Raw genomic sequence first — 57,671 nt, forward strand, 5'->3', positions numbered from 1 at the left:
GTGCAAGGAGCTGAGATGTCCGCCGTCCAAAGCAAGTATCCGGTTTTGCTATTCTCGCCGGGTATCCGCTCAGCCCGTTTTCAGAGCATGACGATGATTGAGGAACTGGTTAGCCATGGTTACATTGTCGTGGGGATAGATCACCCTTATACGTCAGCACAAGTGATATTCCCCGATGGACGTGCAGTCTCCTATCAGGCTGACCCTGAATTTGCAACGTCAGCGGAATTATATCAATATAATGTAAATGGTATAGGTATCCGTGCAGATGATGCAAGCTTTGTTCTCGATACGCTTACCCAGTGGAATTCACATGACCCGAATCAACTGTTCCAAGGCAAGCTTGATCTAGATCATGTAGGAATCACGGGTCACTCCTACGGCGGTGCAACCACGGCGGAAGCGCTGGCTCAGGATGACCGTTTCAAAGCAGGACTTAGTTTGGAAGGCGGTTTCTGGGGTGAAGTATCCACAACAGCCTTGAAACAGCCGTTTATGTATATCATGTCGGGTGGGACAGCCAAAAGTCTGGACCCGGACGCCACTGCCAAGGATAAAGTATTTTATCCCGAGTTTGAGCCTGATTTGGATCGGGTGATGTCAAATAGTCTTAATGATACCTATTATCTGACAGTGGAGAATTTGTTCCATCAAAGCTTTACGGATATTTCGTTAATTTCACCAAAAATGTTTGCCAGAGGCATGACGCCAGAACATAATGTGGATATAACCAGATCCTATGCGCTGGCATTCTTTGACCGTTATCTGAAAGGGGAAGAGCAGCCATTGCTGCAAGGTTCTTCAGCGCAATTTCCCGAGGTCACCTATGATGCCACGTATACCAAGATACGCAACAAACAAACGCAATAAGTCCGCAGAAAGGTGGAGGCGTAGGCATGGAAACCATGACAAGAGGAATGTTGACCAAGCGTACCGGTGTAAGTATGGCAACCCTCCGTTATTACGAAGATAGTGGAATTCTGCCTGCTCCCCGTCGTTCCTCCAACGGATATCGGGTGTATACCGAGGATTATCTGGTCAAAATTAAGTTCATTAAGGATGCCCAGTTGCTGGGTTACTCCTTAAAGGAGATACAAGAGACCCTGCAACTGCTCAGCCAGGAAGACATGGAAAAGGATACGTTAAAAACCCTTGTACGCGAACGCATCGCTGACATTCAGAAACATATTGACCATCTGGAACAGATGCAGATTCATCTGGCACGACTGTTGCATACACCGGAGGACGATATCGACAATTATATTCAATCGTTCAGGGTGCAAAAGAAAGAGCCGTAATCGCGGCTCTTTTCCTGTTTAGGAGAAAACACTCGTGGACTATCGAGCAGGGAATCGGAGATTTAAAACGAATACATAGTGTAGTTTGCCAATACATAATGGTGGTTATCGTGATTTCAATAATGAAATTCACACCAACAAAAGGAGTAACATTTTCTATGAGGGATTTACAAGGTTTTGTATCCGATTACATCAAAGGAAAAAAACATCTGCATCTTGAGATTGGCGTTATTACAAAGGGAGATATCGAATATCATTCATTGGGCAATCCCAAAAAGAAGAGCGTGGCTGCTCCTGAACATAGGTTGTTCGAAATCGGCTCTGTAACCAAACTTTTTACATCGATCCTTCTATTAGAATTAGAACGTCAACAGCAGCTTTCCACGGATGACACGGTTGGCAAGTACATACACAACGGTAAAAACGATTATTTGAATAAGGTTACCTTAAAAAGTCTTGCGACGCATACCTCTGGATTACCCGGAGTTGCCACAAACCTGTCCTCGAAGAAAAATCGATACAATCCGTATTCAAATTATACGGAGGATGATTTACTTGCTTTTTTATCGGATGCTGACTTTACGGATCAGATGGGTTCATTTGAGTACTCCAATACCGGCGTGGGCTTACTAGGTTATATCCTATGTAAAGTATCAGACAGTACATATGATGATTTGCTGAAAAAATATATCACAGGTCCATTAAACATGACGGAGACAGCAGCTATGCTGAATGCAGAACAGAATGGCAGATTTGTGGACGGACATACGTCAACGGGGAAAAAGATGCCTCACTGGGATACGGGTGTACATGAAGGCGCAGGGGCGATCAAGTCATCTCTTCACGATATGTGTTTATTTGTACAGGCCAACCTGAATGAAGATCATCCGCCAGCCTCTGCAATACAACAAAGTCATATGTCTGTGATGATTGGAGATTCAACCCATCATTACGCCTGGTTTAGTGATAACATCTCGGATCAGAATATACTCTGGCATAACGGTGGTACATTTGGTTTCTCCAGTTATTTGGCTATAAATAAGGAACAGAGTATAGGCATCGTATTATTGTCCAATTATTGTTTTGGATCAGCCTCAATTGTGGATGAGTATCTGGATGCGATATTCAAGTTTATAACTAAAAAAGACCTTTATCCACTCATGCCGCTAGACCCTGTGGGTAATAAAATATTGGAAGCAATGATGCAGAGATAAAAAAACACCTCGAACAGAGAGCACCTGAGGATGTACTTCGGCGCTCTCTGTTGGAGGTTTTTTTTCGTTCTATCTTAATAGTCTTGATCATGACATACCCGCTTCACGCAGAAAATGGTGCACAATCTTCGTCTGATACTTGATACGGGTCGAGCGTTTCAGACTCCAACAGGTCTCCACTGTGACGGAACGGGCTTGTAATAGTCTTGAAGCCGCTGTACGGGCAGATCCCGGCAATTCATGCTGCTTGAGGTTAAAATGACGATCACGAATGGCAATCGACCGATTCATCCGTTCGATAACTCTTCTGCAAGCTGGAATCGTCCGACTGCCGGGATTGGTGATCAACGTCTGTCCAAGCACTCGTGAACTCAGTTGAGACAGGCCGTTGGCTTCATGCAGATCAAGCCACCAGTCGGCCCGATGTTCACGCGCCAGCTGAAAAACTGCCGCAGCGAGGGGATGCTTGGCCTTGCCTGACATACGACGTGGAAACGTACGATTCAGATCTGGCTTGCCTCTGATTTTCTTAGCGTAGGCTTGCTGGTTCACACGTGGCACGATAATTAACAGCCCTCGCTGAATGGCGTGACGACCTGTCGCAATATCATCTGCGAGTTTTTGCGCAGCGGCCATACTCGCCGTTTCATTCCCGTGAACCCCGGATGTAATGAACATCACGGGTCCCGGCATCATGCCACGTACAATGAAGTAGGGAGTAGCGTGTACGGTGGATGCTAGAAGGACATGTTTGGTTACAAGCATGACGCTTCACCTCCGTTATTACAGTACGCCATGTCCCTCTTTCATGTAACGGCGTAAGAACAGGTCTTCATCCTATTTCCTCACAAAATGGGCCGACTAATACACCCGATGAATGATATCTTCAAAATCGGGTTCTTTCATCTCTACATCTTCAATCTCACCCCAGTGCTCCAACTGTTTCAGAATGTTCATTGTGCTCCATTCCTTCCGGTTCACTTCCACGGTGACAATTTGCCCTTCCACTCCTGTAATATGTATCGCGGACGACACAACATCCGGGATGTGAAACGCTCCTCGGAACGTTACCCGAATCAGCGTAGGTAGTCCGATGGTTTCGCGAAGCGACGAGATCGTGCCATCATATGTCAGTTGACCGTGGTTAATCACCATGACCCGGCTGCATAACTGCTCAATGTCGTCCATATCATGTGTGGTCAACAGAATCGTTTTGCCAAACGTTTCATTTAATGTACGTAAAAATTGACGAATATTCCGCTTTGCGTTCACATCCAGTCCGATCGTCGGTTCATCGAGAAAAAGCAGTTCAGGATCATGCAGCATGGAAGCTGCGAGATCGGCACGCATGCGCTGTCCAAGCGAGAGCTTGCGGACAGGCGTGGCCCAGAACGATTCAAGGTCCAGCAGCTCGGCGAACTGGGACAGCCGTTTCTTTTTATCCTCGGCACGGACGCCGTACATCTCGGCCAGAATATCATATGAATCTTTCACGGGCAGATCCCACCAGAGCTGACTGCGCTGTCCAAACACAACGCCCAGTCGACCAACGGTCCTGCGCCTATCCTGATGCGGGTTCATACCGTCAAGCCTTACCTCACCCGAGGTTGGGTGCAAGATACCTGTCAGCATTTTGATCGTGGTAGACTTGCCAGCCCCGTTCGGACCGATGTAACCCACAAATTCCCCTGGGCCGATATCAAAACTGATATCGCGTACCGCTTCCTTGGACACATATTCACGTGAAAATAACGTACGTAGACCTGAGAAACGTCCTTCGCGGATAACAGGAGTTTTGAATTCCTTTTGCAGATGCCTTGCTGTGATCATGTTCATGATTCGTTACGCCTCCTTAGCTACCTGTACTTTGATATTTGGTCATGCCGAATTGCCAGAAACGCAGACTTGCAGCCAGGCTCAGTACGGCAACCGCCGCAACAGCAACAAGAATCCACGCTCCTCCTTCACCCCGTAGCAGGTAGAGTGACGGAATGTAGTTGACGAATCCTACCGGAATCACCGTTAGCAGAATGCCAGACATCCATTTGGGATATAACGTTAGCGGATATTGGGCAGCCGTTCGTGCGGCATCTTCAGTGATCGTCTGTAATTCCTCGATACGTGTGGTCCAGAATCCGAGTGTGGCGGTAGCAAGTCCGATGGAAAAGAGAATGACTGCGCCCGTCAGGATAATGAGCAGGGAGAAGGGAATGGCTATCCAGCCAATCTGTCCGCTGTGCATCATGCCTGCCAAAGACCAGCAGAGAATGAACCCGCCTTGCAGGACTTCCCCAGCCATGATGCGGAAGTTTTGCGGCAGCAGTGCCAGCAATACGGGCATGGGACGAGTTAACAGTTGATCAAGCTCACCATTAACCAGATATTTTTCCAAATGATGAACCTCATTACCGAATGTCCGATACAGTGTTTTGGATAACGTCATGATGGCAAAGAGATAACCGATCTCATGGAGGGACCAACCTTTAATTGCTCCGAATTTGTGCAGCACGAGAGCAACCATCAGAAACTCGGAGATCTGAATTAAAGCGGCCAGTACAGACGCCATGATGAAATTGAACTTGTATTGCATCCGGCTGCGGATGCTTGTTCGAATCAGCATTTTATATAAATTGAACCAGGAAGTCCGTTTCATCCGCCCTGCACCTCCACTTTACGACGTAACACTTGAGTGATTGCAAGACAGATCAACGTCATGAAGACACACCAAAGCAAGGTTCCCCATAACAAGGAGCCATCTTCGAAACCAAGATAGATTCGGGTAGGTACATAGAGCAGAAAAGGGTAGGGTGATATCCAGGCAAGTTGTTCAAGCCAGTTCGGTAGCCACTCCAGCGGAATGAAAAAACCAGCCAGCAGATTCATCATCGCGTGATTGCCCCAGTGAAGCCAGGAGGACTCCGTAGTCCACATCGACGTGGCACCAATGATGTAGTTCATGCAGATGGATAAGTATGCGGCGCCGGCAAGACCAAGTGCGGCATAGAATAGTGTTGAAACGTCTGAGGGCCAATGCAGGGAAAAGACAATGGAGAAGAGCAGGTAGATCGGAATACTTTTGTACACGAACTGGTAGGCAATCTGCCCCCATTCGCGTGCCATCAGGTGGGTGAACAGATGAACAGGCCTCATCAGATCCAGTGCGATCTGCCCTGTCCTGACGGATAGGGGAATACCCAATCCGTTCGTGAGAAAACCCGAGATCCAGAGTGAGGATTGCGTGAACGCAATGTAACTGATCATCCCCTGTGTCCCGTATTCTCCGAGATTATGGTCGGCCCCGATGCCGATCCAGAGGCAGGCATACATGTAACCAAACATGGCGCTTGCCAAGTTATGTACCATGTGTGCCCCGCGGTATTGCAGATTCCGGGAGTAGGCTTTGGAAGCCAGAGTGAAATAAAGCATGTGACACCTCCGATAAGTGGATTGAACGGCGTTTCCGTTCACTTCAGTCAAGGCGAAAAAGAGAGAAGGACAACAGCATACCAATTTATTCCTTCACAGGCAAGACATTTTTTTAGCTAATAATGGTATTAACAGGGGTGTTCATGATTGCGCCACAAGACAACGCTCTATCCGTTCATTTATAATTGAGAGGTAGTATCGCAAACGTTTACAATGTGAAATATTCAAATTTTAAATAAACCGCCGGGCTTGTGCCTGACGATTGAGGATACAGAACGAACAATCCGGCAAGAGAGAAGGATGTCATGAAGAAAATTGCATGGGTCACCGATAGTACCAGTACACTGGATCCCGTTTTTGCGGAGCAAAATCATATCTATATCGTACCGCTGCGCATCGTATTTGGAGAGGAATGTTATCGGGAAACCGATGACATTACATCTGAAATGTTCTATGAGAAACTTGCGGAGGCTTCACGTGCGAGCAGTTCGCAGCCACCCATTGGCGAATTCATTGAACTGTATGAGTCGCTCAAAGACAAGTACGATGAGATTATTACGATTCATTGCTCTACAGAGCTTAGCGGAACGCTGCATACGTCCATGCAGGCTGCAGAGATTGCAGGAGTGACGGTGACCGCAATTGATTCAAAGGCAGGTGCCTATCCTCACCGTGAGATGATTATGCAAGGACTGGAATGGCAGAAGCAGGGATGTTCGGCTGCCGAGATCAAAGTAAACATTGAACAGATGATTGATAACATGTCCTTTTACCTCATACCGGCCAGTCTTCAGCATCTTCATCGCAGTGGACGGGTGTCGGGCACACAGCTGATCATCAGTCAACTGCTCAAGATCCATCTGCTGCTCCGATTTGAAGAGGGCAAAGTGGTTGTGAATGAGAAGATTCGCACGTTCAAGCGGACAAAAGAGCGCATGCTGGATATGCTCAAGCTGGATATGGAGAAAGTAAAGCATGTGTGCATTATGCATGCGAACAATCAGGAAGAAGCCGTCACAATCAAAAAACAGATTGCAGCTCTGCTGCCTAGATTAAAGACCGAAATCATGCCGTTTATCCCTGTGGTGAGTATCCATGCAGGTGCAGGAACCATTGGACTGTGCTGGATTCACAGTGAGAACGGATATAGAGATTAGACGCACAACCACTCATCTATAGACTCTCATAGACCTGGCAGGAAACACACTTGATGTCAAAGTGGTGATCCTGTCAGGTTTTTTCGTATGTCATTGCCAATTCAAACAAACTGTGAGGTAATAAAGAAAACTGTTCTTGTTGGAGGGAAACATGTGTTAAGTCATCGCTTGTTGCTTGTTGAAGATGATCGTTCAATTAGTGAGATGGTCGGGCCGTACTTGGAAAAAGAGGGCTACGACGTCACTTATGCATATGACGGCTTAGAGGCAGAACTTCAGTTCAGCCAGTCCCAACCCGGGTACGATCTGGTTATTCTGGATCTGATGCTGCCCCGCAAAAGTGGGATGGATGTGCTGCAAACCATTCGGGCAGTCAGTCTGATACCTGTGCTCATTCTGTCTGCGAAGGATGGGGAGGTGGACAAAGCGTTAGGCTTGGGCTTCGGTGCAGATGATTACTTGAGCAAACCGTTCTCGTTAATCGAACTGACTGCCCGCATCAAAGCTGCGATTCGCCGCGCCAATTATACCACTCCGCCTGTGGCTGAATTGGCTAAAGATCAGCGTATTCACATTGGAGGACTTGTAGTTGACATGGAGACGTACGAGGTGGAGCGAGAAGGTACACCCGTCAAACTGACATCCAAGGAATTTGGCATCCTGAAGCTGTTGGTTACCCATCCTGGCAAAGTGTTCACCAAGGCTCAGATCTACGCTTCCGTCTGGAACGATCATTATTATGGAGACGAAAATATCATTAACGTACATATGCGTCGTCTGCGTGAGAAACTGGAGGCAGATCCTTCGGCTCCCCAGTATATCAAGACACTCTGGGGCATCGGGTATAAGCTGGAGGCGGAGCAGGGATGACACTGATTTTTACCATCACGACGGGTATTCTGGCCATTGCCTTTATTGTATTGTGGTTGAAATTCCAGAAAAGAAACCAACACCTGACCTATATTCATCAGAAAATATCCGATATTTTGGATCAAGGCACCTTTGAGCGCTTGCTTGTATTCAATAGTGATGATCAAGTTAGCCGGCTTCTGAAAGACATGAACCAGCTGCTCGATCATGCGCACCGCGCTAAGGCCGGTTATGCGAACCAGGAGAAGGAGATGCGTAATATGCTCTCTAACATTTCGCATGATCTGAAAACGCCACTCACCGTTGTGCTAGGTTATAGTGAGACCTTGCTGCACAGTCCATCATTGACTGATCAGGAACGGAAGATTATGACGGAGAAAATACAAGATAAGGCGCAGGAAGTGCTGCGTTTGATCCATTCCTTTTTTGATCTGGCGAAGCTGGAATCTGGAGACACGGAGCTAGTGCTTAGTCGAGTGAATATAAGCGAATTATGCCGGTTGAAGATGCTTTCCTTTTATGAAATGTTGACGAATCTGGGGTTGCACGTGGAGCTGGAGATACCTGATGGTGATATCTTCGTGCAAGCGAATGAAGAAGCATTGGACCGTGTGCTGGATAATCTCATTACCAATGGAATGAAATATGGAGCAGAGGGTAAGGTACTGGGGCTTTCACTTGATCATTCGATAGGTGGACCTGTGACGCTACAGATCTGGGATCAGGGAAAAGGGATTCCTGAGAGCGAGCATAGTCGTGTGTTTGAACGCATGTATACATTGGAGGATTCCCGCAATCGACTCTATCAAGGCAGTGGCCTGGGTCTGACCATTACGAAACGGCTAGTTGAGCGGATGGGTGGAAGTATTCACTTGCATAGTGTGCCACATCAACGGACTGTATTCTCGGTTACCCTAAAGGCTTGGTAGACCCTGCGTTGGCGTGTCCGGTCAGACTTAAGGTTTTTGTAAGATTTGATTAATAAAAAAGAAGACTTTTCTCTTTACAATATAGATATAGGAACCCGGACAGGGGACGTAAAGGAGAACAAGGACGATGAATTATATCGCACGAACAATAGATGTGACCAAAGTATATGAAGGGGTGGAGGTTGTATCCAACGTCAATATGAATATTAAGCAAGGTGAGATCTATGGATTCCTCGGTCCAAATGGTGCTGGTAAAACAACCATCATGAAGATGCTCACCAATCTCGTCAAACCAACCACAGGGGAGATAGAACTGTTTGGGGAGAAGCTTACGCCGACCTCTTATGAAGTGCTGAAGCGAATGGGCAGTATTATTGAATATCCTTTTTTCTACGATAGACTGTCTGCTCGCGAGAATCTGGAGCTTCACTGTGAATACATGGGATTCTACAACAAAAAGATCATCGACAACACGATGGAAATGGTAGGGCTGAAGGATACGGGCAAGAAACCGGTCAAAGACTTTTCCTTGGGCATGAAGCAGAGGCTGGGACTGGCTCGTGCACTTATAACCACACCTGAACTGCTCATTCTGGATGAACCGATCAACGGATTGGACCCTGTAGGGATCCGGGAGATGCGAGATTTGTTCAAGCGCCTTAGTAATGAGTATCGCATTACCCTGTTGGTCTCCAGTCACATTCTTGGCGAGATAGAGCAGATTGCGGACACAGTTGGTGTCATTCGCGGCGGTCGTTTGGTCGAGGAAGTATCAATGGAGAGCATTCGTGGAAGTCAAAATGAGTACATTGAGTTACAGGCGGTGGATATCCGCAAAGCGACCTATGTCATTGAACACCAGCTTGGTTTGAGTAATTATAAACTGGTTGATGACCAAACGTTACGCATCTATGATCCGGGAATCATTCCATCGGAATTAACCACCAAGCTGATTCAGCATGGCATTGAGATCGAATCGATATCCAAACGGGCTCATTCCCTGGAAGAACACTTCATGAAGCTTGTGAAAGGGGATGAAGACGTTGCTTAAACTAATCAGACTTGAGATGCGGAAGCACCGTTTTGCACGTAATTTTGCAGGGGCAGGTATTGCCAGTATAGCCATTCTTCTTTTTCTGATCATGATTGGATTCGTGGATGTGGGAGCAGAAGATTATGCCTATGCCGATTACCAGACCGCCTTTATGATTATCGATACGTTTGCGAGAGCGACCTTTATCATATTTGCAGGGGCTTTATTATCCAAGCTGGTGATCAGTGAGTATAGAAATAAAACGATGAACGTCATGTTCACCTATCCCATCCAGCGTCATAAAATCATTGCTGCCAAATTGATTATCGTGTTTGCTTTTACATTTGTGATGATTATGGTTACCGATCTGTTGATGGGTTCACTGTTGTTGATTGTTAATCATTTCTACTCCTTCATTCCCGGATCATTGACAAATCAGGATATATTGGGACTTCTGGTGAAGTACAGTATGAGTTCTTTATCGGCTGCGTGTATGGCACTCATTCCCCTATTCTTCGGTATGCGTAAGCATTCTGTTACCACTACAATGGTCTCGTCCATTTTGCTGGTTTTGATTGTCTGCTCCGGATTCAACGGGTCGGAAGTTTCCATTCATTCGCTTATTATTATCCCTCTGACCCTTGGAGCAATAGGGATATGGATTGCTTCGATGTCCATGGTTCGTCTGGAGACAAAAGATGTGAACTGAATCATTCGGAAAGCCATGCTCTGTATGGCTTCAGATGCCATTGACATCCGCTCGTACAAGGGATAGGATAATGTCAACTGAGACACGAAGGAGAATGCAACTACCATGACGATTCCAAAAACATTAACAATAGCTGGTTCGGACACGAGCGGCGGTGCAGGTATTCAAGCTGATTTGAAAACTTTTCAGGAGCTGGGTGTGTATGGCATGACCGTACTGACTACGGTTGTGGCAATGGAGCCCGAAACATGGGATCACCAGGTCTTTCCTGTTGAATTAAATGTAGTTGAAGCGCAGCTTCGCACTGTTCTGGACGGCATCGGTTTTGATGCCATGAAGACAGGTATGCTCGGTTCTGTAGATATTATTGAACTGGTAGCAAAACATATTCGCCGTAGCGGTCTGCCACAGATCGTTATCGATCCGGTAATGGTCTGCAAAGGTACAGACGAAGTACTGCAACCGGAAAATACGGAAGCGATGATCGAATTCCTGTTGCCAGGTGCTGATCTGGTTACACCTAATCTGTTCGAAGCATCCCAACTGGCGAAGAGTGGACCAATTCGCTCCAAGGAACAGATGGAAGCAGCGGCAGCAGCAATTCATGCCCATGGCTCGAAACATGTTCTAATCAAGGACAGAGGTGTCATTAGCCCGGGTAAAGCAATGGATCTACTCTATGATGGAACCAACTACGAATGGTTTGAAGCCGATGTTGTCGGCTCCGGATATACGCATGGTGCGGGCTGCACGACGTCTGCGGCGATTACCGCAGGATTGGCTCGTGGTCTTTCAGTGAAAGAGGCTGTTCGTGAAGGTAAAGCCTTCGTGACCAAAGCGATTGCCGGCGGATTCCCGCTGAACCGTTTTGTTGGCCCGACACTGCATGTGGCACACCGTCTGGAGCAACAACGTTAAGTGTTGCCAGGGAGCGCGCAGTAGCGCATCAATTCTGGATAACACACTTCGATTTCATTCAAGTAGCTGTCAATGAGCAGGAGCTTGCTCGTTGATGGCTTCTTTTTTATGCGAATTTTTATAAAAATTAGTAACTTTTGGCTTATATTAATCGTATATATCATGGGAGCATTCCAAAACATGTATGGACACATGAACGACACATGGAATAGGTATGTTATCATCAGAAATCTAAAAAGGAGAGTCGGCCATGATCAGAACAGTGCTTCTGGTGGAAGATGAAAGCCGCATTCGTGAGATTGTGGCCGATTATTTCATAAAAGAACAATGGAACGTCATAGAAGCAGAACATGGAGTACAGGCACTGGAACTGTTAGCTCTGCATGAGGTGGATTTGGTTATTCTGGATGTTTTGATGCCTGAAATGGATGGATGGACGTTATGTGGGCATATTCGATCCCAATCCACCGTACCTATTATCATGCTGACTGCACGGTCCGAGGATGACGATAAAATTCATGGATTTCAGCTGGGCGTAGACGATTACGTTACCAAGCCGTTTAGTCCACGTGTGCTGGTTGCACGTGCAGAGACATTAATGAAGCGTGTTGAAGGTGCATTTGGACGAGAGCAGGGTGTGATTCGCTTCGGACAGGTAACCCTTGATCCATGGGCCAGACGCCTGGAGAAGGACGGAATTGAAGTGGAACTTGCACCAAAGGAATATGATCTGTTGCTTTATTTGGTACGTAATGCAGGCATTGTGTTGTCCCGGGATGCTATTTTGAATCGGATCTGGGGATTTGATTTTGAAGGGGACTCACGTGTTGTGGATACTCACATCAAGAAGCTGCGGAGCAAATTGGGTGATGAAGCCAAGTGTATCCGGACGGTGATTGGCACTGGATATCGTTTCGAGGCAGAAGCATGAGAAGAAATGGCGTAACGATGAAGCTTTTCCTGGTCATGGCAGGATGTCTGGTTCTTTTATATGGGACGACGGTTTTTGCCCAGTTGTTCTGGTTCCCCGACTTCTATCAGCATCAAAAGGTCAGCAGTATGAAGAAAAAGCTGTCCAAGTTCGAACAGCAATATTCCAATGGACATTGGAGTGATTTACAGCTGGCTAAGGAGACCGGGAAGTTCATGCGTCAGAATCAATCACATCTGGTCATTCTGACGAATACCGGAAGACTGGTTAATGACCCGTTCCACATTACGTTGCTTCAAGAGGATGGAAGTCACGTAAAAGTGTCCTTGTCCTTGTTTATCAATAGTGAGAATGCTGGCTGGATTACATCCCATCTGAAATATGGGCAAGAACTGACGGTGAAAGGTCCGGCCAGCGAATCCATGGTCTATCCATTCAAAATCCAGGATGCCACTTCTGCCGCATGGGGAACAGAAAGCTTTCAGGAATCAATTGAACCGGTAAAGGAATGGTCAGGCGTATTAACCGAGGTCGTTCTTCCCAATCTGGCAACGTGGAGTCAGAGGCAGGGACTGCTGGTGCAAGCACTGGATAGCCGGTTCCCTTTATCTACCGAAGACCAACTTGCCTTGGCGAATGGCAAAATGCTCAATGAAGAATGGATGGATAGCTGGAGCGGTGTTCGCAATGTCATCACCATTGCTCCAGTGCATCGTTCCGGACCCGAGCAACAACTGATCTTTTCGCTCACCTCTCTACAGGAGATGAGGGAAGCGAATGAGGCAACACGTTTGTTCTATGCGTATTTCGGCATAGGGGCATTTATATTGATTCTGTTGCTGGCGTTACTCCTGTCCCGAATTATTACGAAGCCGCTCTTGGCGTTGAACCATGTCGCCAAGAAAATGTCTACACTGGATTTCACGGTGAAATCACCCATTCGGCGTAATGATGAAATCGGCAGTTTGTCTAACAGCCTCAATGCCTTATCGGGAACCTTGGGTCGGACACTGGAAGAGCTGAGGCAGGCCAACACGCAGATGCGTACAGATATGGAAATGAAGCAGGAGATTGAACAGCGTCAGCGCAAGTTTTTTGCCGATGCATCACATGAACTTAAGACTCCAATCAGCATTATTAAGGGATATTCTGAAGGGCTGAAGGATGGCGTGAGTGAGAGCAAACGGGAGCGTTACATTGAGATCATTGCCGATGAGGCGATTAAAATGGAAACGATGGTTGAAGAGATGCTGGATCTGGTGCGACTGGAATCCTCAGCGGTTCAATTGAATACGGATGCTGTTGCACTGGCTGACATGATTGAAGATATCGCCGGCCGTCTGGGTCCGCAACTGAAGGACAAAGGATTGGATGTGGTGCTTGTATCCACAACAGAACAGACGGTTGAGGGTGACCGAAGCAAGCTGGAGCAAGTTATTTTTAATATCATGATGAATGCTATACGTCATGCGATACCACATACCGATATAACTATTGAGATCAGCAGGCGTGAAGGTTTTGTCCATATTTCCATTGAAAACAAGGGCGAGCACATTGCTGAAGCTGAGCGGCAGTATATATGGGAGAGGTTCTATCGGGTAGAGCGCTCACGTAATCGTAAAATGGGGGGGACCGGGCTTGGTCTGGCCATTGCGAAGCAGATTCTTGATCTGCATGGGTGCAGTTATGGAGTGGAGAATACACCGGATGGAGTCCGTTTTTATATTATTTTTCCTAAAGCCTAGTACGAAAGGGAGTCAACTCTTATGAAGTCTTTACCATCGATTTTAACCTTGGGGAATCTGAGTTCAGGCATGCTGGCAGTCATTATGGCTATTCATGGTGAATTTGCCCTGGCTGTGATGATGATATGGGTAGCGATGTTCTTTGATCTGTTTGACGGGTATGCGGCTCGTAAATTGCATTGTGAGGGTGAGTTCGGCAAGTCCCTGGACTCGCTTGCGGATGTAGTTTCATTCGGAACAGCGCCCGTGCTGATTCTGTACCTGAATTCCATGATTGAAGTGAGTGTGCTGGGGATGGCCCTGACTGCATTGTTTCCGGTTTGCGGTGCTTTGCGTCTGGCCCGTTATAACTGTCAGAAGACAGCAAGCAGTGGTTTTGTCGGGATGCCGATTACATTTGCCGGAGGTCTGATGTCCTTTTTCGCGCTCTGGAGTCCTTATTTCACACATGGTGTAGCTTATCTTGTCATTATTGTATTATCCGGTCTCATGGTGAGCCAAATCCGATTCCCGTCTCTAAAACAAGTGCTAGCCTCACATGAGAAGGATATTGTGGAACCGAAATAAGGAGCGAGTCAGTATGGAATTTGCAAAAGAATTTATTGGTCAATATGGTTATTTCGCAATATACGGACTACTGGCTCTTGGCGTTATTGGCATGCCGATTCCGGATGAGGTGATGATGACCTTTGTCGGTTATCTCGCCTCCATCTCGGTATTGGATTACTCCGTATCCATCGCCGTCAGTTTCGGTGGCGCATTTACCGGAGGGCTGCTGAGCTACATGATTGGCAAGAAAGCGGGCAGGCCGCTGGTTGAAAAATACGGCAAGTGGGTCGGCGTTAATGCCAAACGATTCAGCAGGGTGGAGTCGTGGTTCCTCAAATATGGCTATTGGTCCATCATCCTGGGTTACTTCATTCCAGGCATTCGTCATCTGATGTGCTGTTTCTCTGGAATTAGCAAGATGGCCATCGGCAGGTACGTTCTCGTGTCGGGCATTGGTGCATTCGTCTGGTGTGTTGTCTTTATCTCAATTGGTTTTTATGTTGGCGTGTTAACTTAAAATGGGACAGCCTGTTGTAACAACAGGCAAGGATGGAAGACCTCTTGAGTGTAAGGTGGTCTTTTTTTGTTTTTCTACGAGTTATAGCGAACTGTGAATGAGTAACGAAAAGGAAATATTTTATGAAAATACAAAAACGCCGCTCTGACCATTCCCAACCTTCTTGTTTAAGGAGAGAATGGATCAAAGCGGCGTGTACTTCACGAACCGTAAAGTTCATTTTAATTAACGCAAGTATAGCTTTATATATGCAATGATTTCAATACCTTTCAATCTTAGCATCCACAGTTACCCACTTAAATGAGATTCTTCAATTCCTCTTTCAACTTGCTTTTCCCCTTTTTTGCGTGCAAAGGTGATTTTAAGGAGTGGTGGAGTAACCAGCGTAGTAACAATAACCATGATCACAACGCTGGTGAAGTACTCCGAATCAAGCAATCCGGAAGCAAGTCCCGTTGAAGCGATAATCAGGGCAACCTCACCTCTTGATATCATTCCTGACCCAATGGCCAGTGAAGATGACATATTAAATCCGGTCAGTCGTGCACCAGCTCCACCACCAATAAGTTTGGTAACAATGGCGATGAGGCTTATAACAACAATAAACCAAATCTGTGAACCCACGCCATCAAAGGTGACATTTAAGCCAATACTTACAAAGAACACTGGAACAAAAATTCCGTAGGCGATCGGTTCCAGTTTGGTTTCGACTTCATGTTTGAAGTTGGTTTGGGAAATGGCGATACCAGCGGCAAATGCTCCAATGATTCCAGCAACACCCATCCACTCTGCAAAGTACGAGAATCCGAAACAAATGATCAGGCCCGCAGTAATAACGGTCTCGGTTACTTTCAGTGGTGCCATCCACTTCATGATGCGTGGAACAAGGAACCAGCTGGCTGCGATAATAATAACAAAGAATAACAACTTCTTACCGATAAGCAAAGAAATCGAAGTGTCTCCTCCACCTGTACCCAGCAAGCTCATCATAACGGCAAGAATGACAACGACCAGGACATCATCGACGACAGCAGCACCAAGGATTGTTGTACCCTCACGAGAGCTGAGTTGATCCATATCTTTCAGTGTCTGAACCGAAATGCTGACAGAAGTGGCACAGAATAAAAGTCCAAAGAACAGTGCGTGTGTCTGTGACATACCAAAGGCTATGGCCGAACCGTATCCCCCGATAAAAGGCAAAATAATACCGCCGACCGCTACGGCAAAGGCCGCCTTCCAGTTTTTCTTTAATTGCTCCAGATCGGTTTCCAGTCCGGCAATGAACATTAACAGCAATACCCCGATCTCAGCCATATAATGCACGAAATCACTTTGCTGAACCCAACCGAGAATTGCAGGCCCGAGGATGACACCCACAATCAGTTTCCCCAGGACCGATGGCTGACCCAATCTTACGGATAGATCACCAGCAAGTTTGGTAAAGATTAAAATAAGTGCAAGAACCAAAATAAATTCCATAGGTGTACTCCCCTCCAGTAGTAGCGTCTATAGGTTAACCAACCCAAGGGCGATCCATTCTCAGCTTTAAAAAGACAAAAAGGCACAGAAAGGCATTAAGAGAGTGCCGTTCTGTGCCTGAAAAAGACAAAGAGGGCCCTTGGTGACAGGCTCCTCCAGTTTCAACGCGTATGTGATTAATTGCATTAATTATACCACAAATGTGGACTCGGGTAAATGGGAACCGGAATGGATTTGATTGAAAAAGGCCGTAAAGGGGCATTTTATAGGGGAGTGCAGCGGTTTTTGTTCAGAGTGTTGTCACTTAACAGCCTGGAATTGGCGAGATATAATGATATAGAACATAGAAGTTAGGATATGAGGAGGATTTTGCATTGGGCAAAAATAACAAAGGGGAGCCGAACATTCCATCCCCGACGAGTAATAAAAATTTCGCAGGCATCATTATCACGATTTCCATTCTCGCTAATGTCATTATTTTATTATTGTTCTTCGCACCGTCGATTGGTTACAAAGGTGATGTAACCTTTGATATTACGGTGTTGCCGCGGTTTAATGCCGTGTTTAACAGCTTTACCTTCATCTTCCTGCTCGCAGCGCTTATTGCTATTATCAAGCGGAATGTGAAGCTGCACAAACGATTTATTCTTGCTGCATTCTCAACGACACTGTTATTCCTCGTGACCTATCTGACGTTTCATTACCTCTCACCAGAGACGTCCAAATACGGCGGCGAGGGCATCATTCGTTCGATCTATTTCTTTATTTTGATTACCCATAGTATACTGGCAGCCCTGATTGTTCCATTGGCATTATTCACACTTGTGTGGGGTTGGACGAATCAATTGAAGAAACACCGCAAAATTGCACGTTGGACGATGCCAATCTGGCTGTACGTCAGTTCTACAGGTGTTGTAGTATATCTCATGATGGCACCATATTATTAATGTTATGAACGTTTCACTGTGCTAATTAGTTTGACTTGCGGGTAATGTTTCCATGGAAGGAGGGTTCACGTTTATGTACAGAGTTGTTTTGATTCGCCATGGACAGAGCATGTGGAATGTAGAGAATCGTTTTACCGGATGGACAGATGTGGATCTGACGACGGATGGTTACGCAGAAGCTCGTAAAGCAGGGAAGATCATGAAGGAACAGGGATTTGATTTTGATTATGCCTATGCATCCGTGCTGAAACGTTCTATCCGAACACTCGATATTGCGCTGGATGAAATGGACCTCATGTGGATTCCCATTACGAAGACTTGGAAGTTGAATGAACGCCATTATGGTGCGCTGCAAGGACTGAATAAACAACAGACTGCTCTGAAGTACGGTGAAGACCAAGTAAAGGAATGGAGACGATCCGTTAACGTATCTCCCCCGGCACTGGACGAAACTGATGACCGATATGTGCAGGATCTGGACAAGTACAAGCGGCTCGGATGCACCATCCCGTTTACGGAGAACCTGATGGATACCTCGAAGCGTGTACTGGAGTACTGGAATGCGGAGATTAAACCGATGGTGTCTGCTGGCAAAAGAGTGCTGATCTCTGCGCATGGTAACACGCTCCGTTCACTCGTCATGCATCTGGACCAATTGTCCGAAGCAGACGTGATGGCGCTCAATATCCCGACAGGCATTCCGCTTGTCTACGAATTGGATGAAGATCTACATCCCATCGGGCACTTTTATCTGACGGCCGATGGTTCGACCTACAAACATGAAGAAATGACCCATGTGGCAACGCCATCTGATTAAACGGGTGTGAACGTTTATGCCTCAACAGAGCAAGTGAAAGATGACCGCTGAATTTTAATTCGGAGGTCATCTTTTTTTCTGCGATCAAGCCTGCACTTCGTTTCGTTTTGCTCCCACAGGGTAATTGTCAAACAAGACACGATGTACATTTATCCTGAAGGAGGAGAAGCACATGTCTAAAAGAAGAGGAATTATCATGACGGCTATCGGCGCAGGTGTGACTTATCTGATGAGGAACAAACAAGCAAGAGATAAGCTGTTTAGCACTGTCTCGGGTATGATGAAAAACTCCAATTCGTCCAATGGAACAAGTAAAACCAGACCACGTGTGGAAGTGAAATAGATTGCGATAGTTCGTTTATCGTTGAATTAAAATGCTGATCATGAGAAACCTGGAGATGAAGTCGTTCCAGGTTTTTTTGTGCAATCAAAAGCAATCCCTTGCTTTTGTGTGAAATGCGATTTTTGCCAGCAAGAATGATACAATGGATACTTGCAGAACGTATGGAGGGAGATGCACATATGAAGAAAAATCGTCTGGGTACATCCGAACTGATGGTGTCTGAGATTGGGCTGGGATGTATGTCACTTGGAACTGAAATGGAGCACGCTGTGGGCCTGGTTCATGAGGCTCTGGATCATGGGGTCAATCTGCTGGATACAGCCGATCTTTACGACGCAGGGCGTAATGAAGAGATTGTAGGACAAGCTATTAAGGGGCGTCGGGACCAAGTCATTGTGGCGACCAAAGTAGGTAATCGTCGTATGCCGGGCAAAGAGGGCTGGTCATGGGACCCGTCCAAAGCCTACATTAAGCAGGCTGTACATGAAAGTCTGAAGCGTCTGCAGACCGATTACATCGATCTGTATCAGCTGCATGGCGGGACCTTGGACGACCCCATCGAAGAGACGATCGAAGCGTTTGAGGAACTAAAGAAGGAAGGACATATCCGATATTACGGAATTTCCTCCATTCGTCCCAATGTGATTCGGGAGTATGTAAAGAGGGCATCCATCGTCAGTGTGATGAACCAGTACAGCATTGCTGACCGCAGAGCGGAAGAAGAAGTGCTGCCTTTGTTGGAACAAAAGGGGATCAGCGTAATTGCCCGTGGGCCCGTAGCTAGCGGAGTGCTTGCCGATTCCGGATCTGCCAAGGCAGACAAAGGTTATCTGGACTATACGCCAGAGCAACTATATACCATTCGGCAAGGGCTAAGTCGTCTTGTTACAGACCAACGCAGTATGGCTCAGACAGCTATCCGCTACGCGTTATCCCATCCTGCCGTAGCAGCAGTTGTCCCTGGTGCCAGTTCAAGAGAACAGTTGCTGCACAATATTGCAGCTTCGAATTCGCCTGCACTCACCGCTGCGGAAATTCAGGAAATACGAGAACTCAGTCCCGCTAATTTGTACAAGCAGCATCGTTAACTCCATTAAGCCTATTTTCAATTGTAACTATACGAGGTACAATGAAGATCAGCCAAAAAAGGAACATATAAGGGAGAGAAGACATATGGAAAGAATTCAAAGTGAACAGCAATATTTGGATACAATTAACTCTGATGGTTTTACCGTCATTAAATTTGATACAACATGGTGTCCAGATTGCAAAAACCTGGATCGTTTCATTGGGGATGTTATCGACCAACATACGGACAAAACCTTCTATGCCCTGGATGCAGAGAAGTTCCAGCCGTTTGCCGAAGAGAATGGTGTACGCGGCATTCCAAGCCTGCTCGTCTTCCAGAACGGTAAGAAAATTGCACATCTGCATAGCAAATGGGCTAAAACACCTGCTCAAATCTCCGAGTATCTGGAGACGCTTGAATCCAAAGTTTAAGCGTACGAAGGCATCAGCAGTTTGTTTAATTAACTTAGCTAAAGAGACCTCTTCTTGTCCTGCGACAGGAAGGGGTTTTTTCTGCTTCATTCCAGCACGCATGATGTGCATTCAAATGTGCATTCGAATAACTGAAGTTGAGAAACAACGCTTGTTTAGAATTTGTTCAGTGCTCCCATGTATACTGTGAGAACAAACTGAATATTTGGAGTGAACAAGATCCGTATGAAGAATGAAATTTTTGAAGAAATGCACCAATTAAGTCACAATGATGACCGAAGATACCGATTGTTGATGATTGGAGTGAAACAATTGCTGCAGGAACAAAAGGAGAATAGATATAATCTGCGTGAGAGATTGAAGAGTCGAAAGAAACAACGGAACATTCAATTAAAAGAGTGGTATTAGCCAGACTGCTTTTTAGAAGTGAACATAAATATGGTTGTCCATGATACATAGTAAACCTAGTCGGCATCACCAATGCTCCAACCCAGCAAAGAAGGAAGTAATGAAGAATCAGACTTCTTCTAATTACGGATATTCCTGTCTCTGAAGCAGCAACAGAATCGTGAAGCAACAGGAACATCGCACAGAATATAAAATATGGCGGCCTCGCTTCCCAAGGGAACGTGAGGCCGCCATTGATTTTGCCTGTCTAATTACTTGAATTGTAATGCTTACATCAGAATAATAAAGAACACGGCTGCCAAGACAAAGCGATACACAGCAAAGACGGTCAGGCTCAATTTTTTCAAAATGGACAGGAACGTCTTGATCGCAAGCATGGCGACGATGAAAGCAGCGATGAATCCAATCGCGAAGATTGGGAAATCACTGCCGTTCAGGTGATCGATACTTTTGTACAGGTCATATCCCGTAGCACCAATCATAATTGGCACAGACACAAGGAATGTGAACTCCGCAGCGGCTACACGGCTTACCCCTGCAAAGAGACCGCCTGAGATCGTTGACCCGGAACGGGAGAAGCCTGGCCACAATGCCAATATCTGGAATATACCCACCGCGAATGCCTGTTTGTAGGAAATATCATCGACATCATGGGTAGTAATCCGCCCACTCTTCCGGCTCCAGCGTTCGGCCACGATCATCAATATACCACCTATAACGAGACTGTACAGCACTGTTTCCGGACCAAACAAATGTGCTTTGATCCAGTCGCGGAATACAAGTCCGATAACTACGGCAGGAACCATCGCCAGGAAGATATGTCCCAGATTGAGGCGGCGGGAGTAAGGTCTGCTCCCTCCGGTGAAGCGGAACATATCAATGAATTTGTTCCAGTACAGTACAACAACAGCAAGTACAGCCCCGAGTTGAACAACCACCTCAAACGTTTTGACTGACTCGTTGTCCTCCGATAAACCCAGCAAGTGGGCAGTCAGAATCATGTGTCCAGTAGAGGACACGGGCAAAAACTCAGTCAAACCTTCGATGATGCCCATAATAATGGATGATATAATGTCCAATTCTCTTCCTCCTTGAAATGCAGGTGACAGCACAGGCTGTCCTGCTTGACCATGCCTGTTCATTTGAACAAGGCTATCACCTATTATGATCACAAATGCACTCAACTTCAACTTATGCTTGTAACCATTTGTTTAAAACTATATTGACAAAAACCTAGTTATCCCATAGGATATAACTTAACTGACTGACTGATCAATCGGGAGGGTTACATGAATGACCAAAATTAACGGTTTGGAACCCGGTGAAGAACGCCGGGACCAAATAATACGCATAGCGATGGAGCGTTTTGCAACCCAAGGCTACCATCAGACGAAAATTTCCGATATCGTCCGTGAGGCTGGTGTGGCGCAAGGGACGTTCTACTGGCACTTCAAGAGTAAAGAAGCCATTGCTTCGGAGATTGTCTTAACGGGCAAGGAGGAGTTGCTTGAGGCGATCGGACAAGGGTACCGCAAGGATGCAGGATCGGTAGAAGATATGGTGAAAGCATCGGAAAGGCTGTTCACTGACTTGTTTTTGTTTGCCACGCAGAATCGCTATTTTATGGAACTGTTGCTCAAAGGCATCGTGACGGAAGAATCCGTACAACGCCTGGTTGAGGAGACACGTAATGCTGTCGAAACTGCGTTTCGTCACAATATGGAACGAGCCATCGAACTCGGCATGTTGCCTAAGGGCATGGATGTACCGCTTCGAGCAGCGTTATTGGTAAGCATGATTGAAGGCATGATATCACGCTGGTTGTTCGGTTCCGATGAGTTGCACAGCAAATTCTCAGCCATGACAGCTTCATCGCTGGCAGCTGAGGCAGCAAGCTTTGAGTTTTACGGACTGCTAGGCACATAAGATTCACATGATTAAACAAATAGCAGGGAATAATGGGTACAACTGCGGTTTAGTCACAATAAAGTAACCAAATGTACAACCAGATTAATACACGACTGAGAGGAAGTTAACGTAATGAACAAAACATATGGATCGAAAACTCGTAAAGGCTGGTCTTTGACAGCGATTCTGCTGATGACCGTGCTGGTACTTAGTGCTTGTGGAAGTAAAGCAACAGATGGTGGAAGCACAAATGGTGCACAGGCAACAAATGAACTGGAGCAGATCAAGTCTGCTGGCGTTATCAAAGTGGGCATGATGGGCACATACGCACCGTACAACTTCCTGAACGATAAGAAAGAAATGGACGGCTACGATGCCGATATCGCACGTGAAGTTGCGAAGCGTCTGGGTGTAGAGGTTGAATTTGTATCCCAAGAGTTCTCGGGTCTGACACCAAGTCTGCAAGCGAAGAAGCTTGATGCCATTATCAGCCAAATGACGATTACCGATGATCGTAAGAAAGTACTGGATTTCAGTGATCCGTATATTACGAACCAAGTTAAAATTATTGTAAAAGAAGACAATAACGATATTACCAAGCTGGAAGATTTCAAAGGGAAAACGATTGGTGTAGGTCTGGGTACAAATGATGAATCATATCTGCGTAATGAAGTGTTGCCAAAAGTGGGAGACTTCACGATCAAAACCTATGACGATGTCATCTCTTCACTCAAAGATCTGAATGCTGGACGGATTGACGCAACAATTAACAATATGTACGCTCTGAAACCGATTGTGGATGCCAATGGTTTTAATATCAAAGCTGTAGGTGAACCGATTAAGAGTGACCAGGCAGGTATTGCTGTTCGCAAAGACAATCCGGAACTCGTAGCTGCACTGAATGATGCTCTCAAAGGCATGAAAGATGATGGCACGTACAATACCATTTTCAAAAAATGGTTTGGTGAAGAGCCTGCGCAATAATGAACCTGCAAGGCGAAGGGAAGATTTGACCGATGGAACTAGTATTTGAGAATATCCCCTTCTTTCTGAAGGGGGCTTACTATACGCTGTATGTAACTGTGATCTCCATGTTTTTTGCGTTCATCATCGGGGTGCTTGTTGCGATTGCTCGTCTGAAGGGACCGATGTGGCTTAGGTTGATCGCAAGGTTTTATGTATCAATCATGCGGGGAACCCCGCTGCTGGTGCAATTATTCGTTATTTACTACGGGTTGGTCGATTATGGAGTGACCTTGGGATCACTCACGGCTGCCTGTTTGGGACTGAGTCTGAATGCAGGTGCGTTTCTGTCGGAGACGTTCCGTGGAGCCATTCAGGCTGTACCCAAAGGACAGACAGAAGCTGCTTATGCAACGGGAATGACCCCGGCTCAAGCAATGAGACGCATTATCTTCCCGCAGGCTGTGCGCATTGCCATCCCGCCGATGGGTAACACCTTCATTGGCATGTTGAAGGAAACATCACTTGTGGCGGCGATTGGTGTTACCGAGTTATTACGGTCAGCACAACTGCTGGTATCACAATATGCATTGAACATGCCATTTTATCTGGCGATTGGTGTGATCTACTGGATCATGAGTATCGGCTTCTCGGCCATTCTGGAACAAGTGGAGCGCCGGTTGGCCCGGGCTTACTGATGGGAGGAGAGAACCGATGATTACAACAACTGGACTTACCAAACGTTTTCAGAAAAATGAAGTACTTACGAACATTGATCTTCATGTCGATGCCAAAGATATTGTTGTATTGCTCGGCCCAAGTGGTTCAGGCAAAAGTACCTTGCTGCGCTGTCTGAATGGGCTGGAAGAGCTGTCCGGAGGACAGATTGAAGTGAACGGCATTGTGGTTAACAGCGCAGATCCGCTGCGAGTCCAGCGTGCCCGGGTACTGGAGATTCGTCGCCAGACCGGCATGGTATTCCAGCAATTCAATCTGTATCCGCACAAGACAGTGCTGGGTAATGTGATGGAAGGTCTTGTTACGGTGAAAAAAATCAAACGTGACGAAGCGGCTGAACGCGGCCGGATTCTGCTGGATCGGGTCGGCTTGTCGGACAAGCAGGATGCGTATCCATCCCGATTATCCGGTGGACAACAGCAGCGGGTCGCCATTGCACGTGCACTTGCAATGGAGCCGGAAGTGATGCTGTTTGATGAGCCGACTTCAGCTCTTGACCCTGAACTGGTCGGAGAAGTGCTTTCCGTCATGAAGGAGCTGGCAGAGGAAGGTATGACGATGCTGGTTGTGACGCATGAATTGAAGTTTGCCCGTAATGTGGCGAACAAAATCGTCTTTATGGCGGATGGATCGATTGTGGAAGAGGCAAGTCCACAGGCGTTTTTTGAACAGCCGAAGCAAGAGCGCACCCGTCGTTTCTTGCAGCAGATAACTGAATTTTGATGAAGATAACAGCGATCGGAAGAACGAACGTACTCGGAGCGGGTATTTAAGGTCATGAACGATATCAGTTCAACTAAACTTTTTGCACAAGAACGGAGAGGACAGAAGAAACCTGAAGAAGCGGAGCGTGCGCCTTTATCCCCTGATTTTCCCCTTGAAGAAGGGAATCAAAAAAATCTGGGGATAACAGCGATCGGAAGGTTATTCTGTCATCGGAGTGGTAATTGCAAACCTTTTTCGCTTGAACTTAACCTATTCTAAGAAAGAAGGATAACATCATGAACGTAACAACCGTATGGAAAGGCAAACGTGCGTTTACTTCCGAAGGACCCTCTGGCTACGCCGTTGGCATGGATGCCACTGCTGCTTATGGTGGTGACAGCAAGGGAGCGACCCCGATGGAATTGTTACTGGCGGGTCTCGGGGGTTGTATGGGAATTGATATTACAATGATTCTGGACGCTTTCCTGGAGAAACTTGAATCGATTGAGATTGAAGCGCAAGGCACACGCAGTGAAGAGATGCCTAAAGGGTTCACATCCATTGATCTGATCTTCAAAGTCGATGGGGATATCCCGGATTATCGAATCTGGAAAGCCATCCAAATGGCCGAAGAGAAATATTGTGCAGTCTCCGCTTCGCTGAGCGCCGATATTCATCCCAAACTGATCCTGAATGGGGTAAGTACACCTCGTCCTTAATAGCATATGAGTAAATCTTTGATACTGAGAAGGCACTTCCAATCGTGGGAGTGCCTTTTTTGGCTTTTCTAACACTTCAACAGGGATTTCGCCCATCTAGGAGTCACTAAACTACTGTCAGTAGGAAATAATTCGGTAAGCCCGGTCGCCATGTTAATGGCGGCCTCTTTTGTTAGAGGTTAGGCTGGCTTGTTGCCTGGCAATATATTACCCATTGGAATGACAATCCGAATTCTGGCGGTTATGTGGTATGATTAATTCTGAGGACAGTACATCCTGATCCTGCTGTTTATATGTAAGCGCTTATACAGATGACGGAAGGTGCAGACATGTTTAAAAGGCTGATACGAACCACCAATAATCTCAAATTAAAGCATAAATTGCTCATTTCCTATGTACTGGTTGTCATGATTCCGGTCCTGATTGTTGGCCTTGCTGTGACCAGTTATTTTCGCCAGCAAGCCCTGGACAATGCAATAGGACAGACAATCATCAATGTGGACAAGATTAAGAGCCAGACGGCAACCATGCTGCGTGTACCAACCGATATATCCAATCTTTTAATGTTTAATGCGGATCTCAAGGAGATCGTGAATAAACGGTACAAGAGTGTTGTGGAGTTAACCTCGGCTTATCTTGCATACAAAGACTTTCAGGAGTACAGGCGTTTGTACCGTGAGATAGCCGGCATTCGTTTTTACTCAACTAATCCAACATTGATCAACAACCTCGAATTTATCCCGGTAGACAAGCAGACGGAAGAGAGCTACTGGTACCAACAGGCACTGAAAACAACCAGCATCGGGTGGTTCTACATTCCGGACAAGGAAGATAATCCTGTACACAAGCTCAGCCTGGTGCGCAAAGTACCTTTTGCCGAGTATCGGACAGAGGGCGTGTTGATGATTGTGATCAATCAGGATGAGCTGAATGGATTGTTGCGTCAGGAACAGTTTGAGACGATGATTACGGACGAGCAGGGTTATGTGGTTGCAGCCAAGAATACCGAGCTGGTGGGTAAAACGCTGGATGAGCTTGATTTTGGTGTTGATCTGCAGAATCAGGCGAAAGGCACCATAGAGGGTGATTTCCGTGGGGAACCATCTAATATTGTTATTGATGAGCTGGGCCCTGGATCGAGTATGAATAGCCTGAAGGTGATTTCGGTTTTTGCCACCAAAAATATCGTCAAAGACGCCAACACCGTCAGCTTGATCGGCATGATTTTTATTATACTGGTGCTGGTCATCGCCCTATTATTCGTATATATCATCTCGTTCCTCACTTCGAACCGATTGCTCCGGCTGAGTAAACACCTCAACAAGCTGGCATTAGGAGACCTGAACGTGACTTCACGGATTGATGGAAACGATGAGATTGGGCAACTGTCACGACAGTTCAACTATATGGTGAAAAGTATCAATGAACTCATGACGCAGGTGGTAGAAGCGACCGAACAGAACAATCAATTGGAAATCGCCCAAAAAGAGATTAAACTGAAAATGATGGCGAGCCAGATCAATCCACATTTCTTGTTTAATGCACTGGAGTCCATTCGGATGAAAGCGCATATTAAGGGAGAAGCAGAGATTGCTAACATCGTCAGGCTGTTGGGCAAGCTGATGCGCAAGAGTCTGGAGATTGGCAGTGGAAAAACAACCTTCCGGGCTGAACTTGAAATGGTACGTTCTTATTTGGAAATTCAGAAATTTCGTTACGGCGACCGCCTTGCATTCCAGATCCATATCGATCCCGAGGTGGAGAAGATGTACATTCCGCCTTTGATTATTCAACCTTTGGTTGAGAATGCGATTGTCCATGGTCTGGAGAACAAAGAAGGTACAGTCCGTGTTCATATAAGTATTCGTTTAGTAGAGAACATTGTGCAGATCCGTGTGGATGACAATGGTGCAGGCATAACGCCAGAACGACTGGCTGAGGTGATGCAGTTTATCTGTGGACCGGAGGAACAGGAGAAGAGTCGGATCGGCATGCGTAATGTACATCAACGCTTAACATTGACGTACGGGGAGCCATATGGATTACAGATTAAGAGTGTATATGGGGAAGGAACAGAGGTTTCTTTCACTTTGCCAGCAGGAGGGGACCAACATGTATAAAGTGTTTTTGGTGGATGACGAACCGAGCATACGTGAGGGGCTGACAACCATTATCGAGTGGGAAAAATACGGATTCCAGGTCATTGCTACAGCTGCCAGCGGGCGTGAGGCCATCTCCCGGTTTGAGGAATTGGAGCCTGATCTGACGATTATTGATATTCGCATGCCCGGTATGACCGGGCTGGATGTGATTGAAGAAGTGCGCCGGAGTCATCCGGATTCGCACTTTTTGATATTAAGTGGTTACGCGGATTTTGATTATGCCAAGAAAGCCATCAGTTTTGGTGTGGATGGTTATCTGCTCAAACCGGTGGATGAAGAAGAGATTATTGGTGAACTGGAGCGTATTGCTACAATCCTGACCCGTGAACGGGAGACAATGGCACGTCATGCTGGTGAAGATACCGTCTTTAGGGAGCATCAGATCGAGGCTTTGCTCTTTGACAGTCTGGAGGGTGCGGGTAGCATGGAAGAAGATAGCCTGGGGCTGCACTGGCCTCACTATCAGATTGTGCTGCTTGAGATGCATGTAGCCCCCGACCTGCAACGGGGAAGTGTTATGAAACGCAAACTGATTGAAGCATTTGACCATAAAGACCGAGGCATTGTATTCTCGTTCCATTCAGGTCTGGGGCTGTTAAGTAAGGAAACAATCACATCCGAGTCATCTGCAAGAAATCTGTATGATGAGCTGGAAGGGCTTCTGGGAGAATGGGAGGTTCACATGTATGGTGCTGCAGGAGAACCCGTACATTCCACTTCTGAAATTGCGCGGTCATACACGCAGGCGAATCGTTTACTCGGGGAACGCTTCTTGTTCACGGAGCAACGCATCATTCTGTGGACTGAAGGCAGCGAAAGCATTGTTAAGCCAGAAGTTGAAGCTGGAGACGGAGAACAACATGAGCCAGTTGAGGACGAACTCGCGGACAAGCTATATTATGCGTTAGACATCCGCAGTAGTGAGTCCGTTATGCGGGTACTGGGTGAGATGGAAGAGCGCCTGGTTCCATATCACCGAACAGAGCAAGCGATCAAGACGGCGTTCTCACAGGTATTTTCCCTGGCGTTCAACAAGCTTGCAGCGACGAATCAACATATGCACTCCATTATGCAGGAACATTCGGTTCTGATTAATGAAGTCTATCATCAATTTACGATGTCTGATCTCAAAGTCATGGCAGCGGAGCATTTGAATCGACTTATTCAACGTATGGGTGGGGGAAGCAAGGATACTGTATTAAAACAGATGATTGAATTTATCCAGCGTAACCCTGGCGAAAATCTCAAGCTAGAGGTACTTGCTGAAGTGTTTAACTATAACAGCAGTTACTTGGGTAAATTGTTCAAGAATCATACTGGAGAGTATTTCAATGCATTTCTGGACAAGGTTCGTATGGAAAAGGCCAAGGAATTGCTGGACGAAGGACTAAAGGTCCATCAGGTTGCGGCGAGAGTGGGGTATGCAAATGTGGACTACTTCCACGGTAAGTTCAAGAAATATGTAGGGGAATCCCCTTCCGCTTACAAACAGGCCAGAACCCAATCATCAATTAAAGGAACGGCTACGGATATAAACGAGGAATAAGTACGGAGTGCTGGGCCTTGCCCTTGCCTATTGTGTAAAACGTTTTCGGTATTGCTGAGAAATTCCCAGATTCATCATATTGTCCATGCACTTCCCATGATAAGCAATGGTCACGGAATGCTTCACATTTTAGACTGGATTTACAAGAATCCAGATGAAGGGATGGCTATACGATATGAATTTGTCTGATATAGGCGCTGTACGTCATACATTGAACTTAAATGGAACATGGCAGTTTTGTTTGGATCTGGAGTCCGATAAACTCGTTGAACAAGAGATATTACCGCCTTCACAGTGTGAAAATACATCATGGGAGACCATTCAGATTCCCGGTTCATGGGAAGAGCAAGGATACGGAGATGAGCCTGAATACGAAAGGCTCGATACCTGGACCAAGGTACGCGAATATGAAGGCTCAGCCTGGTATGCTCAGGATGTTCATGTTCCATCAGATGATTCTGGCTGCCAGTATGTATTCAGGTTGGAAGGGGTCCGCTGGACAACGCATCTCTGGATCAATGGACAATATGCAGGGCAGCAGGATAGTCTGGTGAATCTACAGAAGTGGGATGTTACCTCTCTGGTGAAGCAGGGGGAAGTGAATCGGATAGAGATTCGCGTGGATAATACGATGAAACTTCCGCTGGCGGGTAGCCATATTCATTCATTGCATACGGCCACAGCCTGGGGTGGAATCACGGGTGGTGTTTATCTGGACAGTCTGCCCCCATGCCGACTACAGACGTTAAGTATTCAACCAGATGCTGCAAACGGAATCATTCTGGTTGATTGTACTGTAAGCGCTGCCGCAAATGATTCCGCTAGATCGATGCAATTACATGTGGATATCCAGCATCCGGACGGCACATGGCTTGATCGATATAGTTATAATGTGAATCTGAGTGATCCATTACATGTGGATATAAGCTCAGCAGGGTTAACTGAAAGTAACGCTGTAATAGATCAGTGGCGATTGGAACTTGGAACAGAAAAGTCTATCGCAAGATGGTCGGATGAATCCCCTGAATTATACAAAGCTGTAATCTGTCTCCATGACGGTGAACAGGAACTGGATCGGCTGGAGCAATCATTTGGTGTACGCTCCTTTGCAGCAAACGGGAAGCAGCTTGAGTTGAATGGGACACCAGTATATCTGCGCGGGTACGTCGATTGCTGTATCTTTCCACTGACGGGTTATCCCGTCTGGGACAAGGAGCATTATCTTCAGCAGTTTCGAGTCGCCAGATCGTATGGCTTCAATCATGTCCGATTGCATGGGTGGAGCGCGCCGGAGCCTTTCTGGAAGGCGGCTGATGAAGCGGGCATGCTGGTACAGGCAGAACTCCCACATTGGTCCCGTTTCTTTGAGCAATCGGATCAGTCTGCGCCAGCTGAAGTATTGTCCTATCTGACACAAGAACTGGACGGGTTGCTTCAGTCGCTGCATAGACATCCTTCATTCGTCATGTTCTCCATGGGGAATGAACTTATTGGTCCGAATGGCCACCCTGAACTCAATGCATTAGTATCTAGGGCAAGGGATATGGACCCAACCCGGTTATATACGGACAATACAGGTTTTGGACAGCTTCCGGCGCAAGGGCGGGAAGGTGATTATTATATTCAGTCGTTGAACTGGCATCCCCCGTTGGAATCCGCATATTCTGCTGTGCCGGATACCACGCTGGACTATCATGCAGTCACCCGGCTTGCGGAGCATCCCGTCATTGGGCACGAACATGCACAGTACACCATGTATGTGCGGCCCCAAGAGCGAGCCAAGTATACTGGCGTATTGCGTCCTAGCTGGTTACGACCGATCGAAGAATCGTTAACAAACAAAGGCATGATGGAGGACCTGGAGCATTTTCAACAGGTCAGTGGTACCCATCTGGTACGTTCCTTAAAAGAAGCCATGGAGCGAATTCGGCGAACACCGGACGCTGCGGGCGTACAGCTTCTGGACATTCGCGATTTTCCAGGGCAGGGACATGCTACGACGGGCATTCTGGATGTATTTTGGGATGACAAAGGCATTACAACACCAGAAGAATTCATGCGTTTCAACGCAGATGTGGTGCTGTTGTTAAGCTGCAAGGAGCGTACATTTTACGCCGGAGAACCCATTCATGTTGATGTACGCATCTCTCACTACGGTAAGGAGCCGTTTGAGGACGCGGTCATTCAGTGGAGGTTAATAAGCGATGATGTGATACTCACTGAAGGAGCATGGAAGACCGGAGATATCCAATGTGGGTCTGTCATGTCACTGGGAAGCATCGTCGCTACCGCTCCTCATGTAGGGGCAGCAGCTTTTCGGATCGAAGCGGAGCTGATATCAGGCGATTCGGAAAGAACTGTAGCGAATGTATGGCATGGCTGGTCGTTTCCTTTTTATCAGTCTCATCCGAGTTCGAATCGGTTCTGGAATACCGTGGCAGAGTTGAAGCCATTCCTGGGTGAAGCGTATGATGATTGCGTAGATCGCATCGATGGATTTCAGTTGTTGAAAAATCGGGAGATTGACTTGGTTATCGTTCAGTCATTAACACCCAATGTCGTTGATTATGTGGTTAACGGGGGGAGTGTTTGGTTACAGCCAACCGCAGAAGGGTTATATGATTCAGTGGAGACCAAGTATCTGCCTGTATTCTGGAATTACCTGATGTTTGCTACACAGCCTGGTGCAACGATGGGCATGTATTTGAGAGAACAGCTAGCACTACTAGGCTCCTTCCCGCATGATGGGGCTTCGGACTGGCATTGGTATCACTTGGTGAACGGTACACCAGCGATATGTTTGGATACGTTGCCCGGGGTGGAGCCGCTGATCGAAGTGGTGGACCATTTCCATCGGGCCAAACGACTCGCTTATGCCTTTGAGGCAAAAGTAGGAAAGGGCAAGATTTTGGTATCCTCACTTCCGTTTGCCAATCTGGCTGTAATGAAGCGTCCGGAAGCCGCCTACTTATTTCAGGAGATACTTGCGTATCTGAATGGAGATCACTTCCGTCCAGCAACCTCCATATCCGTAGCGCAATTACTCGGCATCGTTAAACTGCAAACCATTCAGTTTACATTGTAATCAGAGGGACCCGAAAGGGTCCTTTTTGTATGCCACGTAGTTGAAGTAAACGATTACTATAAAACGTTTTCGATATTTACCACTTTAGATAGTATTTAACCTTAATATTCCTTTTATATCATTTAAAAGTAGAATTTATCACTGATTTTAACGAATTAATGTCTGATTATATATGTCTATATCTAATTTTTATATGATTTTCTCTAAAATCCAGATGGTATTTTGAAAACGCTCTATCGAGTATGATTATTTTATAAAACAGAGGAGGGGGAACGGAGATGGAAACGCTAACAAAAAAATCCGCTTCCGCGAACAGAAGCAGTGACCCCAAACCGCCTTTAAAGAATCGGCGGAACGGAATTTGGGACAGAATGAAACAGCAGAAATATCTCTATCTCATGTCATTGCCATTCGTAGCTTGGGTTTTCGTATTTAACTATCTGCCACTATGGGGATGGACGATGGCTTTCCAAAATTATAAACCTGCCAGATCATTTGGTGATCAAGAGTGGGTTGGTTTTAAACACTTTGTAGAGCTTTTCAGTGATGATCGTTTCTATCTGGTACTTCGTAATACGCTTGCAATGAGCTTGATGGGACTAGTTGTCGGTTTTATCGTACCGATATTCTTCGCTATTCTCCTGAATGAAATGAGAGGCATGTTCTTCAAACGTGCCGTGCAAACGGTATCATATCTGCCTCACTTTGTATCCTGGGTTGTTGTAGCCGGGATCATTACGAAGATGCTCTCCACCGATGGAGGGATTATCAATGATCTATTGGTAGGACTGAACATTATCGATCAGCCGATCCAATTCATGGCCAAGGGGAACTTGTTCTGGTACATTGTAACCGCTTCAGATATGTGGAAGGAAACCGGTTGGAATGCCATCATCTATCTGGCGGCGATTACAGGTATCGACAATGAGCTGTATGAAGCTTCCCGTGTAGATGGAGCCAACCGCTGGAGACAGATGTGGCATATTACGCTGCCTGGCATACGGACCACGATTTCCGTACTTTTCATCATGTCGATTGGACATCTTATCAGTATCGGTTTCGAGAAGCAGTTCTTGCTTGGCAACAGTCTGGTCACAGACTACTCGGAAGTACTTGATCTATACGCGCTCAATTATGGTTTGAATATGGGACGATTCTCATATGGTACAGCCATAGGTATATTCAACTCCGTTGTCAGTATCATCCTTCTGTTTACTGCGAACGGCTTGTTCAAAAAATTCACTAAAGAAAGCATCATGTAGGGAGGGGACGACATTATGGCGAACAAAGCATTCAATGCTACTCGGGGCGATAAACTGTTCGATATATTCAACATCCTCGCGATGACCATGGTGCTGGTTGTAACACTTTATCCATTCCTTAACGTACTAGCCATCTCACTCAATAACTCGACAGATACAGTACGTGGCGGAATTTACTTGTGGCCTCGCGAATTCACATTACAGAACTACAAAACGATTTTCCAATATGATGGATTGCTACAAGGTTTGCAGATCTCCATTCTGCGTACACTTGTAGGTACCGTGCTCGGATTGATCAGTTCATCCATGATCGCCTTTACACTGAGCAGACCTGATTTTGGACTTAGAAAATTTGTTTCCACAACGCTCGCGCTCACGATGTATTTCTCCGGTGGTCTGATTCCGGTGTACATTCTGATGCGTGACTTGAACCTGATCGGTACATTCTGGGTATATGTATTGCCTGGCATGATCAGTGCATTTAACGTGTTCATCATCCGTTCATTCATTGATGGCCTGCCATACTCATTGCAGGAATCCGCGAAGCTGGACGGAGCGAATGACTTTACGATCTATTACAGAATCATCTTGCCACTGTGTAAACCAGTGCTTGCTACCATCGCATTGTTCCTGGCTGTAGGTCAATGGAATGCGTGGTTCGATACGTATCTGTATAATGGTTCAAAGGCACATCTTACCACGCTCCAATATGAGCTGATGAAAGTATTGCAAAGTACGCAGCAAGGCTCAGGTGCTGGACGAAATGCCAATGATATGGCGCAGCAAATGACACAGATTTCACCGGAATCGATCAAAATGGCGATTACGATCGTTGTAACGGTTCCAATCCTCATTGTATATCCATTCCTTCAGAAGTACTTTGTTGGCGGTATGACACTGGGCGCAGTAAAAGGTTAAACAATTGGGTACAGGCTGCCACATAGAGCGGCCGTACATCTACAAATGAAGCATCAGGATACCCGAAGCGCAGCCATTTGGTCTGCGCTTCACCGTATAGGGCTGCGGTGTGGTATTCATGAAGCTATAGACAGGGACAAAAAAGTCCCGGATAAGACAGACATATGAAACAGGGAGGATTACCATTATGGCAAGTTCCAAAATGAAGATTGCACTGGCACCAGTGCTTGCAATGTCTTTACTCGCAGGTTGCGGTGGAGGAAGCGGCGGTGATACGTCGTTCAAGGATACAAGCGCAGAGACAACTCCACTTACTTTTGATTTCTTCAGCGTTGACCCAAGTCCGAACTGGAATGGCATGAAGGATGAAGTAGGTAAAGTCCTTACGGAAAAAACAGGGATAACCCTTAACGGTGAATTTGCCGTTAGTGGTGGTCAAGATAAGATATCCTTAATGGCGGCGAGCGGAGACTATCCGGATATCGTCTCCCCCAAAGGAGAACTCAGCAAACTGGTGGATGCCGGAGCAATGCTCGATCTGACAGATCTGATCGACCAATATGCTCCCAATCTGAAGAAGCTGTATGGTAATTACATGGACCGGTTGAAATACAGTAATGAGGATCAGGCTATTTATGTGCTGCCGACGTATTATGCGGTAGACCAGAAGTACTTTGATGCAGGTGGTGGATTTGGCATTCAGCACCGTGTACTGAAAGAACTCGGATACCCGGAAGTGCGTACACTTGAGGATTACGAGAATGTATTGAAGGCGTACAAAGAGAAACACCCAACGATTGATGGTCAGCCAACGATCCCGTTAACACTGGACGCGGATGATTGGAGAATCATGATTACCGTAACGAACCCTGCCTTCCAGGCAACAGGAGCTCCGGATGATGGTGAATACTACATCGATCCAGAGACATATGAAGCAAGTCTGCATTACAAACGTCCAGAGGAAAAAGAGTACTTCCGCTGGTTGAACCATATGTACAATGAGGGACTGCTTGATCAGGACAGCTTCATCCAAAAAACAGACCAATACAAATCCAAAATTGCAAGTGGACGTGTTCTGGGTGTCATTGACCAGGATTGGGGTTATTCCGATGCAGAAAATGCACTGAAATCTGCGGGCAAGGATGAAGCAACGTATTCACACTTCCCGGTAACCCTGTCCGAGGATATCAAGGATCATGCCTACCAAGACCCTGGTTTTGTATCCGGTTGGGGTGTAGGGATTACAACATCGAATCCTGACCCGGTTCGTACGATCAAATTCTTCGATTACTTGGCTTCTGAAGAAGGGCAAGTGCTGATGAACTGGGGAATTGAGGGCAAACAGTACGAAGTGAAGGACGGCAAACGTGTCATTCCTGCCGACGTTCTGGATCAGAAAACCAATAATGCAGCCGTATTCCAGAAAGAAACGGGTATTGGATTGTACACCAATCTGTCCGGTCATTATGGAGACGGTGTGAAGGATTCAACGGATAACTACTACACTACGAATTTCCCTGAACAGATCGTGGCAGCGTATTCCGATGCAGAGAAAGAAACACTCAAAGCTTACGGTGCTACGACGTGGAAAGATCTGTTCCCGAGTGAAGACGAGTTCCCAATCAAACCATGGGGAGCAGCATACAATTTGCCAACACCAGGTGACTCCAACTACAACGTCATCTTCAAGAAAACACAGGATATCATTCGGAAACGTATCCCGGAAGCCATTCTGAGTACTCCTGAACAGTTCGATGCGATCTATGACGGCATGATTGCAGAAGTGAACCAAGCAGGAGCAGAGGATATGGAGAAACAATACACTGAACTCGTTCAAAACCGTGTTCAATTGTGGAGCGGTGAAGAGGCTAAATAAACGATTAGTCAGTCAGATTAAAAACGAAAAAGAACCCAGAGTATCTGGGTTTTTTTTATCTAAAACGTTTTCTAAAAAACGTTTTCAATTTTATAAATTCACTATTGACAAGGGATATAGGAGCGATTATTATTCAAGTATGAAAGCACTTACATTTTCTTGTACACCACGTGGCATACACCTGAATCTCAAAGTTAACACTTGCAGAAATGAAGAGGAAAAGGGTAAGAAAAGAACATTTTTTTATTTTTAAGAAAACGCTTCTAATGTTATAAAAACAAGAAAATTACATTTGTTTCATTTGGTCACGGTATGTGCAGGTCAGCCTGTTATACAAATATACAGCTTCATTAATATCCATAAGGGGGATTACACATGAAGGGCAAAACACCAAAAACATTCGCAATGCTTCTGTTAGCCAGTGCACTTGCAATTACAGCAGGATGCAGCGGCAGTGGAGGAGGAACTAATGCTTCAGAAAAGCCGGTTGATTCCGGAGATACAACCAGTCCAGTGACCTTTACATTCTTTGGTGCAGACGCGAGTCCGAACTGGAATAACATGAAGGATGCTGTCGGTCAAGAGATTACTAAGGCAACGGGAGTTACAATTGAAGCTGAGTATGATGTGAATAATGGTGGTGATCAAAAGATTCCTTTGATGGCTGCCAGTGGTGATTACCCTGATATTATCTATCCTAAAGGCAACTTGTCTAAGCTTGTGGATGCAGGCGCGATGCTGGACCTGACCGATCTAATTGAGGAGCATGCTCCCAATTTGAAAAAAATCTATGGTGATCAGATGAACCGTCTGAAATACAGTTTGGAAGATCAAGCCATTTACACGATCCCGACTAATATGGGTGTAGATAACGTTGCGTTTGATGCTACGGGCGGATTCGAAATTCAACAAAGAGTATTGAAAGAGCTCGGCTACCCTGAAGTAAAAACGCTTGAGGACTACGAGAACGTACTGAGAACGTATTATGAAAAACATCCAACGATTGATGGTCAACCGACTATTCCGTTAACATTGAATGCAGATGACTGGAAAATTATGATTACGGTAACGAACCCTGCATTCCAAGCTACGGGTGGACCGGATGACGGTGAGTATTATATCAACCCTGAGACGTATGAAGCCGTTCTACACTACAAACGTCCTGAAGAAAAAGAATATTTCCGTTGGTTGAACAAAATGTACAATGAGGGTCTGCTTGACAAAGATACATTTGTTCAAAAGGATGACCAATACAAATCCAAAATTGCCAGTGGCCGTGTACTTGGTCTAATCGACCAGGAGTGGAACTATGGTGAGGCAGAGAATGCTTTGAAATCATCTAACGGTGGCGATAAAACATATGCCCACTTCTCCGTATCCCTGAACAAGGATATTGTGGATCATACGTTCCAACCGACAGGATTTGACGGTTATGGTATCGGAATCACAACTTCGGCCAAAGATCCGGTACGTATTATCAAATTCATGGATTGGCTTGCTTCCGATGAAGGTCAGGTCCTGAGAAACTGGGGTGTTGAAGGCCAACATTACCAAGTCGAAAATGGGAAACGCATCATTCCGGCTGACGTACAAGATCGCAAAACCAATGATAACTCTGCTTTTACCAAAGAATCAGGCGTAGGCATGTATAACGTATTTAGCGCCAGATACGGTGATGGTGTGAAAGATGCCACAGATAACTATTACACAACGAATTTCCCTGAACAGATTCAAGCAGGTTACACTGCAGCTGAGAAGGAAACGTTGAAAGCCTATGGTATTACAACATGGAAAGATTTTTATCCTTCCGAAGATGATCTGAAGCTGAAAGATTGGGGGGCAGCATACAACATGCCTGTACCATCTGACACGGATTACAACGTAACGTTCCAGAAAACACAGGATATCGTACGTAAACGTATTCCAGAGGCGATCCTTGCCAAACCTGAGAACTTCGACAGCGTATATGATGGTCTTCTGGCTGAACTCGATAAAGCGGGTGCAGTAGAGATGGAGAAACAATACACGGTTTGGATCAAAGAACGTGTAGCTCTCTGGACTGGAAAAGATGTGAAATAAGCTTGAAAACCAAGCATGAAAGCTATTGATTTTCATAGCGAAAAAAGCCCTTGAGAAAGGGCTTTTTTTATTGTTGACGTGAGGTGATGGATAGCCTATAATCTATCATGTAAGCACTTTCAGTAAGCGGTTTATCTCATTTCCGAAAACGTTTTACGTCTGTTAGAAGAAGAATCTTTCTTTTTGCAGAATCGAAACGTCAGCTTTAGTAAACACGTCGGAATGAACGATACCGAAAGCGCATTCAAAAAAAGTGGTATCCTCAGGCATAAAGCCTGTTATACAGATAAAACCTTCATAAATAATAGGGGGAACTAGACAATGAGAGGCAAAATGAAAGGCAATACACCCAAGACGTTTGCAATGTTGATGCTCGCAAGTGCAATGTTGGTTACAGCTGGCTGTGGGAATTCGGGAACCAAAGAGACTTCGGAGTCCAGCGGAACCGAACCGATCACAGTTACATTCTTCGGGGCGGATGCTAGTCCAACCTGGAACAAGATGCAAGATGCTGTTGGTAAAAAGATTACGGAACAAACAGGCGTTACCATTGAAGCAGAGTATGATGTAAACGATGGTGGTAACCAGAAGATTGCGCTAATGGCTGCCAGTGGTGACTTTCCTGATATGATCTACCCTAAAGGTAACTTATCTAAGCTTGTGGATGCAGGCGCGATGCTGGATCTCACGGACCTGATTGAGGAGCATGCTCCCAATTTGAAAAAAATCTATGGGGAACAGATGAACCGTTTGAAATACAGTCTGGAAGATCAAGCGATCTATACCATTCCAACCAATATGGGTGTTGATAATGTTACGTTTGACGCTACAGGTGGATTTGAAATTCAGCAAAGAGTATTGAAAGAGCTTGGGTACCCTGAAGTGAAGACACTTGAGGATTACGAGAATGTACTTAGAGCCTATTATGAAAAACATCCAACCATTGATGGTCAACCAACCATTCCATTAACATTGAATGCAGACGACTGGAAAATCATGATCACGGTAACGAACCCGGCTTTCCAGGCAACAGGTGCACCGGATGATGGTGAATATTACATTGACCCTGAAACGTATGAAGCAAAATTGCACTACAAACGTCCAGAGGAAAGAGAATATTTCCGCTGGTTGAATAAAATGTACAATGAAGGCCTACTGGACAAAGATGCCTTTGTTCAAAAGGATGACCAATACAAGTCCAAAATTGCCAGTGGCCGTGTCCTCGGTCTGATTGACCAAGAGTGGAACTATCAAGAAGCGGAGAATGCGCTTAAATCATCGGGCAAGGATGATGCCACATATGCTCACTTCTCTGTATCACTTAACGATAAAATTGTGGATCACACGTTCCAACCAGCCGGTTTTGACGGTTATGGCATTGGGATCACAACTTCGGCCAAAGATCCAGTGCGTATCATCAAATTCATGGATTGGCTTGCTTCCGATGAAGGACAAGTTCTGAGAAACTGGGGTATCGAAGGTGAACATTACAACGTAGAAGATGGTAAACGCGTGATTCCAGATGACGTTCAGGACCGCAAAACGAATGACAACTCCAATTTCAGTAAGGAAACAGGAATTGGGATGTATAACGTATTTAGTGCAAGATATGGTGATGGTGTAAAAGATTCTACGGATAACTATTACACAACAAACTTCCCTGAGCAGATTGTAGCTGGTTACACGGCTGCAGAGAAAGAAACGCTGAAAGCTTATGGTATCACGACTTGGAAAGAGTTCTATCCGGCTGAAGAAGATCTGCCAGTTAAGGATTGGGGCGCAGCGTATAACATGTCCGTACCATCCGGTACAGACTATGAAGTAACTTTCCAGAAAACGCAGGATATCATCCGTAAACGGATTCCGGAAGCTGTTCTGACTACACCAGCAAACTTTGATGCAACCTATGATGCTTTACTGGCTGATTTGGACAAAGCGGGTGCAGTTGAAATGGAGAAACAATTTACGGTTTGGGTTAAGGAACGTGTCTCTCTGTGGACAGGAAAAGACGTAAAATAATATGGATTGTCTGCGATCCATGGTTACACAAGGAAAGGGCCCTATATGGGGCCTTTTTTTTGTGGAATGATGTGATGATTTGCATTGACGCAAATTTTGAAATCACATATAATTTTATTATTGTAAGCACTTACCGAAAACGTTTTATGTCATAACAAATATACAGCTGATTAAGGAACAGGAGCTAATCATGTCCCAACACAATAACCAAACTAAAATCAATCGTCTATGGTATCGACAACCGGCAAAACGCTGGGAAGAAGCATTGCCCATCGGAAACGGCCGTCTTGGAGGCATGGTGTACGGTGGCGCAGCAGAAGAACGAATTCAGCTCAATGAAGATACATTATGGTCAGGGTTTCCACGGGATACGATTCAATACAGCAGTCAGCGGTATTTGAAGCAGACGCGAGAGTTGATCATGTCTGGACAGTATGGTGAAGCTGAGGATTTGTTGAACCGTGAAATGCTTGGTCGTGATGTAGAGGCCTACCAGCCGATGGGTCATTTTTTATTGCACCATGAGGGTCTGGATGATCTTTCATATGATGCATTTGAACGGGAGCTTGATCTGGAATCGGGTATTGCAACCACAACCTACTCATTGGAAGGAACTCAATACGTACGTGAAGTGTATTCCAGTGCTTCGGATGATCTGATGGTCTGCACATTAACTGCTGATCAGAAGGGCGCTATGAGTGTAAGTGTTACGCTAGACAGTCCCCATCCATATCGAGTTGAGACTTCGGGAGATGCTCTAACCATGTTCAGTCGGTGCCCAAGTCATGTGGAGTCCAACTACTTCAGGGATCACCCGGAATCCGTCCTCTATGAAGAGGATCGGGGAACGGCTTATGCTGTCCGTGTAGCATTTACGGCAACTGGCAATCAGGTGAAGGTCTCCAATCTGGAAGGCAAGTTACATATTCAGGGTGCTGATCAGGTTGTGTTTTATCTGGCAGCAGCTACGTCCTTTGAGAGTTATGATGTGTTGCCTGTGAAGGATCATCTTGTATTGGAAAAGGAATGCAAGGATATGATCTCCAAAGCGATCACACATGGCGCGGAAGCGCTTCGTTACCGACATATTCAGGATCATAGCGCGTTGTTTAACAGAGTCTCTATTGATTTAGGGGTATCGGCTAACGCCGAATTACCTACAGATGAGCGGCTGCAGGCTTATCAGGCAGGGCAACAAGACCCTGGGCTTGAGGCACTTTATTTTCAATATGGAAGATATCTGTTAATGGCTAGTTCGCGTCCGGGCAGCCAGCCTGCCAATCTGCAGGGAATCTGGAACCATCAGGTAGAGCCGCCATGGCATAGTGATTACACAATCAATATCAACACGGAGATGAATTACTGGCCGGCAGAAGTCTGCAATCTCAGTGAATGTCATGAGCCGCTGTTTGATATGCTGACCGATCTCAGTCATACAGGACGAAGAACGGCGCGGATTCTGTATGGAGCTCGTGGATGGACTGCTCATCATAACGTAGATATTTGGAGAACCTCTACACCGACAGGTGGAGATGCAAGCTGGGCTTTCTGGCCGATGGGTGGCGTGTGGCTGACCTCGCATCTATGGGAGCATTACCAATTTACCGGGGATCAGCGTTTTCTTGAGGAACGTGCGTATCCCATCATGAAAGAGGCGGCGCTGTTCTGTCTCGATTGGCTGGTGGAAGGGCCCGATGGTTATCTGGTTACGATTCCATCCACTTCACCAGAGAACAAATTTCTCACAGATGCTGGGGAGGCACGCAGTATATCCATGGCTTCAACGATGGATATGACGTTAATTCGTGAACTGTTCAGCCGCTGTATTGAGGCCGCGAAGCAATTGAATCTAGATGAGTCATTGGCGAGCGAGTGGGGTGAGGCTCTGGACAAACTCTATCCATTCCGAATTGGAAGCGAAGGACAATTGCTGGAGTGGTTTAAGGATTTTGCCGAATCCGAGCCAGGGCATCGTCACGTCTCCCATCTGTATGGACTGTATCCGGGAGAGCAGATCAATCGAGTACACACACCGGAATTGGTAGAAGCAGCACGGGTATCGCTTGAACGTCGTATCTCACAAGGTGGCGGGCATACAGGATGGAGCTGTGCATGGTTGATCAATCTGTATGCACGACTGCTGGAGAGCAGCCAGGCACATCAGTTTGTGCGCACGTTGCTGGCCCGGTCTACACATCCGAATCTGTTTGATGACCATCCACCATTCCAGATCGATGGTAATTTTGGAGGCACGGCCGGAATCGCGGAGATGTTATTGCAGAGCCACTTGAACGAGTTACATTTACTGCCGGCACTGCCTGAACTCTGGACTCAAGGTCGTGTTGAAGGGCTTCGTGCAAGAGGTGGCTATACGGTAGCGATAACGTGGACAGACAACAAGCTTGCGTCATCGGTTATTAAGGCAGATCGAAATGAGTCGTTGACCCTTCGCAGTGCTTATCCGCTGCGTTTGGAAGGAAACGAACAAGCCAAGGCAGAGCTTACGCCTCAGGGCGATTATGTAATTATTTTAACCATGACCGCAGGACAGACGATCCGCGTGTCATCATGAGACGGAGGAGCCAACCATGACCATTTTTAAATTTCCGCAAGATTTTCGCTGGGGAACAGCAACAGCTTCCTATCAAATAGAAGGAGCGGCACAGGAAGGTGGACGCGGGGTATCTATCTGGGATACGTTTGCGCGCACACCTGGCAAAGTATATAACGGAGATAATGGAGATGTCGCGTGTGATAGTTACCATCGGTATGAGGAAGACATCGAACTGATGAAGAAACTCGGGATTAATACATACCGGTTCTCCATTGCCTGGCCGCGTATTATTCCTGACGGAGATGGTGAGATCAATCGGGAAGGTCTGGACTTCTACCACCGCTTCGTGGATGCATTGATCGAGGCTGGAATTGAACCGTTCCTCACACTGTATCATTGGGATCTTCCGCAAACGCTGGAGGATGACGGAGGCTGGGGCAACCGCAGAACTGTGGATGCTTTTGTGAAATATGCCGAAGTGATTTTCAAAGAATTCTCGGGCAAAATCAACTTCTGGCTGACCTTCAACGAACCATGGTGCATCGCGTTCCTGTCAAACCTTCTCGGGATTCATGCGCCAGGAAACAAAGACCTGCAGACGTCAATCAATGTTGCTCATGGATTGCTGGTCGCTCACGGTAAAGCCGTTCAATCCTTCCGTCGTTTGGGTACAACCGGACAGATCGGTATTGCTCCGAACGTATGCTGGGCTGAGCCATACAGCAAATCTCCTGAGGACCAAGCTGCCTGTGACCGATCGATTGCGCTCAATACCGATTGGTTCCTTGATCCAATCTACAAAGGTTCATATCCGCAGTTTATGGTGGATTGGTTTGCAGAAGCGGGGGCTACCGTGCCAATTCAGGAAGGCGATATGGAGATCATCTCACAACCGATCGATCTACTCGGCATTAACTATTACACGATGGGGATCAATCGCTTTAATCCGGAGGCAGGTGCTCTGCAATCGGAAGAAGTTGATATGGGCCTCACCAAAACCGATATTGGCTGGCCTGTGGAATCACGTGGTTTGTATGAATTTATGCATTACTTGCAAAAGTACGGCAATGTGGATGTATATATCACAGAGAATGGTGCCTGCATCAATGATGATCTGGAGAATGGCAAAATTAATGATGACCGCCGGATTGCCTATTATGAACAGCATTTGGCTCAAATTCACCGCATCATTAATGACGGCATTAACCTGAAAGGGTACATGGCATGGTCACTGATGGATAATTTCGAGTGGGCAGAAGGCTACCGGATGCGTTTTGGTCTTGTTCATGTGGACTATCGTTCACTCGTGAGAACACCGAAGGAGAGTTATTACTGGTATCAGAACGTCATCAAGAATAATTGGTTGGAGACACGGAACGAACATAATCCCCAATAGTTTTGGGTGGCAGGTTTTAAGGGTAAAGCAGGTCCTCATTATATATGGTTCCCTTATTAAAGATAAAAAAGACGGTAACTTTGGAGTATTCCATTGTACCGTCTTTTTTTTGTATTTTTACCGTTGAAAATGAGTAGTTCATAAAGGTTTCATAAGGTCAAGTGCAGTTCCTGTTATGAAGAGACGTTTTTTGGGTTATAAGAAGTATGAATGAATTGAAAAATGTTTTGTCAACAGTTGAAACTAAAATAAAGTGTCCAAATTGCGAATAAAATTTGAACATTTGTTGACTAAAAATCATACTGATGTGGTATATTGGTATAAGGAAAGCACTTACAAAAAGGGAAAAGGAAGTGTTTACTATGGCATCGAAGACAGCAATGGTTAGCCAATTGGAGCGCAAAGACAAAAATATGCGGCGCGCCGTCTTGACGATGACAGTTCTGGCATGGGTCGCACTCATTACGGGAGTGATCATGTGTCTGATCAATCTGAATGAATTTAATGATCGTAATCTTGGTTTGATGGTTGGTATTGGATTCCTTGTAGGTAGTGTGTTTATTTACGTTATTGCCAAAGCAATTGGCCTTGTTCATACACGCCGGGAAGACGAAGGCGCCGATTAATTATAATCCTGCGTTTATTCGTTCATAATAAGACTGGATAAGTACCCGGAATCCAGTCAATAAAGCCCTTTGCGGATTCGTTGACATTGTTCAACGGGACTGCAAAGGGCTTTATTTTGTGACTTGATGTGTAAAGATTACAATAAGCAAATATCAACCATGCAAGCGATTTGTGAGAAAAAATTCACACATTTAAGGTGTAAAATCGACAAATTTGTTAACAAGAACAAAAAAGTTGTTCATTTCTGATATCTTTAGTAGGAAGAGAGTAGTATACTGATTTTTCAGTATGAGCGAATTTAAGGAGAGGGGATCAAAATGAACAAGAAACCTAGGTCGCTAATCCGGATTATCATTCCGGTTGTCCTGACGTTGGTTACAATTGCATTGATTGTCTGGCCAATGCTGGCAGGCGGACAGTACGTTGTTCTGGATCCGAAGGGGCCAATTGGCGCTTCGCAGAGAGATTTGATTGTCATCTCGACAATTTTGTGTGCTGTCATTATTGTGCCAGTACTCATTTTGTCTGCCGTAATCGTATGGCGTTACCGCGACAAGCCGGATAACAAAGCTGCTTATGAACCTAACTGGTCTCATAGTACGAAGGCGGAGGCAATCTGGTGGACGGTTCCAATCATCATTATTGGACTGCTTGCCATTGTTACTGTTCGTTACACGTATGATTTGGAGCCTTCGAAGCCGTTGGCTCACGAGAAAGCACCAATTACCATCCAAGTGTCTTCACTGGACTGGAAATGGTTGTTTATGTATCCTGAGCAAGGGATTGCAACGGTCAACACGCTGAATATTCCGGCAGACCGGCCCGTGAAATTTGAACTCACTGCGGATTCACCGATGAACTCATTCTGGATTCCGCAACTTGGAGGACAGATTTATACGATGTCGGGTATGGCGATGACCTTGTATCTGCAGGCAGATCATGAAGGCAAGTACTGGGGTTCAGGCGCTAACTTCACAGGTGAGCATTTTGGAGAAATGCGTTTTGATGTGAATGCTACATCGGACGAAGATTTTGACAATTGGGTAGCTGAAGTGAAACAGAGTTCTCAGGCGTTGACTACAGAAGGTTACAAAGCACTGGCTGAACCAGGAACAAGCAATGTTGCTTATTATTCTGCCTTCCCAGAAGGATTGTTCCAAAATATTGTGACCAAGTATGTCGTGGATGGTCAAAGTGCTCACAGTAAGCATGGAAGTTCAAGTGAAGCTTCTGGAGCCATTCAAAGTCCAACCGATGTGTCCAATCAAGATGAGGACAAGAGTGCTAACTAAAGATTCGAAAGGAGGCCCCCAATGTTAGAGAGACTTAAAGAGTTTGCATCGGAGTTTTTCGTAACTGGCGACCCGCTGATCTATGGAGCAGACGTGGCCATCGGTATTACGATGATTACTATCGTAACGGTGCTGACTTATTTCAAAAAATGGGGCTGGCTCTGGCGTAACTGGTTAACTACCGTCGATCATAAAAAGATCGGTATTATGTATATCATTGCTTCCATTATCATGTTGTTCCGTGGTGGTGTGGATGCATTGATGATGCGTCTGCAGCTGGCTATGCCTAACATGGATTTCTTACATCCTGAACATTATAATCAGGTCTTTACAACTCACGGCACGATCATGATCTTGTTCATGGCGATGCCATTTATGTTTGGTTTATTTAACGTTATCGTGCCATTACAGATCGGAGCAAGGGACGTTGCCTTCCCGTTTCTGAACGCATTGAGCTTCTGGTTATTCTTCCTGGGAGCAATGCTGTTTAACCTGTCCTTCGTTATCGGTGGTTCACCGGATGCGGGATGGCTGAGTTATCCACCTCTATCGGAGCTGTCACACAGTCCGGGGGTCGGACAGAACTTCTATATATGGGGTATACAGATATCGGGTATCGGTTCCCTGGCTACCGGTATCAACTTCCTGGTTACCATCATTAAAATGCGTGCGCCAGGCATGAGATGGATGAAAATGCCGATGTTCACATGGTCGGTATTCTCCACTTGTATCATTATCTTGTTTGCTTTCCCGATCTTGACCGTGACACTTGCATTGTTATTCCTCGACAGGTTTGCCGGGGCGCATTTCTTCACACTTGATCTGGGCGGTAACCCAATGATGTATATCAACTTGATCTGGATGTGGGGTCACCCTGAGGTATACATTGTCGTCTTGCCGGCATTCGGTGTGTTCTCCGAGATTGTAAGTACCTTCTCTCGGAAAAAACTGTTTGGTTACAAGTCAATGGTATTTGCAATGTTAATTATCAGCTTCCTGTCCTTCTTCACATGGGCGCATCACTTCTTCACGATGGGTTCAGGAGCGGACGTGAATGCATTCTTCGCCGTAACTACGATGTTGATTGCTATTCCAACAGGGGTTAAGATATTTAACTGGCTGTTTACCATGTATCGAGGAAGGATTCGCATGGCGACTCCGATGATGTGGACACTTGCCTTTATCCCGTGCTTTATTGTCGGGGGTATGACAGGCGTTCTGTTATCCGTTGCTCCTGCTGACTTCCAGTTCCACAACAGTTACTTCCTGATTGCCCACTTCCACCAAGTATTGATCGGTGGCGTTGTCTTCGGATACTTCGCTGGTCTGTATTACTGGTGGCCTAAAATGTTCGGTTTCCAACTCGAAGAGAAACTGGGCAAATGGGCATTCTGGACTTGGAATATTGGTTTCTATGTCTGCTTCATGCCGCAGTACGCTGTCGGTCTGATGGGTATGACACGTCGTCTGAGCACATACGGCTGGGATACTGGCTGGTGGGAACTGAACTTCGTATCCACAATCGGGGCGTTCCTGATGGGTGTCGGATTCTTGTTCCAAGTTGCACAAATTGCAGACGGTATTCGCAAATACAAAACACTTAAAGCTTCCGGCGATCCATGGGATGGTCGTACGCTCGAGTGGTCGATTCCTTCACCAGCTCCTGAATATAACTTCGCTGTTACACCGCGCGGAGATGATATCGATGAGTGGTGGGAAGAGAAAGAACGTCGTGCCAAAGGCATCTATCCGCCTGAGCAACCGCTTGAGCCGATTCACATGCCGAAGAATTCCTCGATTCCGTTCATCATGTCTGTCTTCTGGTTCGTTGCTGGTTTCGGCTTCGTATTCGGTTGGCTGTGGATGGCGATTCTCGGACTTGCTGGCGTAGGCATCTGTATGATCGCCCGTTCATTCTCTTACGATACGGATTATTACATTCCGGTCGACGAAATTAAGCGTACCGAAGCGTCGTTAAGGGGGTCGGTATAGATGGCTCAAGCAGCCGCTAAGCACGGTGAGAATCATGCGCATGGTCATGACCATGGCCACCATGATCCACAGGAAATGAAAATTCTCGGATTCTGGTTCTTCCTGATTTCCGACGTTATCTTGTTCTCCGTATTGTTCGCAACCTTCATTGTGTTGCGTGACAATTCGGCGGGCGGACCGATTTTGTCCGAACTGATCAAAATGCCTGGCGTTATCGCCGAGACATTTATCTTGCTCACGAGTTCATTTACGAGCGGACTTGCCGTTCTGGCAATGAACCAGGGTAAAGTGAAACAATTGATTAATTGGCTGATTGTTACAGCTGTTCTGGGTGCAAGCTTTATCGCCCTGGAGGTTTACGAGTTTGTTGAGATGGTTCACGAAGGTTTTAGTTACACGACGAGTGCGGCTTCTGGTGCATTCTTCACCCTCGTGGGTACTCACGGACTTCACGTATCGCTTGGTCTGATCTGGATGATCGGGCTCATGTTCCAACTGAAAAAACGTGGGATTACCGACGTTACTCGCGGTAAGATCAACGTCATCAGCTTGTACTGGCACTTCTTGGACGTCGTATGGATCTTCCTCCTGTCGATCGTCTATCTCATGGGGGTGATGTAGATGGCAGAGCACAACTCACATGATTCCCACGGCCATGAACAACATGGCTCACTGAAGTCTTATGTCATCGGCTTCATTCTGTCCGTCGTACTGACAATCATTCCACTTGTGGTGGTTTTGAACGACATGATGGGCAAAACAGGAACACTCATCGTGATTCTTGGTACAGCAGCACTTCAGTTTGTGGTTCAACTCTTCTTCTTCATGCATATCCGTGAAACAGAGAAACCACGCTGGAATGTCATGGCCCTTATTTTCGGATTACTGATTATGATGACCATCGTAATTGGTTCGATCTGGATTATGCTTAACAATGCTGTTGCACATTAATTGATATGATGAAAGAGCTTCACGACCTTGGAATTCAAGGTTGTGGGGCTCTTTTTTTTTTCTAAGCAGAAGTTATCGCATATTTCAATGAAAAAAAAGTTGGATTATATCATAATAAGTCGTTGATGAAATAATTTACCAGTGATACTATTGTTATACACTGTCAATATATTCAATATTTTAGCTAGGCTATTTTAGCAAAATTATTTTAGGAGATGTACCAATGAAAGCTAGGGTAATCCGTTATTATCGTTTTGGCGAACCAAGCGAAGTGTTATGTATGGAAGAAAAAGATGTGATACTCCCTGGCCCCGGTGAATTAGCAGTGAGGATGTATGCTCGGCCTATTAATCCCTCCGATATTATTCCTGTTCGAGGAGCTTACCCGCATCGTACTCGATTACCAGCTGTTCCCGGGTTTGAGGGTGTGGGGGTGGTAGAAGCAGTAGGACCGGGAGTATCCAATCAAATGTTGGGGCGCCGTGTCTTGCCGCTAAAAGGCGAGAATACTTGGCAGGACGTCGTGAAGACTTTGGATCGACATACGATTATTGTGCCGAATGATATCGATGATCACTCAGCCAGTCAGCTCTATATTAATCCGGTTACGGCTTGGTTGATCTGTACAGAGGTACTTAAGCTTACGTATGATGATACCCTGATTGTGAATGCAGGGGGATCTGCGATCGGGCGAATCTTTGCACAGATCTCAAAAATCTATGGATTTAAATTGATTGCGCTTACGAGAGATGATCGTCATACTGCTGAACTGTATCGTCTTGGAGCAGTTTCTGTTATCAATACGACGAAAGAGTTGCTACAGGCTAGAATTGCGGAATTAACAGATGGATACGGTGCTGATGCAGCAGTGGATTGTATTGGAGGGACAGACGGGGAACAATTGGTGAGCTACCTTAAGCCAAATGGTACGGTCATCAGTGTAGGACTACTTTCGGGGATCACACCGTTATGGCATGAAGCAACCCAGGGAACACAAGTTCATGTGAAACTTTTCTGGTTAAAGCATTGGGTGGAACGCTGTTCGCAAGAACGCTGGGAACAGGTATTTCATGAGGTGATGGAGCTGGTCAGAGCAGGGAGGCTTGTCATGGCAAACATTGGGGCGACGTATGACCTAACGAATGTACAACAGGCTATTGCAGCGGCTGAATCGGGTATCGAGGGGAAGGTTCTCTTATTACAGTAGTACATAAGACTTGGAAAAAACTCAACATAAAGAATGCGTAATTAACAACTAATTCATATTGGGGGCCTTGTTGTGAAGATTAAAGATATGATGTTTACTGCGATTATGGCAGCCGTTATTGCAGTACTTGGACTGTTACCTCCGATTCCACTACCATTTATACCTGTGCCAATTACAGTTCAAACGCTGGGCGTGATGCTGGCAGGCAGTATCCTTGGTGCCCGATTGGGAGGGGTAAGTCTCTTGCTCTTTGTTGTTCTGATCGGTTTAGGAGCTCCATTGTTGTCCGGTGGCAGAGGGGGCTTGGGTGTTCTGGTTGGACCTACAGGCGGGTATGTTCTTAGTTATCCGATTGCTGCTTTTGTGATTGGGTTGCTAGTTCAACGTACATCCGTTGCAGGCATTAAATTTTGGAACTTTCTACTGAGCAACATCGTGGGCGGAATCCTTGTTGTGTATGCAGTGGGTGTTCCATTCCTGTCCTTTATAACGGATGTACCAATTACACAGGCTATCATAGGCAACCTTGTTTTCATTCCAGGCGACCTGCTCAAAGCAGTGCTTGCTTCACTTATTGCTGTTAGAATTCTCAAGGTAAGTCCTACAATGATCCAGGATACGAAGAGGCAGACTCCGGGGGTCTAACATCATGATACTCAGAGACTGCACATTCCTAAGCACTTCTGTACAAGTAAATCGCGCCAAGTGATGGAGGTACTACAGTGATTCATTTTTCCAATGTAACGTTTGGTTATGCAAATCGAGCAACAATATTAAACGATATTAACCTTCATATTCGTTCTGGTGAATACGTAGCGTTTGCTGGAAGGAATGGAGCAGGGAAATCCACCATAGCTAGGTTAATGAACGGGTTAATCCTTCCAACCACAGGCCAAGTAACTTTTAATGATTATGTGACATCCAATGAAGATGATTTAAGTATCATTCGTCAGAGAATTGGAATGATCTTTCAAAATCCAGAGAATCAAATTGTGGCATCTACAGTGTTTGAAGATATTGCCTTCGGCCTGCAAAACGTTTGTGTTCCTACTGAAGATATTGAGCGTCATGTAACAGAGGCATTGAGGCAAGTGGGAATGCTGGATTATTATAATTCCGATGTATATTCGTTATCAGGAGGGCAAAAACAGCGTATCGCTATTGCGGGAGTTCTCGCTATGGGACCAGAAGTTATTGTTTTTGATGAATCTACCTCCATGCTCGACCCGGAAGGCAAAGATCAGATTGCATTGCTGATGGGAGAGTTGCATAAACAAGGAATTACGATTGTAACGATTACGCATGACTTAGAGGAGATTGCAGCATCTTCGAGGGTTATTGTACTAGATCAGGGTGACATTTGTTATGATGGATCGCCCGAGGCCTTGTTTCAGGGCGAATACTGGCGTTTTCCCGGGATAACGGCTCCTTTTGTCGTCGAGGCAAGAGAGACATTGAACCGGAAGGGGCTACACTCTTCTTCAGCACTCACTCTGGAAGATTTGGTGGATGATCTATGCAAATTACACTAAAAGAAGTGGACTTCTCGTATCATGTTGGAACACCACTGGAGAACAACGTATTGAGCAACATTACACTCACCATGGGCGATAACCGTATTTTTGCTGTTGTGGGGAAAACGGGATCAGGCAAGTCAACTTTTGTACAGCTGCTCAATGGACTTCTGCAACCTACAAATGGAACAGTTGATATAGGGGATTTTCGAATGACAACCGATCGAAAGAAAACGCACGTTCTCTACGATAAAGTAGGTATTGTATTCCAATTTCCGGAGCATCAATTATTCGAGGATACGGTATTAAAAGACATTTCCTTTGGTCCCAAGAACTTGGGCTGGTCGGCCGAAAAAGTTCGTAGTACATGCTTGGATGCATTACACATGGTAGGTCTGGATGAATCTTTCTGCAATAGATCACCGTTTGAATTGAGTGGCGGAGAGAAGCGGAGAGTGGCAATTGCAAGTGTGTTAGCGATGAACCCGGAGGTACTTATTCTCGACGAGCCAACGGTAGGGTTGGATTCGGAAGGAAAAGAGCAGCTGATGGAACTCTTTTGTTCCTGGCAGCAGGAACAGGGGAGTACGATCATTATGGTGACGCACGATATGGAGACTGTTGCTGAGTACGCCGAAGAAGTGATTATATTTGAACGTGGTCAAGTGCAACAACATACGACTCCGCTCCAATTGTTCACCGAATATCAAGATGAGTTGAAAGATATGGGATTAAAGCTGCCTAAAGCGCTCCAGCTCGTGGAGGCCATAAATGTAAAATTGAACGTTGAATTGCAGCTGGAGTCGGTAAAGAAAGAATGGATTTTGTCATATATTGCTGATTTTTTTCAGAGGAAGGAATTGTAGTTATGTCCTTATCTCAATCCTTTATCATTGGTCAGTATGTCCACAGAAACTCCATCATTCACCGACTTGATCCAAGAGCGAAGCTCGTCATCGCGTTCCTGTTCATGTTGTCTGTCATGCTGTTGAACTCATGGCCTTCATACGCATTGTCTGCGGTGTTTGTGGCGTGTGTAGTCACTATATCGCAAATACCACCCTCCTATATTATTAGAGGACTGAAACCTGTTTGGCTAATAGTCATTGTCACATCTGTGTTTCACATTTTTCTGACACAAGGGGGACAGTTATGGCTTGAAGCGGGAGTATTCTCGATCTACGAGGAAGGTGTCATTAAAGCAGGTAATATAGCCATTCGCATCATTCTTCTTCTCGTCATCGCTTCATTGTTGACGCTTACGACAAAGCTGGGTGATCTCGCACAGGCTATTGAAGATCTGCTGAAGCCTGCCAAGCGGCTGGGTGTTCCTACACAGGAATTTGCATTGATGATCTCGTGGACGATCCGCTTTATTCCAATCCTGTTGAATGAAACCGACAACGTGATGAAGGCACAGCGGGCAAGAGGTATTCGTTTTAATTCCGGTAATATCGTTCGTCGTCTGCAAAGTTTTATCCCAATTGTAGTTCCTATCCTTCTGCTAGCGTTCCAGAAAGCCGAAAGTGCTTCACTGGCCGTTGAGGCACGCGGATATAGCCCAGGCATGAATCGAACGCAACTGAGAACGTTAGCTTTCAAAAAGCTCGACTATAAAGTGGTGATCATATCCATTTTTTGTTTCGCACTTTTGTTGGCATTACGAAAGTGAGGTAAGCTATGAGAATTTATCCGACAACCCTACATGAATATCACCGACTCATTTCAGTATCTAAAGGTGATCAGCCTGCGACAATGTGGTTTAGGCAGGCATCTTACTTGAACGTATACACAGGGGAAGTTGAACAAGCGAATATCTATCTGTCCGGAAGTCGTATTGCCTACGTTGGAGCGAAGGAACTACCCACTTCAGACCAGACCCAGGTCGTTGAATTGGAGAAAGGTCAAGTTGTTGTTCCAGGATATATTGAACCTCATGCACACCCATGCCAAATGTACAACCCTTATACTTGGGGAGAAGCTCTGTTACAAAAAGGTACGGTCTTGTCCATTAATGATAATCTGTCTTTGTTAACGTTTCTAGGAACTGAAGCTTTGTCATTCATTGAGAAGTTGGAGGAGACAAGTCACCATATGTTCCTATGGTGGTGTAACATTGACCGTCCTGATCGAGCTGATCCAATGACTATGGAAAAGTGGCTGCAACATAACCTTGTGATACAGAGCGGGGAACTGACCGAATGGCCCAAACTGCTGGCGAACGACGAAGTATTGCTAGAGCAGCTTTATCTTACGAAGGCTCATTATGGGATGAGAGCGGAAGGACATTTGCCTGGCGTTTCTTATGAAAAAATAAGTACCATGGCTGCAGCGGGCATCACAGCTGATCACGAGGCTCTTCATGCCGACGATGTACTTAGACGATTAAAAGCGGGGCTATACGCCTCTCTTCGATACTCATCTATTCGTCCTGATTTGCCACACCTCCTTAAAGGGATGAAAGGTGATTCCCGGTTCAATATGAACCGAATGATGCTAACCAGCGATGGACCGTCACCGAACTATGTGGAGAAGACGAGCTGTGCCAGCATGATCAAGATCTGTCTGGACACGGGAATACCTGTAGCGGATGCCTATCGTCTTGCTACCTTAAATCCGGCAGTATATTACGGTCTGGATGAAGACTTAGGCGGGATTGCACCAGGCAGGCTGGCTTGTTTGAACATCTTAACCTCCATAAATGAACCTGAGCCACTGCATGTCCTGCAACGAGGTGAGTGGGTGGTCCATAATCAGACACGAGTGATGAAACCAGATGAATCAGGGGTACGCACTTGGCTGCACTCCACTTTTCCGTCTCGTCGAACGATCGTTAACCTGAGGCTGGACCAGATGGAAACTCTAACCGACACCGGTATTGAACTGGTGAATGATGTCATCACCCAATCGTACCATTTTGATCCCCGAGCGGAACTGGGAACAGATGAGAACTGGATGACATTTCTGGATGTTAACGGAAGTTGGGTGATCAATACCCGAATCAAAGGTTTTGCGTGTGGGGTCAAGGCATTAGCAAGTACGTACAACGCTTCGAACGATACACTTTTGCTTGGGCGATCTCTGTCTGCCATGCGCGAAGCGTCTCAGGAGTTGGAACTTCGCGGGGAAGGTATATTAGTATATTTTGTGGATGGGGAGCAATTGTACATTCCTCTTCCTCTCAGTGGAGCTATGAGCTTGGAGAGCGTGGCATCAATCGGCGCTAGTGTCGATCAGTTCAATGAGAAAATGCGTGTCCACGGTTACCGATTTGGTGATCCTCTGTATTCTCTTTTATTTCTGACAGCTTCACATTTGCCGTATATTCGTGTATCGAATAAAGGGTTGTATCTGGTTAAAACAGGTGAGATAGTGCTCCCGGCTACCCCCTTAGTTAATACAGTAAGGAAGGTGAAATGATGTTACTGGCTGATGCGATACGCATACATGCTTCCCAGAATCCAGAGAAAACTGCCATCTTTGAAGATGTCCGGCAGATTTCGTACGCCGAACTATACCATGGAATAAAGCTGGCAGCAAATACAATTCTGGCTACTGAGGAAGATTTCGAAGCCGATGAACTTCCTCTTGTCGGCCTGCTGATGAACAATAGTGCCGCGATGATCGAATACTTTCTTGCAGCCACCAAAATTGGAATGTGTGCTGCTGTATTTGATCCCAAGTGGAGCGATGCAAATCTGACGGAGGTTATTAATGAATGTGAACCTCGTGTGCTTGTCATAGATGTGGAGTTCAAAGCAAGAATACCTCATATTCCATCGTCAACAAGGGTGATTACTGTGGATACAGGTGAACCTCGTTCTCTCAGAAGGGAAGAAGTCGAACCGCAGCGTTCCTCAACTGAAGATAGCCTGTTCTACATGGGATATACCTCTGGGACGACCGGACGACCGAAAGGCTATCTCCGTTCTCAGCGTTCATGGATCGAGAGCTTTGCATATGCGCGTGAAACATTCGTGCATGATGCAGGAGACCATGTATTGGCGCCGGGTTCTTTGGTCTATTCACTTACGTTATATGCGTGCATTCAAACGTTGTATATTGGCGGGACATTCCATCTAACAAGCAAATTCCGAGCGGAATACGTATTGGAGACGTTAGCAACACATGCAGTTACACATCTTTATCTGGTACCTACGATGTTTGAAGCACTCTACAAAGCGTTCATGGCTTCTGATTCAGTTACTGCGCTGCCATCCGTCAGATCTCTCATTACGTCAGGTGATAAATGGTCGCCAGAATCAAAACGGAAGGTGACAGAGGTATTTGAAAATGCAGGTTTGTATGAATTTTATGGTGCATCCGAGCTAAGCTTTGTCACAGTACTTGATCCGGAAGGAAATCGGTATAAGCCTGATTCAATCGGTAAACCGTTTGCCGGTGTGCAGGTATCCATTCGTGAAGCGGATAGTACGGAAGCAACCGAAGGTACAGTAGGGCAATTGTTTGTGAAGAGCCCGATGATCTTTGCCGGATATTATGGTTCCGAGGAAGAAACCAGCCAAGTTGTACATGGTGAATGGGCAACTGTGGGAGACCTTGCAACACGTGATTCCGAAGGCTATTTATATCTGGTTGGTCGAAAGAAAAACATGATTATTAGCGGAGGGCTTAATATATATCCGGAGGAAATCGAGAAGCTGTTGTTAACATTGGAAGGCATTGAGGAGGTCATCGTTGTAGGTGTACCCGATGTATACTGGGGCCAAAAGGTGAGCGCACTTATCAAGCTCAAAATGGGTAGCGAGGTTAGTGATGATGAGATTGTATCATTGTGCCGTCGTGAGCTTGCTACCTACAAGTGTCCAAAGGAAATTATACGGGTGGATGCCTTCCCCTATACAACGAGTGGAAAGATTTCGCGAACAAAACTGAACGAGTTACTGAAAATAAAGATATGAACAATATGTTGATTCCTGTTATTCTCTCCGCGAAGCGAACTGCAATCGGCAAATACGGGGGGATGTTTAAGGAGACACCGCCGGAGATACTGGCTGCAGAAGTCATTCAGGCCATTTTAAGCGAAATTCCCATCCCCCCCGGTGACATTGATGATGTTCTATTGGGGAATGCAGTAGGCGGGGGAGGTAACATCGCCAGGTTATCCGCGTTACAAGCCAAACTTCCAGTAGAGGTCCCTGGCGTGACGATTGATCGTCAATGCGGATCTGGTCTTGAAGCTATTCATTTAGCAGCGAGGCTGATTCAATCAGGTGCCGGGGAAGTGTATCTGGCTGGTGGTGTCGAAAGCACAAGTCGTGCACCCTGGAGATTGGAGAAACCCTTGTCTCTGTACGGGAGTGCAGTACCTCAAGTAATCACTCGCACAAGATTCTCTCCGGATTGG

Annotated in this window: 53 protein-coding genes (2 of these 53 running past the window's edge); 47 read left to right on the forward strand and 6 right to left on the reverse strand. The window is 46.0% G+C overall.

All coding sequences use genetic code 11. From position 1 onward, the window contains the following. From QF041_RS24905 to QF041_RS24915, 3 genes are all read left to right on the forward strand, one after another. Window positions 1-870 carry the 3' portion of an alpha/beta hydrolase family protein gene (locus QF041_RS24905; protein ID WP_307416042.1) on the forward strand. 618 nt of this gene lie to the left of the window's left edge, so the window shows 870 of its 1,488 coding nt (coding positions 619-1,488); the start codon falls outside the window, past its left edge; its stop codon occupies window positions 868-870. Window positions 871-896: 26 nt separating this feature from the next. Next, window positions 897-1,298, forward strand: a complete 402-nt coding sequence (locus QF041_RS24910; protein WP_307416044.1) for a MerR family transcriptional regulator — start codon at window positions 897-899, stop codon at window positions 1,296-1,298. Window positions 1,299-1,456: 158 nt separating this feature from the next. Then, window positions 1,457-2,512 carry a serine hydrolase domain-containing protein gene (locus tag QF041_RS24915; RefSeq protein WP_307416045.1) on the forward strand — a complete coding sequence of 352 codons (1,056 nt, stop codon included), beginning with the start codon at window positions 1,457-1,459 and terminating at the stop codon, window positions 2,510-2,512. Window positions 2,513-2,599: 87 nt separating this feature from the next. On the opposite strand, the gene QF041_RS24920 is transcribed toward QF041_RS24915, so the two are convergent. The 4 genes from QF041_RS24920 to QF041_RS24935 form a co-directional block, all read right to left on the reverse strand. Then, window positions 2,600-3,277 (reverse strand): succinylglutamate desuccinylase/aspartoacylase family protein, encoded by a 678-nt coding sequence (locus QF041_RS24920; RefSeq protein WP_307416046.1) that lies wholly within the window; start codon window positions 3,275-3,277, stop codon window positions 2,600-2,602. A 96-nt stretch (window positions 3,278-3,373) separates the two neighbouring features. Continuing rightward, window positions 3,374-4,342 (reverse strand): ABC transporter ATP-binding protein, encoded by a 969-nt coding sequence (locus QF041_RS24925; RefSeq protein WP_074097049.1) that lies wholly within the window; start codon window positions 4,340-4,342, stop codon window positions 3,374-3,376. A 22-nt stretch (window positions 4,343-4,364) separates the two neighbouring features. After that, entirely contained in the window at window positions 4,365-5,165 is an 801-nt protein-coding gene (locus QF041_RS24930; protein ID WP_133387183.1) for an ABC transporter permease, read from the reverse strand. Beyond that, on the reverse strand, window positions 5,162-5,938 hold the full coding sequence (locus QF041_RS24935) for an ABC transporter permease (protein WP_074096504.1): 777 nt from the start codon (window positions 5,936-5,938) through the stop codon (window positions 5,162-5,164). Before QF041_RS24935 ends, QF041_RS24930 begins: the two co-directional genes overlap by 4 nt. 305 nt (window positions 5,939-6,243) lie before the next feature. On the opposite strand from QF041_RS24935, the gene QF041_RS24940 reads away from it, so the two are divergent. The 10 genes from QF041_RS24940 to QF041_RS24985 all read left to right on the forward strand — a co-directional run bounded on the left by QF041_RS24940 (window position 6,244) and on the right by QF041_RS24985 (window position 15,296). Next, window positions 6,244-7,095 carry a DegV family protein gene (locus QF041_RS24940; RefSeq protein ID WP_076212843.1) on the forward strand — a complete coding sequence of 284 codons (852 nt, stop codon included), beginning with the start codon at window positions 6,244-6,246 and terminating at the stop codon, window positions 7,093-7,095. A 204-nt stretch (window positions 7,096-7,299) separates the two neighbouring features. After that, window positions 7,300-7,965: a response regulator transcription factor gene (locus QF041_RS24945; RefSeq protein WP_373461405.1), complete on the forward strand. Its 666-nt coding sequence runs from the start codon at window positions 7,300-7,302 to the stop codon at window positions 7,963-7,965. Further along, window positions 7,962-8,894 carry a sensor histidine kinase gene (locus QF041_RS24950; RefSeq protein WP_307416048.1) on the forward strand — a complete coding sequence of 311 codons (933 nt, stop codon included), beginning with the start codon at window positions 7,962-7,964 and terminating at the stop codon, window positions 8,892-8,894. The genes QF041_RS24945 and QF041_RS24950 overlap by 4 nt, the downstream gene beginning before the upstream one ends. Window positions 8,895-9,021: 127 nt before the next feature. Further along, a complete protein-coding gene (locus QF041_RS24955; protein ID WP_105601907.1) occupies window positions 9,022-9,945 on the forward strand; it encodes an ABC transporter ATP-binding protein in 924 nt (307 codons plus the stop codon). Further along, entirely contained in the window at window positions 9,938-10,636 is a 699-nt protein-coding gene (locus tag QF041_RS24960) for an ABC transporter permease (protein WP_307416049.1), read from the forward strand. Before QF041_RS24955 ends, QF041_RS24960 begins: the two co-directional genes overlap by 8 nt. Window positions 10,637-10,741: 105 nt before the next feature. Further along, window positions 10,742-11,554, forward strand: coding sequence for a bifunctional hydroxymethylpyrimidine kinase/phosphomethylpyrimidine kinase (gene thiD, locus QF041_RS24965; RefSeq protein ID WP_017692191.1), 813 nt, complete (start codon window positions 10,742-10,744; stop codon window positions 11,552-11,554). Between the two features lie 250 nt (window positions 11,555-11,804). Further along, window positions 11,805-12,485: a response regulator transcription factor gene (locus tag QF041_RS24970; RefSeq protein WP_036606855.1), complete on the forward strand. Its 681-nt coding sequence runs from the start codon at window positions 11,805-11,807 to the stop codon at window positions 12,483-12,485. Next, window positions 12,482-14,230 (forward strand): sensor histidine kinase, encoded by a 1,749-nt coding sequence (locus tag QF041_RS24975; RefSeq protein WP_307416051.1) that lies wholly within the window; start codon window positions 12,482-12,484, stop codon window positions 14,228-14,230. Before QF041_RS24970 ends, QF041_RS24975 begins: the two co-directional genes overlap by 4 nt. Before the next feature lie 21 nt (window positions 14,231-14,251). Next, window positions 14,252-14,797, forward strand: a complete 546-nt coding sequence (gene pssA, locus QF041_RS24980) for a CDP-diacylglycerol--serine O-phosphatidyltransferase (protein WP_307416052.1) — start codon at window positions 14,252-14,254, stop codon at window positions 14,795-14,797. A gap of 13 nt (window positions 14,798-14,810) precedes the next feature. Further along, entirely contained in the window at window positions 14,811-15,296 is a 486-nt protein-coding gene (locus QF041_RS24985; protein ID WP_307416053.1) for a DedA family protein, read from the forward strand. A gap of 288 nt (window positions 15,297-15,584) precedes the next feature. On the opposite strand, the gene QF041_RS24990 is transcribed toward QF041_RS24985, so the two are convergent. Beyond that, a complete protein-coding gene (locus QF041_RS24990) occupies window positions 15,585-16,775 on the reverse strand; it encodes a cation:proton antiporter (RefSeq protein ID WP_307416054.1) in 1,191 nt (396 codons plus the stop codon). Window positions 16,776-17,149: 374 nt separating this feature from the next. Here QF041_RS24990 and QF041_RS24995 point away from each other — a divergent pair, with 374 nt between their 5' ends. The 6 genes from QF041_RS24995 (at window position 17,150) to QF041_RS25020 (ending at window position 20,790) form a co-directional block, all read left to right on the forward strand. After that, window positions 17,150-17,722: a DUF420 domain-containing protein gene (locus QF041_RS24995; RefSeq protein WP_017692198.1), complete on the forward strand. Its 573-nt coding sequence runs from the start codon at window positions 17,150-17,152 to the stop codon at window positions 17,720-17,722. 73 nt (window positions 17,723-17,795) lie between these two features. Beyond that, complete coding sequence (gene gpmA / locus QF041_RS25000) at window positions 17,796-18,539, forward strand: 2,3-diphosphoglycerate-dependent phosphoglycerate mutase (RefSeq protein WP_076328872.1); 744 nt, start codon at window positions 17,796-17,798, stop codon at window positions 18,537-18,539. 172 nt (window positions 18,540-18,711) lie between these two features. After that, window positions 18,712-18,882 carry a hypothetical protein gene (locus tag QF041_RS25005; RefSeq protein WP_017692200.1) on the forward strand — a complete coding sequence of 57 codons (171 nt, stop codon included), beginning with the start codon at window positions 18,712-18,714 and terminating at the stop codon, window positions 18,880-18,882. A 179-nt stretch (window positions 18,883-19,061) separates the two neighbouring features. Continuing rightward, window positions 19,062-19,970, forward strand: coding sequence for an aldo/keto reductase (locus QF041_RS25010; protein ID WP_307416055.1), 909 nt, complete (start codon window positions 19,062-19,064; stop codon window positions 19,968-19,970). 85 nt (window positions 19,971-20,055) lie between these two features. Then, on the forward strand, window positions 20,056-20,382 hold the full coding sequence (locus tag QF041_RS25015) for a thioredoxin family protein (protein ID WP_017692202.1): 327 nt from the start codon (window positions 20,056-20,058) through the stop codon (window positions 20,380-20,382). Window positions 20,383-20,607: 225 nt separating this feature from the next. After that, the gene (locus tag QF041_RS25020) at window positions 20,608-20,790 is read left to right on the forward strand and encodes a hypothetical protein (protein WP_307416056.1); all 183 of its coding nucleotides are present in this window, start codon (window positions 20,608-20,610) and stop codon (window positions 20,788-20,790) included. Window positions 20,791-21,059: 269 nt separating this feature from the next. Here QF041_RS25020 and bacA read toward each other — a convergent pair whose 3' ends face one another. Next, window positions 21,060-21,869 carry an undecaprenyl-diphosphate phosphatase gene (gene bacA, locus QF041_RS25025; protein WP_017692204.1) on the reverse strand — a complete coding sequence of 270 codons (810 nt, stop codon included), beginning with the start codon at window positions 21,867-21,869 and terminating at the stop codon, window positions 21,060-21,062. A 214-nt stretch (window positions 21,870-22,083) separates the two neighbouring features. On the opposite strand from bacA, the gene QF041_RS25030 reads away from it, so the two are divergent. The 28 genes from QF041_RS25030 to QF041_RS25165 form a co-directional block, all read left to right on the forward strand. After that, window positions 22,084-22,716 (forward strand): TetR/AcrR family transcriptional regulator, encoded by a 633-nt coding sequence (locus tag QF041_RS25030; protein ID WP_307416057.1) that lies wholly within the window; start codon window positions 22,084-22,086, stop codon window positions 22,714-22,716. Between the two features lie 114 nt (window positions 22,717-22,830). Further along, window positions 22,831-23,682, forward strand: a complete 852-nt coding sequence (locus tag QF041_RS25035) for a substrate-binding periplasmic protein (RefSeq protein WP_307416058.1) — start codon at window positions 22,831-22,833, stop codon at window positions 23,680-23,682. 32 nt (window positions 23,683-23,714) lie between these two features. Further along, window positions 23,715-24,359: an amino acid ABC transporter permease gene (locus QF041_RS25040; protein WP_017692207.1), complete on the forward strand. Its 645-nt coding sequence runs from the start codon at window positions 23,715-23,717 to the stop codon at window positions 24,357-24,359. A gap of 16 nt (window positions 24,360-24,375) precedes the next feature. Continuing rightward, window positions 24,376-25,122 carry an amino acid ABC transporter ATP-binding protein gene (locus QF041_RS25045; RefSeq protein WP_047841601.1) on the forward strand — a complete coding sequence of 249 codons (747 nt, stop codon included), beginning with the start codon at window positions 24,376-24,378 and terminating at the stop codon, window positions 25,120-25,122. Window positions 25,123-25,400: 278 nt separating this feature from the next. Further along, complete coding sequence (locus tag QF041_RS25050) at window positions 25,401-25,823, forward strand: OsmC family protein (RefSeq protein WP_307416059.1); 423 nt, start codon at window positions 25,401-25,403, stop codon at window positions 25,821-25,823. Window positions 25,824-26,152: 329 nt separating this feature from the next. Then, window positions 26,153-27,943, forward strand: a complete 1,791-nt coding sequence (locus tag QF041_RS25055) for a sensor histidine kinase (RefSeq protein WP_047841600.1) — start codon at window positions 26,153-26,155, stop codon at window positions 27,941-27,943. Next, complete coding sequence (locus tag QF041_RS25060; protein ID WP_307416061.1) at window positions 27,936-29,531, forward strand: response regulator transcription factor; 1,596 nt, start codon at window positions 27,936-27,938, stop codon at window positions 29,529-29,531. The genes QF041_RS25055 and QF041_RS25060 overlap by 8 nt, the downstream gene beginning before the upstream one ends. Before the next feature lie 175 nt (window positions 29,532-29,706). After that, the gene (locus QF041_RS25065; RefSeq protein ID WP_307416062.1) at window positions 29,707-32,616 is read left to right on the forward strand and encodes a glycoside hydrolase family 2 protein; all 2,910 of its coding nucleotides are present in this window, start codon (window positions 29,707-29,709) and stop codon (window positions 32,614-32,616) included. A gap of 278 nt (window positions 32,617-32,894) precedes the next feature. Then, on the forward strand, window positions 32,895-33,878 hold the full coding sequence (locus QF041_RS25070; RefSeq protein ID WP_036606891.1) for an ABC transporter permease: 984 nt from the start codon (window positions 32,895-32,897) through the stop codon (window positions 33,876-33,878). Between the two features lie 15 nt (window positions 33,879-33,893). Continuing rightward, a complete protein-coding gene (locus QF041_RS25075; protein ID WP_036606894.1) occupies window positions 33,894-34,796 on the forward strand; it encodes a carbohydrate ABC transporter permease in 903 nt (300 codons plus the stop codon). A 187-nt stretch (window positions 34,797-34,983) separates the two neighbouring features. Next, window positions 34,984-36,672, forward strand: coding sequence for an ABC transporter substrate-binding protein (locus QF041_RS25080; protein WP_307416063.1), 1,689 nt, complete (start codon window positions 34,984-34,986; stop codon window positions 36,670-36,672). 375 nt (window positions 36,673-37,047) lie between these two features. Then, entirely contained in the window at window positions 37,048-38,751 is a 1,704-nt protein-coding gene (locus QF041_RS25085; protein ID WP_124118142.1) for an ABC transporter substrate-binding protein, read from the forward strand. Between the two features lie 321 nt (window positions 38,752-39,072). Next, complete coding sequence (locus tag QF041_RS25090; RefSeq protein ID WP_373461360.1) at window positions 39,073-40,770, forward strand: ABC transporter substrate-binding protein; 1,698 nt, start codon at window positions 39,073-39,075, stop codon at window positions 40,768-40,770. Window positions 40,771-40,960: 190 nt separating this feature from the next. Further along, window positions 40,961-43,342, forward strand: a complete 2,382-nt coding sequence (locus tag QF041_RS25095) for a glycoside hydrolase family 95 protein (protein ID WP_307416064.1) — start codon at window positions 40,961-40,963, stop codon at window positions 43,340-43,342. A gap of 16 nt (window positions 43,343-43,358) precedes the next feature. Further along, window positions 43,359-44,720, forward strand: coding sequence for a GH1 family beta-glucosidase (locus QF041_RS25100; protein ID WP_133387168.1), 1,362 nt, complete (start codon window positions 43,359-43,361; stop codon window positions 44,718-44,720). A gap of 362 nt (window positions 44,721-45,082) precedes the next feature. Continuing rightward, the gene (locus QF041_RS25105; RefSeq protein WP_036606904.1) at window positions 45,083-45,346 is read left to right on the forward strand and encodes a hypothetical protein; all 264 of its coding nucleotides are present in this window, start codon (window positions 45,083-45,085) and stop codon (window positions 45,344-45,346) included. A 318-nt stretch (window positions 45,347-45,664) separates the two neighbouring features. Continuing rightward, window positions 45,665-46,639, forward strand: a complete 975-nt coding sequence (gene cyoA / locus QF041_RS25110; protein ID WP_124118138.1) for a ubiquinol oxidase subunit II — start codon at window positions 45,665-45,667, stop codon at window positions 46,637-46,639. 21 nt (window positions 46,640-46,660) lie between these two features. Beyond that, window positions 46,661-48,631: a cbb3-type cytochrome c oxidase subunit I gene (locus tag QF041_RS25115; protein ID WP_091038522.1), complete on the forward strand. Its 1,971-nt coding sequence runs from the start codon at window positions 46,661-46,663 to the stop codon at window positions 48,629-48,631. Further along, window positions 48,632-49,252, forward strand: coding sequence for a cytochrome o ubiquinol oxidase subunit III (cyoC, locus tag QF041_RS25120; protein WP_091038523.1), 621 nt, complete (start codon window positions 48,632-48,634; stop codon window positions 49,250-49,252). Next, the gene (gene cyoD / locus QF041_RS25125) at window positions 49,253-49,582 is read left to right on the forward strand and encodes a cytochrome o ubiquinol oxidase subunit IV (protein WP_091019256.1); all 330 of its coding nucleotides are present in this window, start codon (window positions 49,253-49,255) and stop codon (window positions 49,580-49,582) included. A 223-nt stretch (window positions 49,583-49,805) separates the two neighbouring features. Further along, on the forward strand, window positions 49,806-50,789 hold the full coding sequence (locus QF041_RS25130; RefSeq protein ID WP_307416066.1) for a zinc-dependent alcohol dehydrogenase family protein: 984 nt from the start codon (window positions 49,806-49,808) through the stop codon (window positions 50,787-50,789). Between the two features lie 72 nt (window positions 50,790-50,861). Next, window positions 50,862-51,434: a biotin transporter BioY gene (locus QF041_RS25135; protein WP_307416067.1), complete on the forward strand. Its 573-nt coding sequence runs from the start codon at window positions 50,862-50,864 to the stop codon at window positions 51,432-51,434. A gap of 77 nt (window positions 51,435-51,511) precedes the next feature. Continuing rightward, entirely contained in the window at window positions 51,512-52,321 is an 810-nt protein-coding gene (locus QF041_RS25140; protein WP_307416068.1) for an energy-coupling factor transporter ATPase, read from the forward strand. Beyond that, window positions 52,306-53,169, forward strand: coding sequence for an energy-coupling factor transporter ATPase (locus QF041_RS25145; RefSeq protein ID WP_307416069.1), 864 nt, complete (start codon window positions 52,306-52,308; stop codon window positions 53,167-53,169). Before QF041_RS25140 ends, QF041_RS25145 begins: the two co-directional genes overlap by 16 nt. Window positions 53,170-53,171: 2 nt before the next feature. After that, complete coding sequence (locus QF041_RS25150; RefSeq protein WP_307416070.1) at window positions 53,172-53,975, forward strand: energy-coupling factor transporter transmembrane component T family protein; 804 nt, start codon at window positions 53,172-53,174, stop codon at window positions 53,973-53,975. Window positions 53,976-54,082: 107 nt separating this feature from the next. After that, entirely contained in the window at window positions 54,083-55,723 is a 1,641-nt protein-coding gene (locus QF041_RS25155; protein WP_307416071.1) for an adenine deaminase C-terminal domain-containing protein, read from the forward strand. After that, window positions 55,720-57,225, forward strand: coding sequence for an AMP-binding protein (locus QF041_RS25160; RefSeq protein ID WP_307416072.1), 1,506 nt, complete (start codon window positions 55,720-55,722; stop codon window positions 57,223-57,225). Before QF041_RS25155 ends, QF041_RS25160 begins: the two co-directional genes overlap by 4 nt. Beyond that, window positions 57,222-57,671: the start of a thiolase family protein gene (locus QF041_RS25165; RefSeq protein WP_307416073.1), read on the forward strand. It continues 729 nt past the right edge of the window; only the first 450 of its 1,179 coding nucleotides appear in the window; the start codon lies at window positions 57,222-57,224; its stop codon lies off the right edge, out of view. Before QF041_RS25160 ends, QF041_RS25165 begins: the two co-directional genes overlap by 4 nt.

The sequence above is a fragment of the Paenibacillus sp. W2I17 genome, from assembly GCF_030815985.1.
Classification (GTDB): domain Bacteria; phylum Bacillota; class Bacilli; order Paenibacillales; family Paenibacillaceae; genus Paenibacillus.

Excerpts from the sequence above, each read along its gene's own strand:
- QF041_RS25105 (WP_036606904.1), top strand. The coding sequence starts at position 45,083 with ATGGCATCGAAGACAGCAATGGTTAGCCAATTGGAGCGCAAAGACAAA.
- QF041_RS24975 (WP_307416051.1), top strand. The coding sequence starts at position 12,482 with ATGAGAAGAAATGGCGTAACGATGAAGCTTTTCCTGGTCATGGCAGGA.
- QF041_RS25055 (WP_047841600.1), top strand. The coding sequence starts at position 26,153 with ATGTTTAAAAGGCTGATACGAACCACCAATAATCTCAAATTAAAGCAT.
- QF041_RS24935 (WP_074096504.1), bottom strand. The coding sequence starts at position 5,938 with ATGCTTTATTTCACTCTGGCTTCCAAAGCCTACTCCCGGAATCTGCAA.
- QF041_RS25010 (WP_307416055.1), top strand. The coding sequence starts at position 19,062 with ATGAAGAAAAATCGTCTGGGTACATCCGAACTGATGGTGTCTGAGATT.
- QF041_RS25065 (WP_307416062.1), top strand. The coding sequence starts at position 29,707 with ATGAATTTGTCTGATATAGGCGCTGTACGTCATACATTGAACTTAAAT.
- cyoD (WP_091019256.1), top strand. The coding sequence starts at position 49,253 with ATGGCAGAGCACAACTCACATGATTCCCACGGCCATGAACAACATGGC.
- gpmA (WP_076328872.1), top strand. The coding sequence starts at position 17,796 with ATGTACAGAGTTGTTTTGATTCGCCATGGACAGAGCATGTGGAATGTA.
- QF041_RS25115 (WP_091038522.1), top strand. The coding sequence starts at position 46,661 with ATGTTAGAGAGACTTAAAGAGTTTGCATCGGAGTTTTTCGTAACTGGC.
- QF041_RS24915 (WP_307416045.1), top strand. The coding sequence starts at position 1,457 with ATGAGGGATTTACAAGGTTTTGTATCCGATTACATCAAAGGAAAAAAA.
- QF041_RS25015 (WP_017692202.1), top strand. The coding sequence starts at position 20,056 with ATGGAAAGAATTCAAAGTGAACAGCAATATTTGGATACAATTAACTCT.
- QF041_RS25130 (WP_307416066.1), top strand. The coding sequence starts at position 49,806 with ATGAAAGCTAGGGTAATCCGTTATTATCGTTTTGGCGAACCAAGCGAA.
- QF041_RS24910 (WP_307416044.1), top strand. The coding sequence starts at position 897 with ATGGAAACCATGACAAGAGGAATGTTGACCAAGCGTACCGGTGTAAGT.
- QF041_RS25090 (WP_373461360.1), top strand. The coding sequence starts at position 39,073 with ATGAGAGGCAAAATGAAAGGCAATACACCCAAGACGTTTGCAATGTTG.
- QF041_RS24970 (WP_036606855.1), top strand. The coding sequence starts at position 11,805 with ATGATCAGAACAGTGCTTCTGGTGGAAGATGAAAGCCGCATTCGTGAG.
- QF041_RS25145 (WP_307416069.1), top strand. The coding sequence starts at position 52,306 with ATGCAAATTACACTAAAAGAAGTGGACTTCTCGTATCATGTTGGAACA.
- QF041_RS24925 (WP_074097049.1), bottom strand. The coding sequence starts at position 4,342 with ATGATCACAGCAAGGCATCTGCAAAAGGAATTCAAAACTCCTGTTATC.
- QF041_RS25095 (WP_307416064.1), top strand. The coding sequence starts at position 40,961 with ATGTCCCAACACAATAACCAAACTAAAATCAATCGTCTATGGTATCGA.
- QF041_RS24930 (WP_133387183.1), bottom strand. The coding sequence starts at position 5,165 with ATGAAACGGACTTCCTGGTTCAATTTATATAAAATGCTGATTCGAACA.
- QF041_RS24940 (WP_076212843.1), top strand. The coding sequence starts at position 6,244 with ATGAAGAAAATTGCATGGGTCACCGATAGTACCAGTACACTGGATCCC.
- QF041_RS25070 (WP_036606891.1), top strand. The coding sequence starts at position 32,895 with ATGGAAACGCTAACAAAAAAATCCGCTTCCGCGAACAGAAGCAGTGAC.
- QF041_RS25100 (WP_133387168.1), top strand. The coding sequence starts at position 43,359 with ATGACCATTTTTAAATTTCCGCAAGATTTTCGCTGGGGAACAGCAACA.
- thiD (WP_017692191.1), top strand. The coding sequence starts at position 10,742 with ATGACGATTCCAAAAACATTAACAATAGCTGGTTCGGACACGAGCGGC.
- QF041_RS24985 (WP_307416053.1), top strand. The coding sequence starts at position 14,811 with ATGGAATTTGCAAAAGAATTTATTGGTCAATATGGTTATTTCGCAATA.
- QF041_RS24945 (WP_373461405.1), top strand. The coding sequence starts at position 7,300 with ATGGTCGGGCCGTACTTGGAAAAAGAGGGCTACGACGTCACTTATGCA.
- QF041_RS25040 (WP_017692207.1), top strand. The coding sequence starts at position 23,715 with ATGGAACTAGTATTTGAGAATATCCCCTTCTTTCTGAAGGGGGCTTAC.
- QF041_RS25085 (WP_124118142.1), top strand. The coding sequence starts at position 37,048 with ATGAAGGGCAAAACACCAAAAACATTCGCAATGCTTCTGTTAGCCAGT.
- QF041_RS24950 (WP_307416048.1), top strand. The coding sequence starts at position 7,962 with ATGACACTGATTTTTACCATCACGACGGGTATTCTGGCCATTGCCTTT.
- QF041_RS25045 (WP_047841601.1), top strand. The coding sequence starts at position 24,376 with ATGATTACAACAACTGGACTTACCAAACGTTTTCAGAAAAATGAAGTA.
- QF041_RS25020 (WP_307416056.1), top strand. The coding sequence starts at position 20,608 with ATGAAGAATGAAATTTTTGAAGAAATGCACCAATTAAGTCACAATGAT.
- QF041_RS25150 (WP_307416070.1), top strand. The coding sequence starts at position 53,172 with ATGTCCTTATCTCAATCCTTTATCATTGGTCAGTATGTCCACAGAAAC.
- QF041_RS25035 (WP_307416058.1), top strand. The coding sequence starts at position 22,831 with ATGAACAAAACATATGGATCGAAAACTCGTAAAGGCTGGTCTTTGACA.
- QF041_RS25005 (WP_017692200.1), top strand. The coding sequence starts at position 18,712 with ATGTCTAAAAGAAGAGGAATTATCATGACGGCTATCGGCGCAGGTGTG.
- QF041_RS24990 (WP_307416054.1), bottom strand. The coding sequence starts at position 16,775 with ATGGAATTTATTTTGGTTCTTGCACTTATTTTAATCTTTACCAAACTT.
- QF041_RS25080 (WP_307416063.1), top strand. The coding sequence starts at position 34,984 with ATGGCAAGTTCCAAAATGAAGATTGCACTGGCACCAGTGCTTGCAATG.
- QF041_RS24955 (WP_105601907.1), top strand. The coding sequence starts at position 9,022 with ATGAATTATATCGCACGAACAATAGATGTGACCAAAGTATATGAAGGG.
- cyoC (WP_091038523.1), top strand. The coding sequence starts at position 48,632 with ATGGCTCAAGCAGCCGCTAAGCACGGTGAGAATCATGCGCATGGTCAT.
- QF041_RS25075 (WP_036606894.1), top strand. The coding sequence starts at position 33,894 with ATGGCGAACAAAGCATTCAATGCTACTCGGGGCGATAAACTGTTCGAT.
- pssA (WP_307416052.1), top strand. The coding sequence starts at position 14,252 with ATGAAGTCTTTACCATCGATTTTAACCTTGGGGAATCTGAGTTCAGGC.
- QF041_RS24920 (WP_307416046.1), bottom strand. The coding sequence starts at position 3,277 with ATGCTTGTAACCAAACATGTCCTTCTAGCATCCACCGTACACGCTACT.
- QF041_RS25050 (WP_307416059.1), top strand. The coding sequence starts at position 25,401 with ATGAACGTAACAACCGTATGGAAAGGCAAACGTGCGTTTACTTCCGAA.
- QF041_RS25060 (WP_307416061.1), top strand. The coding sequence starts at position 27,936 with ATGTATAAAGTGTTTTTGGTGGATGACGAACCGAGCATACGTGAGGGG.
- cyoA (WP_124118138.1), top strand. The coding sequence starts at position 45,665 with ATGAACAAGAAACCTAGGTCGCTAATCCGGATTATCATTCCGGTTGTC.
- QF041_RS25160 (WP_307416072.1), top strand. The coding sequence starts at position 55,720 with ATGATGTTACTGGCTGATGCGATACGCATACATGCTTCCCAGAATCCA.
- QF041_RS25030 (WP_307416057.1), top strand. The coding sequence starts at position 22,084 with ATGACCAAAATTAACGGTTTGGAACCCGGTGAAGAACGCCGGGACCAA.